This is a genomic window from Rhodococcus sp. Q (assembly GCF_005503035.1).
Classification (GTDB): Bacteria; Actinomycetota; Actinomycetes; order Mycobacteriales; family Mycobacteriaceae; genus Rhodococcus_G.
Map to the genome: position 1 here is coordinate 1 of NZ_SCOY01000008.1, position 57112 is coordinate 57112.

At 69.3% G+C, this 57112-nt stretch carries 54 protein-coding genes, 1 tRNA gene and 1 other RNA gene (1 of these 56 cut by a window edge); 32 read left to right on the plus strand and 24 right to left on the minus strand.

What is annotated here, in order from left to right:
* Positions 1-244 precede the first annotated feature (244 nt).
* Positions 245-1207 carry an NAD(P)/FAD-dependent oxidoreductase gene (locus tag FFS72_RS10635; RefSeq protein WP_137873923.1) on the plus strand — a complete coding sequence of 321 codons (963 nt, stop codon included), beginning with the start codon at positions 245-247 and terminating at the stop codon, positions 1205-1207.
* Here the strand turns inward: FFS72_RS10635 and FFS72_RS10640 are convergent.
* Positions 1193-2815: an acyl-CoA synthetase gene (locus tag FFS72_RS10640; RefSeq protein ID WP_137873924.1), complete on the minus strand. Its 1623-nt coding sequence runs from the start codon at positions 2813-2815 to the stop codon at positions 1193-1195. The genes FFS72_RS10635 and FFS72_RS10640 overlap by 15 nt on opposite strands.
* A gap of 148 nt (positions 2816-2963) precedes the next feature.
* On the opposite strand from FFS72_RS10640, the gene FFS72_RS10645 reads away from it, so the two are divergent.
* Complete coding sequence (locus tag FFS72_RS10645) at positions 2964-3803, plus strand: alpha/beta fold hydrolase (RefSeq protein WP_137873925.1); 840 nt, start codon at positions 2964-2966, stop codon at positions 3801-3803.
* Positions 3804-3861: 58 nt separating this feature from the next.
* On the opposite strand, the gene zapE is transcribed toward FFS72_RS10645, so the two are convergent.
* On the minus strand, positions 3862-4881 hold the full coding sequence (gene zapE / locus FFS72_RS10650) for a cell division protein ZapE (RefSeq protein WP_137873926.1): 1020 nt from the start codon (positions 4879-4881) through the stop codon (positions 3862-3864).
* A 41-nt stretch (positions 4882-4922) separates the two neighbouring features.
* On the opposite strand from zapE, the gene FFS72_RS10655 reads away from it, so the two are divergent.
* Together FFS72_RS10655 and FFS72_RS10660 are read left to right on the plus strand one after the other, a co-directional pair.
* A complete protein-coding gene (locus FFS72_RS10655) occupies positions 4923-5507 on the plus strand; it encodes a TetR/AcrR family transcriptional regulator (RefSeq protein ID WP_137873927.1) in 585 nt (194 codons plus the stop codon).
* Positions 5508-5800: 293 nt separating this feature from the next.
* Positions 5801-7258 (plus strand): wax ester/triacylglycerol synthase domain-containing protein, encoded by a 1458-nt coding sequence (locus FFS72_RS10660; protein WP_137873928.1) that lies wholly within the window; start codon positions 5801-5803, stop codon positions 7256-7258.
* Positions 7259-7297: 39 nt separating this feature from the next.
* On the opposite strand, the gene FFS72_RS26965 is transcribed toward FFS72_RS10660, so the two are convergent.
* The 3 genes from FFS72_RS26965 to FFS72_RS10670 are packed head-to-tail and all read right to left on the minus strand — an operon-like array spanning position 7298 to position 10132.
* On the minus strand, positions 7298-7432 hold the full coding sequence (locus FFS72_RS26965; protein WP_283235414.1) for a hypothetical protein: 135 nt from the start codon (positions 7430-7432) through the stop codon (positions 7298-7300).
* A gap of 26 nt (positions 7433-7458) precedes the next feature.
* Positions 7459-8664 (minus strand): acyl-CoA dehydrogenase family protein, encoded by a 1206-nt coding sequence (locus FFS72_RS10665; protein ID WP_137873929.1) that lies wholly within the window; start codon positions 8662-8664, stop codon positions 7459-7461.
* A gap of 31 nt (positions 8665-8695) precedes the next feature.
* Positions 8696-10132 (minus strand): acyl-CoA dehydrogenase family protein, encoded by a 1437-nt coding sequence (locus FFS72_RS10670; protein WP_502704103.1) that lies wholly within the window; start codon positions 10130-10132, stop codon positions 8696-8698.
* 103 nt (positions 10133-10235) lie between these two features.
* Here FFS72_RS10670 and FFS72_RS10675 point away from each other — a divergent pair, with 103 nt between their 5' ends.
* Positions 10236-11399, plus strand: coding sequence for a sensor histidine kinase (locus FFS72_RS10675; RefSeq protein WP_137873931.1), 1164 nt, complete (start codon positions 10236-10238; stop codon positions 11397-11399).
* Entirely contained in the window at positions 11396-12034 is a 639-nt protein-coding gene (locus FFS72_RS10680) for a response regulator transcription factor (RefSeq protein WP_137873932.1), read from the plus strand. The genes FFS72_RS10675 and FFS72_RS10680 overlap by 4 nt, the downstream gene beginning before the upstream one ends.
* Positions 12035-12063: 29 nt before the next feature.
* Here FFS72_RS10680 and FFS72_RS10685 read toward each other — a convergent pair whose 3' ends face one another.
* Positions 12064-13686: a multicopper oxidase family protein gene (locus tag FFS72_RS10685; protein WP_249353235.1), complete on the minus strand. Its 1623-nt coding sequence runs from the start codon at positions 13684-13686 to the stop codon at positions 12064-12066.
* Positions 13687-13902: 216 nt separating this feature from the next.
* Between FFS72_RS10685 and FFS72_RS10690 the strand changes: the two genes are divergently transcribed.
* The 3 genes from FFS72_RS10690 (at position 13903) to FFS72_RS10700 (ending at position 17176) form a co-directional block, all read left to right on the plus strand.
* Positions 13903-14592 (plus strand): response regulator transcription factor, encoded by a 690-nt coding sequence (locus tag FFS72_RS10690; protein WP_171018626.1) that lies wholly within the window; start codon positions 13903-13905, stop codon positions 14590-14592.
* Entirely contained in the window at positions 14592-15578 is a 987-nt protein-coding gene (locus FFS72_RS10695) for a HAMP domain-containing sensor histidine kinase (protein WP_137873933.1), read from the plus strand. Before FFS72_RS10690 ends, FFS72_RS10695 begins: the two co-directional genes overlap by 1 nt.
* 95 nt (positions 15579-15673) lie before the next feature.
* Positions 15674-17176: a DUF4153 domain-containing protein gene (locus FFS72_RS10700; RefSeq protein WP_137873934.1), complete on the plus strand. Its 1503-nt coding sequence runs from the start codon at positions 15674-15676 to the stop codon at positions 17174-17176.
* Here the strand turns inward: FFS72_RS10700 and hisN are convergent.
* Positions 17154-17942, minus strand: a complete 789-nt coding sequence (gene hisN / locus FFS72_RS10705) for a histidinol-phosphatase (protein ID WP_137873935.1) — start codon at positions 17940-17942, stop codon at positions 17154-17156. The two genes, FFS72_RS10700 and hisN, sit on opposite strands and share 23 nt — an antisense overlap.
* A gap of 106 nt (positions 17943-18048) precedes the next feature.
* A complete protein-coding gene (locus FFS72_RS10710) occupies positions 18049-18546 on the minus strand; it encodes a beta-class carbonic anhydrase (RefSeq protein ID WP_137873936.1) in 498 nt (165 codons plus the stop codon).
* Between the two features lie 143 nt (positions 18547-18689).
* On the opposite strand from FFS72_RS10710, the gene prfB reads away from it, so the two are divergent.
* The 7 genes from prfB to FFS72_RS10745 all read left to right on the plus strand — a co-directional run bounded on the left by prfB (position 18690) and on the right by FFS72_RS10745 (position 24398).
* Positions 18690-19793, plus strand: a complete 1104-nt coding sequence (prfB, locus tag FFS72_RS10715) for a peptide chain release factor 2 (protein ID WP_050065222.1) — start codon at positions 18690-18692, stop codon at positions 19791-19793.
* 6 nt (positions 19794-19799) lie between these two features.
* A complete protein-coding gene (locus tag FFS72_RS10720) occupies positions 19800-20687 on the plus strand; it encodes a mechanosensitive ion channel family protein (RefSeq protein ID WP_249353248.1) in 888 nt (295 codons plus the stop codon).
* Positions 20684-21151, plus strand: a complete 468-nt coding sequence (locus FFS72_RS26415) for an Rv3103c transmembrane domain-containing protein (protein ID WP_171018627.1) — start codon at positions 20684-20686, stop codon at positions 21149-21151. Before FFS72_RS10720 ends, FFS72_RS26415 begins: the two co-directional genes overlap by 4 nt.
* 105 nt (positions 21152-21256) lie before the next feature.
* Positions 21257-21946, plus strand: a complete 690-nt coding sequence (gene ftsE, locus FFS72_RS10730) for a cell division ATP-binding protein FtsE (RefSeq protein ID WP_050064773.1) — start codon at positions 21257-21259, stop codon at positions 21944-21946.
* Between the two features lie 49 nt (positions 21947-21995).
* Positions 21996-22901, plus strand: coding sequence for a permease-like cell division protein FtsX (gene ftsX, locus FFS72_RS10735; RefSeq protein WP_137873937.1), 906 nt, complete (start codon positions 21996-21998; stop codon positions 22899-22901).
* A 143-nt stretch (positions 22902-23044) separates the two neighbouring features.
* A complete protein-coding gene (smpB, locus tag FFS72_RS10740) occupies positions 23045-23521 on the plus strand; it encodes an SsrA-binding protein SmpB (RefSeq protein WP_137873938.1) in 477 nt (158 codons plus the stop codon).
* A gap of 16 nt (positions 23522-23537) precedes the next feature.
* Positions 23538-24398 carry a DMT family transporter gene (locus tag FFS72_RS10745; protein WP_171018628.1) on the plus strand — a complete coding sequence of 287 codons (861 nt, stop codon included), beginning with the start codon at positions 23538-23540 and terminating at the stop codon, positions 24396-24398.
* A 39-nt stretch (positions 24399-24437) separates the two neighbouring features.
* Here the strand turns inward: FFS72_RS10745 and FFS72_RS10750 are convergent, their stop codons facing one another.
* Entirely contained in the window at positions 24438-26465 is a 2028-nt protein-coding gene (locus FFS72_RS10750; RefSeq protein ID WP_137873939.1) for an elongation factor G, read from the minus strand.
* 142 nt (positions 26466-26607) lie between these two features.
* Positions 26608-28716 (minus strand): amidohydrolase family protein, encoded by a 2109-nt coding sequence (locus FFS72_RS10755; protein ID WP_137873940.1) that lies wholly within the window; start codon positions 28714-28716, stop codon positions 26608-26610.
* A 187-nt stretch (positions 28717-28903) separates the two neighbouring features.
* Here FFS72_RS10755 and ssrA point away from each other — a divergent pair.
* Positions 28904-29274: a transfer-messenger RNA gene (ssrA, locus tag FFS72_RS10760) on the plus strand.
* Positions 29275-29355: 81 nt separating this feature from the next.
* Positions 29356-29715 (plus strand): hypothetical protein, encoded by a 360-nt coding sequence (locus FFS72_RS10765; RefSeq protein WP_137873941.1) that lies wholly within the window; start codon positions 29356-29358, stop codon positions 29713-29715.
* 3 nt (positions 29716-29718) lie between these two features.
* On the opposite strand, the gene FFS72_RS10770 is transcribed toward FFS72_RS10765, so the two are convergent.
* Complete coding sequence (locus FFS72_RS10770; RefSeq protein ID WP_137873942.1) at positions 29719-30906, minus strand: lipase family protein; 1188 nt, start codon at positions 30904-30906, stop codon at positions 29719-29721.
* 64 nt (positions 30907-30970) lie between these two features.
* The gene (locus FFS72_RS10775) at positions 30971-31870 is read right to left on the minus strand and encodes a LysR family transcriptional regulator (RefSeq protein WP_137873943.1); all 900 of its coding nucleotides are present in this window, start codon (positions 31868-31870) and stop codon (positions 30971-30973) included.
* A 70-nt stretch (positions 31871-31940) separates the two neighbouring features.
* Here FFS72_RS10775 and dapA point away from each other — a divergent pair, with 70 nt between their 5' ends.
* Positions 31941-32846, plus strand: coding sequence for a 4-hydroxy-tetrahydrodipicolinate synthase (dapA, locus tag FFS72_RS10780; protein WP_137873944.1), 906 nt, complete (start codon positions 31941-31943; stop codon positions 32844-32846).
* On the opposite strand, the gene FFS72_RS10785 is transcribed toward dapA, so the two are convergent.
* Positions 32833-36075: an arabinosyltransferase domain-containing protein gene (locus FFS72_RS10785; protein WP_137873945.1), complete on the minus strand. Its 3243-nt coding sequence runs from the start codon at positions 36073-36075 to the stop codon at positions 32833-32835. The genes dapA and FFS72_RS10785 overlap by 14 nt on opposite strands.
* A 72-nt stretch (positions 36076-36147) precedes the next feature.
* Between FFS72_RS10785 and FFS72_RS10790 the strand changes: the two genes are divergently transcribed.
* The 7 genes from FFS72_RS10790 to FFS72_RS10820 all read left to right on the plus strand — a co-directional run bounded on the left by FFS72_RS10790 (position 36148) and on the right by FFS72_RS10820 (position 41493).
* Positions 36148-36816 (plus strand): LON peptidase substrate-binding domain-containing protein, encoded by a 669-nt coding sequence (locus tag FFS72_RS10790; protein ID WP_249353236.1) that lies wholly within the window; start codon positions 36148-36150, stop codon positions 36814-36816.
* Between the two features lie 13 nt (positions 36817-36829).
* Entirely contained in the window at positions 36830-37255 is a 426-nt protein-coding gene (gene crcB / locus FFS72_RS10795) for a fluoride efflux transporter CrcB (RefSeq protein WP_171018629.1), read from the plus strand.
* 1 nt (position 37256) lies between these two features.
* Positions 37257-37607, plus strand: a complete 351-nt coding sequence (locus tag FFS72_RS10800; protein ID WP_050064783.1) for a DUF190 domain-containing protein — start codon at positions 37257-37259, stop codon at positions 37605-37607.
* On the plus strand, positions 37604-37969 hold the full coding sequence (gene crcB / locus FFS72_RS10805; protein WP_137873946.1) for a fluoride efflux transporter CrcB: 366 nt from the start codon (positions 37604-37606) through the stop codon (positions 37967-37969). The genes FFS72_RS10800 and crcB (FFS72_RS10805) overlap by 4 nt, the downstream gene beginning before the upstream one ends.
* Before the next feature lie 40 nt (positions 37970-38009).
* The gene (locus FFS72_RS10810; protein ID WP_137873947.1) at positions 38010-38468 is read left to right on the plus strand and encodes a hypothetical protein; all 459 of its coding nucleotides are present in this window, start codon (positions 38010-38012) and stop codon (positions 38466-38468) included.
* Between the two features lie 45 nt (positions 38469-38513).
* Positions 38514-40148: a phosphoglucomutase (alpha-D-glucose-1,6-bisphosphate-dependent) gene (gene pgm / locus FFS72_RS10815; protein ID WP_137873948.1), complete on the plus strand. Its 1635-nt coding sequence runs from the start codon at positions 38514-38516 to the stop codon at positions 40146-40148.
* An 82-nt stretch (positions 40149-40230) separates the two neighbouring features.
* A complete protein-coding gene (locus FFS72_RS10820; protein ID WP_249353237.1) occupies positions 40231-41493 on the plus strand; it encodes an MFS transporter in 1263 nt (420 codons plus the stop codon).
* Here FFS72_RS10820 and FFS72_RS10825 read toward each other — a convergent pair.
* On the minus strand, positions 41410-42213 hold the full coding sequence (locus FFS72_RS10825; RefSeq protein WP_137873949.1) for a VIT1/CCC1 transporter family protein: 804 nt from the start codon (positions 42211-42213) through the stop codon (positions 41410-41412). The two genes, FFS72_RS10820 and FFS72_RS10825, sit on opposite strands and share 84 nt — an antisense overlap.
* A gap of 39 nt (positions 42214-42252) precedes the next feature.
* Between FFS72_RS10825 and FFS72_RS10830 the strand changes: the two genes are divergently transcribed.
* The 3 genes from FFS72_RS10830 to FFS72_RS10840 all read left to right on the plus strand — a co-directional run bounded on the left by FFS72_RS10830 (position 42253) and on the right by FFS72_RS10840 (position 43776).
* Positions 42253-42741, plus strand: a complete 489-nt coding sequence (locus tag FFS72_RS10830; RefSeq protein WP_137873950.1) for a MauE/DoxX family redox-associated membrane protein — start codon at positions 42253-42255, stop codon at positions 42739-42741.
* Positions 42742-42798: 57 nt separating this feature from the next.
* Complete coding sequence (locus FFS72_RS10835) at positions 42799-43545, plus strand: DsbA family protein (RefSeq protein ID WP_050064789.1); 747 nt, start codon at positions 42799-42801, stop codon at positions 43543-43545.
* A 158-nt stretch (positions 43546-43703) separates the two neighbouring features.
* Positions 43704-43776: transfer RNA gene (locus FFS72_RS10840), tRNA-Ala, on the plus strand.
* A 76-nt stretch (positions 43777-43852) separates the two neighbouring features.
* Here FFS72_RS10840 and FFS72_RS10845 read toward each other — a convergent pair.
* The 5 genes from FFS72_RS10845 to FFS72_RS10865 all read right to left on the minus strand — a co-directional run bounded on the left by FFS72_RS10845 (position 43853) and on the right by FFS72_RS10865 (position 48479).
* Positions 43853-44239 carry an HsmA family protein gene (locus FFS72_RS10845; protein WP_137873951.1) on the minus strand — a complete coding sequence of 129 codons (387 nt, stop codon included), beginning with the start codon at positions 44237-44239 and terminating at the stop codon, positions 43853-43855.
* A gap of 130 nt (positions 44240-44369) precedes the next feature.
* Positions 44370-44978 (minus strand): maleylpyruvate isomerase family mycothiol-dependent enzyme, encoded by a 609-nt coding sequence (locus FFS72_RS10850; RefSeq protein ID WP_137873952.1) that lies wholly within the window; start codon positions 44976-44978, stop codon positions 44370-44372.
* A 22-nt stretch (positions 44979-45000) separates the two neighbouring features.
* Complete coding sequence (locus FFS72_RS10855; protein ID WP_171018630.1) at positions 45001-46461, minus strand: bifunctional 3-(3-hydroxy-phenyl)propionate/3-hydroxycinnamic acid hydroxylase; 1461 nt, start codon at positions 46459-46461, stop codon at positions 45001-45003.
* A gap of 17 nt (positions 46462-46478) precedes the next feature.
* The gene (locus FFS72_RS10860; protein ID WP_171018631.1) at positions 46479-47153 is read right to left on the minus strand and encodes a YceI family protein; all 675 of its coding nucleotides are present in this window, start codon (positions 47151-47153) and stop codon (positions 46479-46481) included.
* A 39-nt stretch (positions 47154-47192) separates the two neighbouring features.
* The gene (locus tag FFS72_RS10865) at positions 47193-48479 is read right to left on the minus strand and encodes a glycosyltransferase (protein WP_137873955.1); all 1287 of its coding nucleotides are present in this window, start codon (positions 48477-48479) and stop codon (positions 47193-47195) included.
* 178 nt (positions 48480-48657) lie between these two features.
* On the opposite strand from FFS72_RS10865, the gene FFS72_RS10870 reads away from it, so the two are divergent.
* Positions 48658-49707 (plus strand): type III polyketide synthase, encoded by a 1050-nt coding sequence (locus tag FFS72_RS10870; protein ID WP_137873956.1) that lies wholly within the window; start codon positions 48658-48660, stop codon positions 49705-49707.
* 197 nt (positions 49708-49904) lie between these two features.
* Complete coding sequence (locus FFS72_RS10875; protein ID WP_137873957.1) at positions 49905-51020, plus strand: N-acetylmuramoyl-L-alanine amidase; 1116 nt, start codon at positions 49905-49907, stop codon at positions 51018-51020.
* A 69-nt stretch (positions 51021-51089) separates the two neighbouring features.
* On the opposite strand, the gene FFS72_RS10880 is transcribed toward FFS72_RS10875, so the two are convergent.
* Entirely contained in the window at positions 51090-51785 is a 696-nt protein-coding gene (locus FFS72_RS10880) for a hypothetical protein (protein ID WP_137873958.1), read from the minus strand.
* 302 nt (positions 51786-52087) lie between these two features.
* Between FFS72_RS10880 and FFS72_RS10885 the strand changes: the two genes are divergently transcribed.
* Positions 52088-53125 (plus strand): CobW family GTP-binding protein, encoded by a 1038-nt coding sequence (locus FFS72_RS10885; RefSeq protein WP_349303990.1) that lies wholly within the window; start codon positions 52088-52090, stop codon positions 53123-53125.
* Positions 53126-53203: 78 nt separating this feature from the next.
* On the opposite strand, the gene FFS72_RS10890 is transcribed toward FFS72_RS10885, so the two are convergent.
* The 4 genes from FFS72_RS10890 to FFS72_RS10905 form a co-directional block, all read right to left on the minus strand.
* The gene (locus tag FFS72_RS10890) at positions 53204-54781 is read right to left on the minus strand and encodes a DEAD/DEAH box helicase (protein ID WP_137873960.1); all 1578 of its coding nucleotides are present in this window, start codon (positions 54779-54781) and stop codon (positions 53204-53206) included.
* 449 nt (positions 54782-55230) lie between these two features.
* Positions 55231-55644, minus strand: a complete 414-nt coding sequence (locus tag FFS72_RS10895; protein WP_137873961.1) for a molybdenum cofactor biosynthesis protein MoaE — start codon at positions 55642-55644, stop codon at positions 55231-55233.
* Positions 55637-56626, minus strand: a complete 990-nt coding sequence (gene moaCB / locus FFS72_RS10900; RefSeq protein WP_137873962.1) for a bifunctional molybdenum cofactor biosynthesis protein MoaC/MoaB — start codon at positions 56624-56626, stop codon at positions 55637-55639. Before moaCB ends, FFS72_RS10895 begins: the two co-directional genes overlap by 8 nt.
* Positions 56623-57112 carry the final stretch of a molybdopterin molybdotransferase MoeA gene (locus FFS72_RS10905; RefSeq protein ID WP_137873963.1) on the minus strand. 695 nt of this gene lie beyond the right edge of the window, so only the last 490 of its 1185 coding nucleotides appear in the window; the start codon falls outside the window, past its right edge; the stop codon is at positions 56623-56625. Before FFS72_RS10905 ends, moaCB begins: the two co-directional genes overlap by 4 nt.

The following is a 57112-nucleotide window of genomic DNA, read 5'->3' on the forward strand; positions in this document are numbered from 1 at the left end:
AGCTCGGTAGCTCGCTGGGCTCATAACCCAGAGGTCGCAGGTTCAAATCCTGTCCCCGCTACCAAAGAACGAAGGCCCGGTCTCATTGCGAGACCGGGCCTTCGTCGTTCTCTCGGAATCCTTTACAAGTTCGGTGTTGTGAGGCGCGGCCCGCATCCTTGCCGATACGGCAAACCTCCTTGCGATATCCGACTGGTATGCGGACAGTGGATCGAGACGGGTCGGATCAACCGGAGGAGACAGGATGAGGGACAGCTACGACGTCGTGATCGTCGGTGGCGGGGCGGCAGGACTCGGTGGGGCACTCACGTTGGCCCGAGCTCGGCGATCGGTGCTGGTGATCGATGGCGGAGCGCCGCGCAACGCGCCTGCCGCGCACATGCACAACTACCTCGGACGTGAGGGGACGCCGCCCCGCGACCTCCTCGCGATCGGACGCGAGGAAGTCGGGGAGTACGGCGGGGAGTTCGTCGACGGGCACGCCGTGGAAGCGCAGGCGTCGGACGACGGCTTCGTCGTGCGGCTCGCCGGCGGTGAGGAGATCTCGGCGCGGGCACTTCTCGTCACCACCGGACTGGTCGACGAACTGCCCGACGTCCCCGGAATCGGCGGACGATGGGGACGCGATGTGCTGCACTGCCCGTACTGCCACGGCTGGGAGGCCCGCGACGGAGCGATCGGAGTGCTGGCGACGAGCGCCGTTGCCACGCACCAGGTTCTGATGTGGCGGCAGTGGAGCGACAATGTGATCCTGTTCACGCACACGGCGCAGCCGTTCGACCCGGTCGACCTGGAGAAGTTCGCCGCGTCCGGGATCGAGGTCGTCGACGGTCGCGTGACGGGTCTCGAGGTGCGCGGCGACAAGCTCACCGGGGTCCAGGTGGAAGGCCTCGGTGTCGTCGCACGCGACGCTCTCGTCGTGCCGCCACGTTTCGTCGCGCGGTCCGGACTATTGGAATCGCTCGGCGTCGAGACCGCAGTGCAGGAGATGGGCGGCACGGTGCTCGGGACGTATGTGCCCGCCGGACCGACGGGTGAGACGACCGTGCCCGGCGTCTGGGTGGCAGGAAATGTCACCGACCCACGCGCACAGGTCATCTCGGCTGCGGCGGGTGGTGTCGGCGCGGGCGCGATGATCAACGCCGCGCTGATCGAACGGGACGTCACCGCGCGGGTCGAGGCGCGACGCGCGTCAGGCGTCCGGTAGATCCATCTCGTGCAGTGTCCGCCGCAGCAGCTTTCCGGTGGCATTGCGGGGCAGGTCGTCGAGGAACACGATCTCGCGCGGAACCTTGTACCGTGCGAGGTGTTCCTTGACGAATGTCTTGAGGATCTGGGCATCTCGCTTCGATCCCGGCGCGGGCACCACGAACGCGCGGAGTCGGTGCCCGAACTCGACGTCTTCGACGCCGATCACCGCGGCTTCCGCGACATCGGTGTGTTCGGCCAGCAGGTTCTCGACCTCGAGGGGATAGACGTTCTCGCCGCCGGACACGATCATGTCGTCGTCGCGGCCGTCGACGAAGAGGAGGCCGTCGCCGTCGAAGTGCCCGACGTCGCCCGTGGACAGCAGGCCGTCGATCCGTTCCTTGTCGCGGCCGTCGGTGTAGCCGTTGAAGCTCAGCCCACTGGACACGAAAATCCGTCCTACGACTCCGGGTTCGGTGATCCGGGTGCCGTTGTCGTCGTACAGGGCGACATGGCAGGTGACGGGGGCGCGACCCGCAGTACCCGGGGCACGGGCCAGATCGGCCGGTGTCGCGACGGTGGCGACGGCGCACTCGGTCGAACCGTACAGATTGTGGAGGACATGCCCGAACGCCTCGGTGGTGCGTCTGCACAGGTCGGGGGAGATCGCCGAGCCTGCGGCGAAGATGATCGACAGGTTCGTCGTGTCGTAGCGGGCGAGTGTGTCGGGTCCGAGGTCGATGATGCGCTGCAGCATCGTCGGAACGACGACGAGGGAATCGGCGCGGTTGGCGGCAAGCAGTTCGACGGTCTGCGCCGGATCGAAACGGCGTTGCAGCACCACCGTCTGGCCGAGTGCCAACGCCAGGCCGAGCTGCGAGATTCCGGTTCCGTGGAAGGCCGGTGCCGCCATCACCATGGTCTGGCCGCGTCGCAGCGGCACCCGGTCGAGGAACTGGGCGGACGCCAGCGGTGACGTCTTCTCGCGGGGCGCGCCCTTGGGGGTGCCGGTCGTGCCGCTGGTGAGCAGGACGAAGCTGCCGTGCACCGGGGGATCGTCGACGGCAGCGGTACTGCGGCCCTCGACGAGGTCGTCGAGGTGCTTCGCGGTTGGCGCCGCCTGACCCCACACGACGAATCTGTTGACGTCGCCCGGCAGCGCATCTGCGACAGCAGCGAACTCCTCGTCGTAGACGAATGCTCGAACCTGTTCGCGCGCAGCGACATCGACCAGCTGGGGAGGACTGAACCCGGTGTTCATCAGCACCAGTTTGGTGCCGAGCTTCGCGGCCGCGAGCATCGTGAGCACCAGGCCGCGATGGTTCCGGGACATCGCGCCGATGACGGCGCCGGGCGTGATGCCTTCGTCCACCCAGGCGCGGACCAGGGCGTTGGACTGCTCCTCCAGGCCGCGGTAGGTGAGCTGACCCAGTTCGTCGATGATCGCGACGGCGTCGTATCCCGCGGAGGCGTGCGCATGCACGGGGCCGGCGAAGGGTCCGAACTTCTCGGTGGCCCGGATCGTCGCGATCCCACGGTCGAGCCGGGGAAACGGGACCAGTCCCGACTGCACCATCACCCGGACTGCGCCGAGTGTGTCGGTGACCTTCGTCAAAACGCCTGGCATCGCGTCCCCCTACGGACTGAATCCGGTGTGTGTTGGGTCACAGCCTAGCGGCGACCTGGGCGGGGATGGTGAGTTTGAATCGGACACAGTGAACGACGTGTCGGTGCGTGCCCCGAGGCGACGGCGATGTGTTGGTTCAATCGGTTGTATGCAGATTGTCGACACGGGACGGCTCGGGCTCGGAGTGGTTCGACGAGGGGAGGGTCCGCCGGTCGTCCTGATCGGTGGGACGGGGATGCCGCCCGTCGCGTGGGAAGTGGCGGGGTTGACGCAGGCGCTCGTCGACGGTGGATTCGAGGTGATCGCGTACGCCTCGCGCGGCGTTGCCCCGAGCGACACCCCGTCGTCTCGGTGCACGGTCGCGGACCTGGCCGACGACCTGGTGTCGCTGATCGACACCCTCCGCCTCGACGGTCCTCCGGCGCTGGTCGGCTACTCGCTGGGCAGCTTCACCGCGGAACATCTGCTGTCGTTCTCCCCGGAGAGGTGTGGCGCGGGTGTCCTCATCGCAGGGCCCGGCCCGACGACGCCGCTGCTCCATTCCGTCGTGAACAGTGAAAGCGCACTCATCGACCGGCTGGGGTCGCTTCCGGCCGAGGTGATGACGATGCAGACCCTCCTGACCGCCCTGCCGCCGTCTGCGTTGGCGACGGCGGACCCGCTGGTCGAGCAGTGGGCAGGCATGTGCGCGTTCCAGGCGGACCAGTGGACGTCGACCGACGGCGAGGTCGCGCAGGCACGTGCGTCCCATGCCTGGCTGCGGGACGACGACCGGATGGAGCGACTGCACCGAATCGTCGCTCCGGTCCTCGCTGTCGCGTTCGAGTTCGACCCCTTGATCGGCCCGACGCAGGCGCACGCGGCTGTCGGCCGGATGCCGAACGCCGAGCTCCACGTCGTTCCCGGCGCCGGACACGGAGGCGTGATCACCCACGCGGAACACCTCGTTCCCCGCGTCGTCGAGTTCCTTCGCGAGCACCACCGCTGACCACGCTCTTCCCAGGGGGTGGCGAAAACCGTTGCAATGGGTGGTGTTCGGTGGGGCGTCACTGGACGGCGATCGGTTCGCCTTGGCGTAGCTCGCCTAGTCGACTCATGATCCGCTCGATCTCCACGGGTAGGGCGTCATCGACGGCGAGGTGGTCCAGCGACGTCCGGGCGAGGAAATTCGTCGTCACGTCGCGGTCGTAGAGCACGTCGACGACGTTCGCGAACCGCTGTGCGGGTTCGCGGCCCGCCGACCCCAGATCCGGCACGCCGTCCACCACCCATCGGCGATGGCCACGGGCCAGGGCGAGGTAGTCGGACGGGGCGGTCGGGGCCGAACACAGGTCCGCGAAGTCGATCCACAGTTCGTCGGCCGATGCGCGCCGGGCGGTGACGGTCCGCCCGCCCGCGGGGATGACGACCCGGGCGTTCGGTTCCGGCGGATGCAGGCCGGCGCGGCGCGCTCGGTCCGCCGTCCCCGGATGCAGCCACAGGCCTGCGGCAAAGCCCGACCGGTGCGCCGACCTGCTGCGGTAGTCGACCGGGCCGTCGACACCGACGACGGCGAGGCGCCGCTCGATCAGCTCGATCGAGGGCAGGAAGTCGTCGTGGAACAGGGGATTGGGCATCAGTGCGCGCGGGTGGTGGTTCGAGGTCACCACGACGCGGATCCTCCTGTCGAACAGGGCGGGCAGCAATCTCGTGAGGAAGCGTCCGTCCGCGGGGTCGTGGACATGGAACTCGTCGAAGCAGACCACGTCCAGGCCGTTGAGGAGTTCACCCAACGCGGAGTCGAGGTTGTTGCCGTGACGTCGGATCGCTGAATGCAGGTCCCGGAAGAACTCGTGGAAGTGCAGTCGCCGCGTGCGGTCGGGAGGCAGTGCGGCGACGAAGGTCGACATCAGCCAGGTCTTGCCGCGTCCGGGCGGTCCCCACAGGTACACGTCCTGGTCGGTGGCCGCGAGTACGTGTGCCGCACGCCGTTGCTCCTCGTCCATCTCGAACCCGAGATCGTGTGCGGCGCTGTCGAACACGTCGATCGGGAGGTGGTGGTCTCGAACCCTGCTGAACCTGCGCATGCCCGGACTCTATCATCGTAGAGGGTCGCTAGGATGGCGGCATGACCGATCGACTCTCGCGCCGCGACCTCATCTGTCGTGCCGCGGTCGAGTTGGCGGCGGGGGGAGGCAATCACGCGGTGACCCACCAGGCGATCGACGCGCGACTCGGCCTGCCTCGGGGTTCGACGTCGTACTACTACCGCACCCGCAAGGCCCTGCTCGACGCGACGATCACCCACCTGACGGACCGCTCGCGTGCGGACTTCACCGGCGTGGTCCCGCCCGAACCGCCCCGCACTCCCGCGGTCGCGGCCGACTCGATCGCCCGATACCTCGACATGCTCGTGACGCAGCGGCGCGTCGACGTGCTCGCCAGATACGCCCTCGTCTCCGATGCGATGGAGGAGAACGACCTTCGGGTGGGGCTGGCGTCCTGCCTGTTCTCGGTCGACGCCGCGCGTGACCTGATGGACGGTCTCGGCGCCGCCGATCCGGAGGCCGCTGCCCGCGACCTCGTGAGCCTGTGCGAGGGGCTCGCGTTCGACCTGACGTGCGGGCATCGGTCGCTCGGCGACATCGACCCGCGACGCGACCTCGAGGTCGCCGTCCGGAGGTGGATCGTCGCGCTGCTCGAGCCTCGCTGACGAGGGTCACCGTCCGGCGCAGCCGCCCCCGGAGGAAACTCCTTGGGCCGCACGCACGGTCTCCTGTTGCACGCTTCGGCCCTCCGGTGAACAGGATCGGTGGTCAGGTAGGCGACGGACAGGACACGTTGGACGCAACGCGGTTGGCCGACACGCCATGGCGCAGCCGCAATACCTGGGTCGCTCACCTGGACAAACTGGGATGGTTCGTCCTTTGTGTGAATGACACTACGACGCTTCTGGTTAGATCTGACAAGCAACAGACCGATTGGAATCGTGGGGGAACAGATCCAATGAACTCGCCGGACTCGACTCAATTAGCTTCTCGCGATACGTGGTTCCTGCTTTCCGACGAACTTGATCGCGACGATGCGCCAAGTGTCCACACCGGCGTCTACGTCTTCGATACCAGCTGCGACCAGAACCCCATCCGGACTCGCGCAGACGCGATGGATTGGATGAGACAGCGCATGGATCGCGCGGCGATTCTCCGGCAGCGCATTCGCCGCGTACCCGGAGATCTCGGCCACCCGTACTGGGTTCACGCCAGCGATGCCGAACCCGAGAAGTATCTTCGGTTCCGGGCGATCGGCGAGATCACGCGCGAGGATTTCTATGACATCTTCGCGACCATGACGGAGCAGCCGTTCAGCCTCGACCGTGCGCCGTGGGAAGTGCACGTTCTGACCGATGTCTGTGGCGTAGAGGATCTTCCGGATCGAGCAACGGTGGTGGCACTGCGCGTGCACCATGCGGCCACCGACGGATTGGGCTCCGTGCAGATCGCCCGAGCGTTGTTCGATGATCCTGATGCGAGCCCCGCTGTCACGGGCAGGCCCGGACCTGTTCGTGGTGCGGCTGGCTCGCTCTTGCGACTGCCCGGTCAGTTCGGTGGTCTCGCTCGCTCCCTCCGACAGTCTGCGGCCGCCCGGAAAGCACTCGCCAGTCTCGTGGAATCGGGCGAGGTCATCAGACCGAAGGCGCAGCGGCCACATACTCGCTTCAACGACGAGCAGAGTGGACAGCACGTGCTCGGTAGAGTCAAGCTCTCCTTGGCCGAAGTCCGTGCCATTGCGCGCGCCACTGGGACGTCCATCAACGACGTGATCCTCACGATCATAAGTGGAGGGATCGCCACCTTCCTGTCGGAGGCCGGCGAGACGCCGAATGACTCACTGGCAGCACAGGTCCCGCGAGCGATCCGTGATGGCGGGGCCGAAGTCACCGCAGCAAACAAGCTCACCACGATGTTCGTCGATCTCCACACCGACGAGCACGATCCGCTGGCGCGACTGAAACAGATCCATGAGTCCGCCAACTTCGAGAAGCATCGGGTGCAGCAGCCGGAATCCATCGCGATGGAAGTAACGCTCGACCACGCCCCTGCCATCTACCTCAAGAGTGCCATGCGTCTCGCGGCGCGCGGCAATGCGAAGCGAGAGAGGAAGAAGAAGGTGGCCGGGCAGGTTCCACTGGCAAACACCCTGGTGTCCAACGTCCCTCGCGGGCGTGCCGATCTGAAGTTCGGCGACAGCCCGGTCGTCGACAGTTTCTGTGCCCCGATGATTCACCGCGGCAACAGCCTTGCGCACGGCGTGACGTCGATCGGCGACGTACTGAGTGTGCAGTTCACGTCGGACGATGCGATGATGCCCGACCCCCTCGTGTACGAGCGTGCGTTGGGCTTTGCGTTCGGCGAGCTGAAGATTGCTGTCTCACGCAAGCTGCCTGAGCGTTCAGCTGCCCACTGATCGACCAGGCGCCCCCACCCGCGAAGGGTGGGGGCGTCGTCATGGCGCGTTGATCGTCAGGTGGGTGACGGTCTTGCCCGGCTGGATCCGCCGGGACCAGGTGGGGCCGATGCTCACGTCGACGTCCGCGAGGACGAGTCCGTCCCCGCCGAGGGGTGCGGCGGGGACGGACAAAGGCGTCAAAGTAGCTGCGGTACCTGCTACTTGAGCTGCGCCGACGACTTACCGAGCAGTCGACGCGCGATGATCAGCTGCTGGATCTGCTGGGTTCCCTCGAAGATGTCGAGGATCTTGCTGTCGCGGGCCCACTTCTCGAGCAGGGGACGCTGCGAGTAGCCCTCGGTGCCCGCCAGTTCGACGGCCTTGAGGGAGACGGCGGTGCCGGTGCGGCCCGCCTTCGCCTTCGACATCGACGCCTCGAGCGAGTTCGGCTTCTTGTTGTCCGCCATCCAGGTGGCGCGCAGCGACAGCAGGTACGCGGCTTCCCAGTCGGCTTCCATCGTCAGGAACTCGGCGGCGGCGGCATGCTGGTTGTTCGCCGGGATGTCGTAGGAGATCTCGATGCCCGCGTCCGTCAGGATGGTGCGCAGCTCCTCGAGCACCGCGCGACCGAGTCCGACCGCCATGCCGGCGACGATCGGCCGGGTGTTGTCGAAGGTCTGCATCACGCCGCCGAAGCCCTGCTCGGTGTTGACCGCCGGGCTGCCGAGGATGTTGTCCGCCGGGATGCGGCAGTCCTGCAGCAGCAGGACGGCGGTGTCGGACGCCTTGATGCCGAGCTTGTGCTCGAGGCGGGCGACGGACAGTCCGGGTGCGTCGCGGGGTACGACGAACGACTTGATCGCGGCGCGGCCCTTCGTCTTGTCGACGCTCGCCCACACGACGATGTGGGTGGACCGCTCGCCCGCGGTGACGAAGATCTTCTCGCCGTTGAGGACCCACTCGTCGCCGTCGAGAACGGCGGTGGTGGTGACGGCGGCGGAGTCGGATCCGAAGCTCGGCTCGGTGATGGCCATGGAGGCCCAGACCTTGCCGAAGCGTTCGAGCTGCTCGTCGGTGGCGACGGCGGCGATCGCCGAGTTGCCGAGACCCTGGTAGGGGATCGACAGCGTCAAGCCGACGTCGCCCCAGCAAGTTTCGATGACGTTCATGAGCGATGCCATGTTGCCGCCGTTGGCGTTGCCGACGATGGCCGGGGCGTCACCGCGGCCGAGCGCGGCACCGGACGCACCGACACCGGAGTCGTTGAGGCCCTCGACCATGGCGGCCATCGTGTCGAGTTCGACGGGGTACTCGTGCTCGGCGAGGTCGTACTTGCGGGAGACCGGGCGCAGGATCTGCGCGGCGACCTGGTGCGCCTGGTTGGCAGACGCCTTGAGCTTCTTGGGAAGTTCGAGATTGATCATGGGTGTGTGCTCCTGTTGGCGTGTGCGGGCGTCAGATGAGGACGATGCCCTCGGCGACGCCGACGGCGCGGAGGTCTCGGTACCAGCGCTCGACCGGGTGCTCCTTGGTGAAGCCGTGCCCGCCGAGGAGCTGCACACCGTCGAGTCCGATCTGCATGCCCTTGTCGGTGGCGAGCTTTCGGGCCAACGCGGCTTCGCGGCCGAACGAGAGGCCCTGCTCCGCGCGGGACGCGCCGCGCAGGGTCACCAGCCGCAGGCCGTCGAGTTCGATGGCGATGTTCGCGACCATGAATGCCACCGCCTGGCGATGGCTGATCGGCTCGCCGAAGGCCTCGCGCTCGTTGACGTAGGGGATCACGTAGTCGAGGACGGCCTGCCCGGTGCCGACCGCGAGCGACGCCCAGCCGAGGCGGGCGAGACGGATCGCGTCCGCGTAGTCGGTAGCGCGCTGATCGGCGTCGCCCTCACCGAGGATCGCCGACTCGGGGACCGCGACATCGGTGAGGTTGAGCCGACCCAGGCCGGCGGCACGCAGGCCCATGCTCGGATCGGCCTCGACGACGAGGCCCTTGCTGTCGGACTCGACGATGAAGAGTGCGGGCCTGCCGTCGAGTTCGGCGGCGACGACGAACAGTTCGGCGCTCGCGGCAGCGGGCACCAGGGACTTGACGCCGTTGAGCTTGTAACCGCTGGGGGAGCGAACGGCCTTCGTCTGCAACGCGAACGGATCGAACAGGGCGCGCGGCTCGGTGACGACGAGCGCGGCGGCGGGGACGTTCTCGCCGGTGAACGACGGCAGGTACGTCTTCTGCTGGCCCTCGGAACCGAACTGCGTGAGCGCGACCGCGACACCGCTCGGCGCGAGGATCGGCAGCGCCAGGCCCATGTCGCCGTGCGCGAGCGCCTCGGCGACCAGTGCGTTCGTGACGGCGCCGCGTTCGGTCGCGACACCCTCGAACTCCTCGGGCACGTTGATCAGCGTGATGCCGAGTTCGGCGGCGCGCTTACCGAGGTCGGCGGGCGAGGACGCGGCCTCGTCGGCGTCGTGGGCTGCGGGGCGGACGATCTCGGCGGCGAAGTCCCGGACCGTCTCGACGATCATCTGCTGCTCGTCGGTGGGGGTGAGGTCGAAGTAGTCGGCGTTCTTCGTCTCGCTCGCGGGAAGGCGGGTGGGCTTGCTGCCGCCGGAGGACTTCGCGAACGTCCGGGTCGCGGCGCCGAGCGTCTTGAAGCCGGTCTTGGTGCCCTCGTAGGTGACCCGGTTGATCGGTTCACGGAGGTTGTACTTCTCGGCCAGGTCCGACCCGGTGATCTTGGTCAGCACGCGCATGGCGGCGCCCATCGCGTCCCGCTTGATCGGGTTGAGCCCGACCGCGGAGGTGTCGCGGGGGCGGCGTGCCGCCGAGTCGCCACTGCGGCCGGCTGCCCCGTTCGTCTTCGCAACGCTGTCTTGCTTGGTCATGATCACCATATTTCTCGGCGTTCGGTCTAGGACGGCTCCCACCTTACTCCAGAGTAAGATACGAAGTCGAGAGTTCCTGCACAATCGCCGACACCCCTAGTGTGGACACGTGTCCGAGACCCGCCCGAATCGCGTCCTGCCGCCGTTGGTCCGCGGCCTGCCGCTGGTGCTGGTTCCCCTGCTGCTGCTGGCGAGCAACTTTCCCGGCGAACACCAGGTGCCGCTGTGGTACTGGCTCGCAGGCATGGCGTCCGCGGTCGTGTTCCTGTTCGGAGGGCGGTGGCCGGTACCGGTCTCGCTGACCCTGTCCGTGCTCGCGGTGCCGATGTTCGTGGTGGATGCGTGGGGGTTGTCGTCGCTCGTTCCCTACCTCGGCGCGGTAGGGCTGACCGAGGTCGCCATGCGAACCCATCGCACGGCGTCGGTGGCGACCGCCGCTGCCGGTTGGGCGGCGGCGGTGCTGCTCGGACTGGCAGGCGGACACGCAGCGTTCTGGCGGGCCGCGACCGTCGTCGAGACGGCGGCCGTCGTGGGACTGCCACTGCTGTTGGGGCTGTACCTGCGGGCACAACGCGACCTGGCCGCGACGTACCGGGCGCGCGCCGCCGAGGCGGAAGCGCGCCGGGCCGACGATGCCGCACGAGCCCGTGCCGCCGAACGCAGCGCGCTGGCACGGGAACTGCACGACCTGGTCGCGCACCACATGGCGTCGATCGTGCTGCGGATCGGCGTGGCGCAGCACGTCGTCGCCGATGCGGACCCGCGCGTGCGCGGAGTCCTCGACGACGTGCACGACACCGCATCGGGAGCCCTCTCGGACATCCGCAGACTGCTTGTCGCACTGCGGGATCCCGACCTCGGGGAGGTGGCTCTCGTCGACGCGGACGGGGTACCCGCCGAGATCGGGGCGGCGGTCGAACGCACTCGCGCGGCGGGCTTCACCGTCACCGCCGAACTGGATCCGGACCTCGGGGACCTCGACGCGATCGGCCGACTCACGCTCCTGCGGGTGGTCCAGGAGTCGCTGACCAACGCCATGAAGCACGCCGACCCCTCGGACGTGGTCACGGTGACGGTCGCGCGGCGTGACGGCGGCGTGGACGTGCACATCGCCAATCGGAGCCGGGCCGCTGACAGCGGGAGCGGACTCGGACTCGTCGGCATGGCGGAGCGGGTCGCGCTTGCCGGTGGCACACTCGACGTCGTTGCGGCCGAAGGGAACTGGCACGTCCGTGCCTGGCTTCCCGCCGCGAAGCCGGAGGAGGTTCGGTGATCCGGGTACTCGTGGTGGACGATCAGCGGCTGGTTCGGGCGGGTCTTCGGATGCTGATCGACTCCACCGACGACATCGAGGTCGTCGGCGAGGGCGCCAACGGTGCGGACGCACTGCGGCTCGCGGCCGAACTGTCGCCGGACGTGATCCTCATGGACCTGAGGATGCCCGGACTGGGTGGTGTGGACGCGACCCGCCGGATTCGCGGTGGCGGGTCCCCGGCGAAGGTACTGGTGCTCACCACGTTCGACGACGACGAGCACCTGTACCCGGCGCTCGCGGCGGGTGCGGCCGGCTTCCTCGTCAAGGACACCGCGCCCGCCGAACTGCTCGCCGCGATCCGCCGCGTCGTCGACGGCGACCTGCCGTTCTCCCCGGCACTGCTGCGCAGGCTGGTCGATCGCGCCGTCGACACCGGTCCCGAACAGGACCCGGTGACCGGCACGGCACACGCCCTCACCCCGCGCGAAGGTGAGGTGCTGGCCCTGGTGGGCGAGGGGCTGAGCAACCAGGAGATCGCCGACCACCTGCATCTCGGCGTCTCCACGGTGAAGTCGCACGTCGCGAGCCTGATGGACAAGACCGGCTGCGACAACCGGGTGCGGTTGGCGCTCTATGCCCACAGGCGGGGCTGAGGACCGTCCCCCGGAAGGCGGCCGGAGCGTCAGTGGCCGCCGTGGCCCCCTCCCGGTGACGTCGCGGTCGTCGTCGGTGCAGGTGCGCCGGTCGTTCCAGCGCCGCCCGACATTCCAGCCCCGCCCGACATTCCCGAGTGATCCATTCCCGTCATGGGCATCGTCATCGGCGCGGGCTGCTGGCCCGGCGCCAGGACCAGGAACTGGCCCATCATGCCCTTGTCCTCGTGCAGCAGCAGGTGGCAGTGGTACATGTACGGGAACGTCGGGTCGGTGTACTCGCTGAACCGCATCACCAACCGGATCGTGCTGCCCGGCGGGGTGTAGACGGTGTCCTTCCAGCCGGCGAGCGCGGGCGGCGGGGCGGCGCCGTCGATGTCGACGATCTGGAACTGGGTGTCGTGGACGTGGAAGTTGTGCGGCCAGTTGTCGAAGTTGCGGACCGTCCAGACCTCGGTCGTGTCGACGGCCGGGGTGAAGTCGATGCGGTTCATGTCCATCTGCTCGCCGTTGATCATGAACCACTGCAGGTCGAATGTGCGTTGCACGACGGCGGTGTTCGGGTCGATTCTGGGGATGGCGGCGAGGGTGGCCGGAAGGGCGCCGGAGCGGCCGAGCTGCGACGCGGGTCGCAGTTCCAGAACATCGAAGGTGTCCGTCAATCCGTAGGCCGTGGCGTCGGAGGAGTCCACCCCCGCGCCGTCCTCGAACGGGAACGTACGCAGCATGGCAGGCGCATCGCCCGCGGCGACGACGATCTCCGCCCGCTCCCCGGGGCTGAGTCTGATCCTGGTGAGCGGCAACGGCTTCGCGAGGAGGCCGCCGTCGCTGGCGACCATCTGGAACTCGCGATCGTCGGCGAACCCGAGGTTGTACATCCGGCCCGACGAGCCGTTGAGAATGCGCAATCGCACGAGCTCGGTGCTGACGGTCAGGTAGGCATCCGCGATGCCGTTCGTGACGAGGGTGTCGCCGAGCAGGCCGACGTCGGTCGGGGCGGACTCGTGGAGCGTGCCGTCCGCGTTGAACCGCCGGTCCTGGACGACCACCGGGAAGTCGTCGACGCCGTACGTGGTGGGCAGACCGGCAGCCGGGGTGGCGTCGTCGTCGACGAGGAACATGCCCGCCAGGCCGCGATACACGTGCTTCTCCGTGGTGCCGTGCGGATGCGGGTGGTACCAGAGAGTCGCGGCAGGCTGGTTCACCGTCCACGTGGGCTCCCAGCGCGCACCCGGCTCGATCGTCTGGTGCGGGCCGCCGTCGTAGCGGGCGGGGACGTGCACGCCGTGCCAGTGCACCGTCGTGGGCTCGGGCAGGCCGTTGTCGATGGTGAACGCGATCGTCTCGCCGCGCCGGACCCGGATCGTCGGCCCGAGGACGGACCCGCTGTACCCCCACGTCGGGGTGTCGACGCCCGCCAGCATCTCGGTGGTCCCGGCGGCGGCCCTGAGTGCGAAATGCCGGACCCCGGACGCATCGGTGGTCGACGGGGCGAGTGGCGGAACGGGGAGCGGACGACGGCCGCCGGCGGTGCCGACGGCATCGGCATCGGATCGTCCCGAAGCGCATCCCGCGGACAGGGCGATCGGCGTCGCGGCCAGTCCCAGGAGGAAGGATCGGCGGGACAGGGCGGTCCGGGGCAGGACGTTCACGGGGCTCCTCGTAATCGACGACGGGTCGACATCGAGTCTTCGCGGCGCGAGAGGTCCCGGCCTCCGCCGCGAGGCCGGGGAACGGGCCGGCCAATTCCTCCCCGCGACCCTTGTCGGCACGAGTTGGCTGTGGTAGGTCCGCGGTCTCGTGGTCCTCCACGGAACCTTCACAGGTCTCACCCGGAATTCCCACACCCGGGCGATACGGTCGAAACCATGACCCAGCGCAGCGTGCTCGTCGTGGAGGACGACCGGACCATCGCCGACGCCGTCACCGCCCGATTGCGTGCGGAGGGATATCAGGTCTGGACGGCATCCGACGGTCCCGCCGCCGTCCGTGACTGCGCCGCCCACCGGCCGGACCTCGTCGTACTCGACCTCATGCTGCCCGGCTTCGACGGACTCGAGGTGTGCCGCCGGATCCAGGCGGGCCGGCCCGTTCCGGTGTTGATGCTCACCGCCCGCGCCGACGAGACGGACATGGTGATCGGGCTCGGGGTCGGCGCCGACGACTATCTGAGCAAGCCGTTCAGCATGCGGGTCCTCGTCGCCCGGGTCGCGGCGTTGTTGCGACGCACCGACCGGTCCGCCGCCGGACCCGACTCCGACGTACTGACCGTCGGCGACGTGACGATCGACCTGATCACCCGGCGAGTTCGCGCGGGCGCCGACGAGATCCACCTGACCCGTACCGAATTCGATCTGCTCGCCCACCTGGCGTCCCGTCCCGGCGCGGCGATGGCCCGCGACGCCCTGCTCGAACAGGTGTGGGGGTGGGGCGCGGGCGCGACCAGTCGCACGGTGGACAGTCATGTCAAGGCGCTGCGCCGCAAACTCGGTGGTGACCTGATCCGCACCGTGCACGGCGTCGGCTACGCGGTCGAGCAGACCGGTCGGGTGTCGTGATGGCGTGGCCGAGGCCGCTGGACCCACTGCGTTCCTTCAAGGTCAAGACCGGACTGCTCGTCGTCACCTCGGTGTTCGCGGCGTCGGTGACGTTCTGGTTCGCCTCGAAGTGGCAGTTCCGATTCGCGCTCGGTGTCGCGCTCCTCGTGTCCCTCGCTGTCACACAGGTCCTCGCGCACGGAATGACGTCGCCGCTGCGGGAGATGACGGCCGCCGCCCGCGCGATGGCGACCGGCGACTGGTCGCGTCGCGTCCGCTCCACGTCCCGGGACGAGATCGGTGAACTCGCCCAGGCGTTCAATCAGATGGCCGAGGATCTCGAGGCCGACGACAGGTACCGCCGCGAGCTGATCGCGAACGTGTCCCACGAACTTCGCACCCCGATCGCGGCCCTGCAGGCGGTGCTCGAGAACGTCGTCGACGGGGTCGCCGACCCCGATCCGGCAACACTGCGCACCGCACTCGACCAGACTGAACGACTCGGGGCGCTGGTACGGGACCTGCTCGACCTGTCGCGGCTCGAAGCCGGTGTCGTTCCGGTGCACCGCACCGACTTCGCGGTCGATCCGTTCCTCCGGCGGGTGGTCGACGAGCACACCGATCCCACTGCCGCAGTGGACATTCGGATCGACGTCCAACCGGCGACGCTGCGCGCCACCGCGGACACCGCTCGCCTGCACCAGGTCGTCGCGAACCTCGTCGACAACGCGCTGCGGCACGGGGCTTCGACGCAGGTGCTCGTGCGTGCCGAGGCGGGAGCCGGGCCGGGGTCACTGGTCCTCGACGTGCACGACGACGGTCCCGGGATCGCGCGCCAGGACCGGGCCGGGGTGTTCGAGCGGTTCACCCGGGGCGGCGCGGCAGGCGGCGGCACGGGGCTCGGGCTCGCCATCGCCCGCTGGGCGGTGGACCTGCACGACGGCCGGATCGGGGTCCTCGACACGCAGTCCGGCTGCTGTATCCGGGTGGAACTGCCTCCCACCTGACCTCTCACGACGAAGCGGGGCGTGGACCGTCGGTCCGCCGTCCCTCGATGACGCCTGCCCGCAGTCGGGTGGGCGCCCAACGGAAGGAACGCGTCATGACCACACCGAAGACGGTCACCGCACCGAAGGCCGCTCCCGCATCGAGGACATCCCGATGGGGTGCGCGGGTGTGGCGCCCCGACCGAACGTCGATCGCGCCGACCGCGACGGTGACCGCCGCCGCGGTGGCCGGACTGCTTGCGGCACTGACCTTGCGGGCGGGAACGCCGAGTGTGGCGTACCCGCTTGCGGGGATCGCGGTGATGGGCACGGTGGTGGCGGCCGGGCGTCCGCGTCCCACACGCGGTCACCTGGTGGCGGCCGTGACGGTCCTCGCGCTGCTGTCGGTCGCGGCGATCCGCGGGGCCGGTTGGCTGGTCACGCTGTGCGTGATCGCCGGCTGGACAGTCGGATCGGCGGCGCTGCTCGGGGTCCGCACCTGGACCGGGATCGGCCTGGCGCCCGCGGCCCCGTGGCTCACTCCGGGGCGGGTGACTGGCTGGCTCCGGCGTCGCCGCCGACGCGGATCCGGCAGCGCGATCCGAGCGGGCCGCATCGCCGGAGTCGTCACGATCACGGTGGTGCTGATCGGGGTGTTCGGACTGCTGTTCGCGGGAGCCGATCCCGAGTTCGGCCGGCTCCTCGGCGGCGCCGTCCCGACCGTCCGGACCGACGACCTGTCCGCGGCGATCGTGACGGGCGCCGCCATCGCGGCGGTGTCGTTGGCGTCGGCCTACCTGTGGCGCAGGCCGATTCGGCTCGACGCTCTGGCCCCCGCGGCGGGACGCCGCGTGCCCTCCTGGGAATGGGCGGTGCCCGTGCTGGCACTCGACCTGCTCTTCGCGGGTTTCGTTGCGGTGCAGGTTCGCGTCATGTTCGCCGGTGACGGGCACGTCCTGTCGACGCCGGACCTCACGTACGCCGACTACGCCCGGCAGGGGTTCTGGCAGCTGTGCGCGGTGACCGCACTGACGCTGATCGTCATCGCGGTTGCCGTCCGGCGGATCGACCTCGTCGTGCGCCGCGACCGCATGCTCGCGCGGCTGCTGCTCGGGTCCCTGTGCGTGCTGTCGATCGTCGTGGTCGCGTCCGCGCTGCATCGGATGTCGTTGTACGAGAACGCCTTCGGATACACGCGGCTGCGGCTCGCGGTGTGGGTCGTCGAACTCTGGTTCGGGACGGTGTTCGCCGTCCTGCTGATTGCGGGTATCCGGATGCGCGGCGCGCTCCTGCCCCGCATCGTGCTGGGGTCGGCCGTCACAGCGCTGCTCGCCTTCGCCGCGGTGAATCCGGACGGCTACATCGCGGACCGCAACGTCGACCGGTACGACCGGACCGGTGAGATCGACGTGACGTACCTGCGGAGTCTGTCGGTCGACGCTGTGCCCGCGCTGGACCGGCTCCCCGAACCGCTGCGCTCCTGCACGCTGATCGCGACGAGCACGACACCGGACGCGTGGTACGAATTCAACGCCGGCCGTGCCCGGGCCCGCGACATCCTGCAGGAGCGGCCCGCCGACCCGCTCGCGGTGTGTGTCAGCCCTTCCGCAGGCTGGTGAGCACCGCGTCGTGCAGCAGACCGTTGCTCGCCACCGCGTTGCCGCCGTGCGGTCCGGGCGTTCCGTCGAGGGAGGTGAACCGTCCGCCCGCCTCCCGCACGAGCAGGTCGAGCGGGGCGAGGTCCCACAGCGACACCTCGGGTTCGGCGGCGATCTCGAGCGCACCCTCGGCGAGCAGGCAGTAGGAGAGGAAGTCGCCGTAGCCGCGCACCCGCCACACCGCGTCCGTCAGGTCGATGAATCGGTCGCGAATACCGAGGTCCCGCCACCCCGACAGGCTCGAGAAGCTCAGGCTCGCCGACTCGAGGCGATCGACTCCCGACACCGCGATCCGCTTCGGATCGCCGCTCTCGAACGTCGCGAACGCGCCCGAGCCCTCCGACGCCCACCAGCGGCGGGCCAGGGCCGGTGCGCTGACGACGCCGACGACGGGGACGCCGTCCTGCAGCAGTGCGATCAGCGTCGACCACACCGGCACGCCGCGGACGAAGTTCTTGGTGCCGTCGATCGGATCGACGACCCATTGCCTGCCCTCGAACCGGGCTTCGCCGCCGAACTCCTCACCGAGGACGGCGTCGTCCGGCCGTTCCTGCGACAGGATCGCCCGCACCTGCCGCTCGACCGCGAGGTCGGCGTCGGAGACGGGCGTCAGGTCCGGCTTGTCGTCGACGTGCAGGTCGAGGGCGCCGAACCGGTCGCGGGTGATGGCGTCCGCGGCGTCGGCGATGCGCAGGGCGAGCAACAGGTCGGCGGAGAAGTCGGTCACGGGTGCACAGATTACCGGCGCACACCGGAGGTGCCGCACACTCCGTGCGCACGATCCACGAAGCCGCGCATCGTGTGCACCGAGTGGGGGGCAAACACTGCCGGAATCAGGCCGTGGCGGTGACCTCTCGGAGCAGTCCCGTCGCGACATCGAACACGAACCCGCGCAGCGACGTCGTCGCCGTCACGAACGGGCTGGTCTCGATGCGGCGCAGCGACTGCCGCACGTCCTCGTCGAGATCGCCGAACGCCTCGGCCGCCCACGCGGGCTTGATGCCGATCTCGTCCTGGATGGATCGCTTGAAGTCGTCGTCGGTGAAGGTCAGCATCCCGCAGTCCGTGTGGTGGATCAGGATGATCTCGGTGGTCCCGAGCAGTCGCTGGCTGATCGCGAGGGACCGGATCTCGTCGTCGGTGACGACGCCGCCCGCATTCCGGATCACGTGCGCCTCGCCGTCCTTCAATCCGAGGATCCGGTACACGTCGAGGCGGGCGTCCATGCACGCCACCACGGCGACGTGGCGGCTCGGTGGCAGGGGAAGTGGGCCGGTGAAGGTGCGTGCGTAGTCGGCGTTGTTCTTCAGGTAGTCGTCGGTCACAGTCATCGTCGGCTCCGATCGTCGGGACAGAAATGATCCGTGCATCGAACGCCCGGGCCGTGATCCGCACAAGGGTTCCGCGCACCGCGACGGCAACGATCGGCGGCGGGCGGCAAGTCGGTCGGTCCGACCCGGTAGCCTTGATTCTCGTGCATCCCGACGTTTCCGCTGACCTCGCCGAGCTCGACACCACTCTGACCACCGTCGAGACGGTGCTCGACGTCGAGGAGCTGCGCCGCCGTATCGACGAGCTCGAGCACCAGGCTGCCGACCCGGACCTGTGGAACAACCAGGAACACGCGCAGCAGGTCACCAGCCAGCTCTCCCACGCGCAGGCAGAACTGCGCCGTGTCGAGGACCTGCGGTCGCGGCTCGACGACATGGAAGTGCTGTACGAGCTCGCGGAGGAGGACGGCCCCGACGCCGTCGCCGACGCCGACGCCGAGCGGCACAAGCTCCGCGAGGACATCGCCGCGATGGAAGTCAAGACGATGCTCTCCGGCGAGTACGACGAGCGCGACGCCCTCGTCAACATCCGCGCAGGCGCGGGCGGCGTCGACGCGGCCGACTGGGCCGAGATGCTGATGCGCATGTACATCCGCTGGGCCGAGAAGCACGGCTACGGCACCGAGGTCTACGACACCTCGTACGCGGAAGAGGCGGGCATCAAGTCGGCGACCTTCGCGGTGAAGGCCCCCTACGCGTACGGCACCCTCTCCATCGAGATGGGCACCCACCGCCTCGTCCGGATCAGCCCCTTCGACAACCAGGGCCGCCGCCAGACCTCCTTCGCCGAGGTCGAGGTGCTGCCCGTCGTCGAGACGACCGACCACATCGACATCGACGAGAACGACGTCCGCGTCGACGTCTACCGCTCGTCGGGACCGGGTGGTCAGTCCGTCAACACCACGGACTCCGCGGTCCGTCTCACGCACATCCCGACCGGCATTGTCGTCACCTGTCAGAACGAGAAGTCCCAGCTGCAGAACAAGGTGTCCGCGATGCGGGTGCTGCAGGCCAAGCTCCTCGAACGCAAGCGGCAGGAGGAGCGCGCCGAGATGGATGCGCTCAAGGGCGACGGCGGCAGTTCGTGGGGCAACCAGATGCGCTCCTACGTCCTGCACCCCTACCAGATGGTCAAGGACCTTCGCACCGAGTACGAGGTCAACAACCCGTCCGCGGTCCTCGACGGTGACATCGACGGCTTCATCGAGTCCGGCATCCGGTGGCGGATGCGGGGAGAGCAGGACTAGGTGTCCGTGCTCGCGATCGGGTGGGGCCCGGAGACCAGCAACTTCGAGCAGTGGCTGAAGTCGAGTGGCCTCGAAATCGTCCTGTACGTGCTCGGTGGCCTGCTCATCGGCCGGTTCCTGTCCTGGGCGGGCAATCGTGTCACCGATCGCATCGACCAGAACTACAACATGGGCGACGCGCTCGTCCGATCCGAGGCGACCAAACATCGCCACGCGCTCGCCCAGGTCATCACCTGGGTGCTCGTGACCATCGTGTACACCCTGGTCTCCATCGAGGTGCTGCAGCGGCTCGGCTTCGCGATCGGGAGCCTCGTCGCACCTGCCACCGTGCTCGGTGCCGCGCTCGGTTTCGGCGCGCAACGGGTCGTCCAGGACATCCTCGCCGGGTTCTTCATCATCGCCGAGAAGCAGTACGGCTTCGGTGACGTCGTGCAGATCGCGATCACCGGGTCGGGTGAGGACGCCTCCGGCACCGTCGAGGACGTGACCCTGCGGGTGACCCGACTGCGGTCGTCCGACGGCGAGGTCATCACCGTCCCGAACGGTCAGATCGTCAAGGCGGTCAACCTGTCGAAGGACTGGGCCCGCGCAGTGGTCGACGTGCCGATCCCCGCGGGCGCCGACCTCAACCACGTCAACGACGTCCTCCGATCCGTGGGGCGGGACGCGTTCGCGGACCTCGACCTCGAACCGCTGCTCCTCGACGAGCCGAGCGTGATGGGCGTCGAGTCGATCCAGGTCGACACCGTCAACATCCGGATGGTTGCGCGCACCCTGCCCGGCAAGCAGTTCGAGGTGGGTCGCGCACTGCGGATCCGGGTTGCCGCCGCGCTGCGCAGGGAAGGCATCTTCATCGGACCCGACCTGACGATGGACCAGGGAGACGCGACATGACGCGCCCGGACGAGCCCGTGACGACGAGTGCGGACGAGGCATACGGGACGAAGTCCCGATGGAAATGGTCGTGGCCGCATCACGTCGGACGCTTCCGCACATCGACGGTGGTGCTGGTTGTCGCCTTCCTCGGCACCGCGCTGCTGCGCGGGTACTTCATCGAGCCCGAAAAGGACGTCCAGCAGACCGGCGGTACGGCACCCTCGGAGACCACCACCGAACCGCATCAGCAGGCCCCGACGTCGTCGCGGACGTCGACGACGACGACACCGCCTCCGAGTTCGACGACGGAAGCGGGATCGGCAACCACAACCACGCAGACCCCGACGACGTCACCTCTGATCGTGCTGCCCCCGGGCCTGGTCCCGTCCGGCGTCGAACTGCCGCCGGGTGTTGCGGTCGAGACCACGACGACGCCTGCCGCGCCGACTGCGACACCGCCGACCACCACGGCGACACCCTGACTGGGAACGGGCGCCTGTTCGCTGTGGTGTAGCCACCGTGATGGGCGACTCGCGCCCCCGGAGACGCCCGGTGCCCGGCCGGGGTCGTGTCTAGACTGGCTCCTCGTGATCAGCGTGGAGAATGTGTCCAAGTCCTACAAGGCGTCCTCGCGGCCGGCGTTGGACAACGTGAACGTGTCGATCGACAAGGGTGAGTTCGTCTTCCTGATCGGGGCGTCCGGCTCGGGTAAGTCCACGTTCATGCGCCTGCTCCTCAAGGAGGAGAGCCCCACGTCGGGCGACATTCACGTCTCCGAGTTCCACGTCAACAAGCTGTCGGCGCGCCGAGTGCCGAAGCTGCGGCAGTCGATGGGATGCGTGTTCCAGGACTTTCGTCTGCTCACCCGCAAGACCGTCGCCGAGAACGTCGCCTTCGCGCTCGAGGTCATCGGCAAGCCGCGCGCCATGATCGACCGGACGGTGCCCGAGGTGCTCGACCTCGTCGGCCTGTCCGGTAAGGCCGACCGCCTCCCGAACGAACTGTCCGGCGGTGAGCAGCAGCGGGTCGCGATCGCACGGGCCTTCGTCAACCGGCCGTTGGTCCTGCTCGCCGACGAGCCCACCGGCAACCTCGACCCCGACACGAGCGGCGACATCATGTTGCTGCTCGAACGGATCAACCGGACCGGCACCACCGTCCTGATGGCCACGCACGACAACCACATCGTCGACTCGATGCGCCGCCGGGTGGTCGAACTCGACCTCGGCCGCGTGGTGCGAGACGAGGCGAGGGGGGTCTACGGCGTGGGGCGCTGACGCCCCGCCCCGCCGAAACCGCCCCGACTCACGAAGGACCACCACTTCGATGCGCGCCAGCTTCATCTTCAGCGAGGTCTTCACCGGACTGCGCCGCAACATCACCATGACGATCGCGATGATCCTCACCACCGCGATCTCCCTCGCCCTGTTCGGCGGCGGACTGCTCGTCGTGCAGATGGCGGGTAAGACGCAGCAGATCTTCCTCGACCGGGTCGAGGTGCAGATCTTCCTCACCGACGACGTCTCGACCTCCGACCCCGGCTGCACCGAGGACCTCTGCCGCGGACTGCGTGAGGACCTCGAGAACACCGACGCGGTGGTGTCGGTGCAGTACCTCAACCGTGAGGACGCGGTCGCCGACGCCAAGGAACGCGTCTTCAAGGATCAGCCCGAACTCGCGTCGATGGTGAGCCCGGAGGCCCTGCCCGCGTCGTTCAAGGTGCGGCTCGACGACCCCGACCGATTCGGAGTGATCGAGGACTCGTTCGCGACGAGGCCGGGCGTCGACAGCGTGCTCAACCAGCGCGACCTCGTGGAGCGTCTGTTCAGTGTGCTCGGCGGTATCCGCAATGCCGCGTTCGCCATCGCCGTCGTCCAGGCGATCGCGTCGATCCTGCTGATCGCCAACATGGTTCAGATCGCGGCGTACACCCGCCGCACCGAGGTCGGCATCATGAGGCTCGTCGGTGCGACGCGTTGGTACACACAGCTGCCGTTCCTGCTGGAGGCCGTCGTCGCGGCGATGGTCGGCGCGGGCCTCGCCATCGCGTCGCTGTTCACCGCGAAGAGCATGTTCGTCGACGACGTTCTCGCGGACGTCTACGACGCGAACATCGTCGCCCGGATCTCCAACAGCGACGTGCTGCTCGTTTCGCCGATCCTCGCGTTCGTCGGTGTCGGAATGGCCGCGGTGACCGCCTACGTCACGCTGCGCCTGTACGTCCGGGAGTAGTCGCGCACGACCTGCGACGGGGCGACGCGCGCGAGGAGAAAACCAGTTGGTGTCGCGCGCCCTGTCGCAACTATCGTGGAGGTGACAGCCAGATCCGGCGGCGATGACGTCGCCGGAGTTTTCGTGGACCGGAGGGCCCGCACGTGAAGGAAAAGGGCCGGAAGGTCATCGCCACGAACCGTAAGGCGCGGCACAACTACACCATCCTCAGCACCATCGAGGCGGGAATCGCTCTCGTCGGAACCGAGGTGAAGAGCCTGCGCGAGGGCAAGGCGTCGCTGGTGGACGCGTTCGCCACCGTCGACCACGGCGAGGTGTGGCTGCGCGGTCTGCACATCCCCGAGTACGGGAGCGGGAGCTGGACGAACCACTCGCCGCGACGCACCCGCAAATTGCTCCTGCACCGGCGCGAGATCGACAGCCTCGTCGGCAAGTCGCGGGAGGGGAACCAGACACTGATTCCGCTGTCGATGTACTTCAGCGACGGCAAGGTCAAGGTCGAACTGGCACTGGCCAAGGGCAAGCAGGACTACGACAAGCGTCAGGACATCGCGCGTCGCACCGCCGAGCGCGAGGTCACGCGCGAGATCGGCCGGCGCGTGAAGGGCATGAGCCGCTGACCCGGATCGCCCTTCCGTGACCTCGGTCCTGCTGGCCCTGGTCGCGGCAGTTTCCTACGGGGTCAGCGACTTCATCGGGGGCCTGGCGTCGAGGCGAGTCGCCGCGCTGCGCGTCGTGCTCGTCTCCTATCCGGTGTCACTGCTCATGGTGCTCGCCGTCGCGCCGTTCGCAGGCGGTGAGGTGACGCGGTCGGCTGTCCTGTGGGGTGCGGCGTCCGGGGTCGCGGGAGGCCTCGCCGTCTGGTGGTTCTATCTGGCGCTCGCCGACGGACCCATGTCGGTCGTGTCGCCGCTGACGGCGATCCTGGTCGCGGGCCTCCCGGTCGGCGTCGGGTTCGCGACGGGGGAGCGGCCCGGCGTGCTGGCGGTCACCGGAATCGCGCTCGCGCTGATCGCGGTCGTGCTCGTGAGCCGCGAGACACCCGAGGCGGCGGGCGAAGCGGTGGACGGGCACCGAGCCCGGTTCACGCCGACGGTGGCGTGGCTGACGGTCGGCTCGGGTTTCGCGTTCGCGCTGGCGTTCATCGGGCTCGACCGGATCGGTGACGACCCCGGACTGTGGCCGCTGGCGATGTCGCGGGCCGCTGCCACCGTCGTCGTGTGGGCCGTCGCGGCCGGTGCGGGTCAGTTCCGGTTGCCGCCGCGCGATGTCGCGCGGCTCGCGATCGGGATCGCCCTGCTCGACGTGGTCGCGAACGGCGCGATGATGTACGCGTTCTCGGGCGGAATGCTGTCGCTCGTCGCGGTCATCGGTTCGCTGTATCCGGCGGCGACGGTGCTGCTGGCGATGACGATGCTCGGCGAACGGGTCGGCAGGCTGCAGCAGGTCGGCATGGTGCTCGCCGTTGCCGCGGTCGCGATGATCGCCGTGGGGTGAGGGGAACCCTCGCCCGGTCCGCCAGCTCTCGGATCCGCTTCACACGAGGGTGCGGGCGACCGAGGTGGGCATCGGCTCGTACCGCAGGTGGGCTCGGGCGAACTCGGCGGTGCCGTGGGTGAGTGATCGTAGGTCGACCGGGTAGCGGGCCAGTTCGATCTCCGGGACCTCCGCGCGCAGCAGCGCCGTGCCCGGCTCGGTCGTCTCGGTGCCGAGGACGTGACCTCGCCGGGCGGACAGGTCGCCGAGGACGGCGCCGAGATAGTCGTCGGGCAGGATCACCCGGATCGCCGCGACCGGTTCGAGCAGCCGAATCTCCGTGTGCCCCGCCGCGTCCTTGAGCGCGAGCGCCGCCGCCGTCTGGAATGCGGCGTCGGAGGAATCCACCGAGTGGGCCTTTCCGTCGACGAGGGTGACCCGCACGTCGACCAGTGGGTTGCCCGTCGCGACTCCCGACGCGAGTTGGGTGCGGACCCCCTTCTCGACCGACGGGATGAAGTTCTTGGGGACCGATCCGCCGACGATCTTCACCGCGAACTCGAATCCGGAACCCGCGGGCAGCGGCTCGACCTCGAGGTCGCAGATCGCGTACTGGCCGTGGCCGCCGGACTGTTTCACGAGCCGCCCGTGGCCGCTCGCACTGCCCCCGAACGTCTCCCGCAGCGCCACCCGGTAGGGGACGGTGTCGACGTGCACACCGTGCCGGGTGCGCAGGCGGTCGAGCGTGACCTCGGCGTGCGCTTCGCCGGTGCACCACAACACGATCTGATGCGTCTGCGGGTTCTGTTCGAGCCGTAGGGCCGGATCCTCGACGACCAGCCGCGCCAACGCCTGCGACAGCTTGTCGTCGTCGGTCTTGCTGTGCGCCTCGACGCCGATCGGGAGCAGAGCCGCGGGCAACGGCCACTGCGGCATCGGTGCGGCGGCGGGGTCGTCGGCGAGGGTGTCCCCGATGCGGGTGGACGCGACCTTCGGCACGCACACGATGTCGCCTGCCTGCGCCTCCGGGACCGGGTGCGTGGCCTTGCCGAACGGCCCGGACAGCGTCGTCAGCCGGTCGTCGGCGGCGCCGTCCGCGCCGATCACCTGTATGTGCGTGTCCGGACGCAGCGTTCCCGCGTACACGCGAACGAGGTTGATCCGGCCGACGTAGGCGTCGCCGGTGATCCGGATGACCTGCGCGGTCAGCGGGGCGTCGGGGTCGGCCGCCGGTCCGGGGCCGACGCGGTGGGTCGGGTCCGGGAACGACCCCGCGATCAGGTCGAGGAGTTCCGCTGTCCCGAAACCGGTGTCGGTGACCGCGAGCGCGGGGTGCAGGGTGCAGTCGACGATCTCGTGCCGCAGGCCCGCGAACAGTGCGTCGGTGTCGAGGTCCTCACCGGCGAGGTACCGCTCCATCAGTGTGTCGTCGAGGCCGGAGATCGCTTCGACGAGGCTCTCCCGCGCGGCGGCGGTGTCCGGGGCGCCGTCGGTGTCGCCGTACCCGCGACCGGTGAGCAGGTCGACGGATCCGGACGGGACGCCGTCGCGCAGGACCGGCTGGTACACGGCGCGCAGGGTGTCCGCGCCGAGCCCGAACGCGTCGTGGCACAGGGTGAGGATGTCGTCGAAGCTCTCGCGGGCCTGGTCGAGTTTGGACACCACGATCGCGCGGGGAACCCCGGCGTCGGCGGCCTCGCGCCACAGCGCCCGGGTGGCCGCGGTGACGGGGTCCGTCGCGGACACCACGAACACCCCGGCGTCGGCGGCTCGGATCCCGGCACGCAGTTCCGCGTCGAAGTCGGGATGCCCGGGCGGGTCGAGCACGTTGATCCGGACGCCGTTCCAGTCCAGGGGGAGTACCGACAACTGCACCGAGCGCTGCTGTGCGTGCTCGATGTCCTCGAAGTCGGAGACCGTGGTGCCGTCGACGACGCGTCCCGCCTTGGTGATCGCGCCCGCCGTCAGCGCGAGCGACTCGGCGAGCGTCGTCTTCCCGACCCCACTGCAGCCGACGAGGACGACGTTGCGTATCTGCTCGGTGGCAGGCGCGGACCGGGGGGAGCGTGACGATGATCGGTCGGCCACGTCGGGCCTCCTCACGGCGGCTGTGCCACCTGTGTCGGTGCCCCGGCCCGTCGCGTCGGCGGTGCCGGCTCGTCTCGTCGAGTCTAGGCGCGGTCGGCGCCAGGATCCGGACGATTCGACCGCGCGTGCCCCAGCCGTGACCTCAGCGCGCGACCCGCTCCCACATCTGCAGATACGCCTCGGCGCCCCGGCTCATGTCGTCGATGATCTGGTCCCCGTCCGCTCCGGCCGCGTTCCGCATGTCGGCGATCCAGTCGGGGATCAGGCCGTACTGCGCGACCCCGTCGGTGTTCAAATCGAAGACGCGCTCGCCGGTGCGTTGACGGTCCATGACCGTGCCGCCGTCGAACGTCGTGTACGGGTACGCCAGCGGATTCTCGTCCGCGTCCTTCCGGGGTGCGGCCTGCGGGCCGAAGCCGTTGGTGTCCGCGCCGTAGCCGAAGCCGAAGTAGTAGTCGTCGCTGCGCTGTTCGCGGGCCTCACGCCAGGAGGCGATGAAGCCCTCGTTGCGCTCCTCCTTCGGATCCTGGCCGGGTTCACGTTCCTGGGGGTCGAGTTGACCGGCGTAGAGCGCCACGAAACCGCCGAGCGCATAGATGCGCTTGTAGAGCAGAGGATCCGACCAGCTGTGGCTGGACACGACGCCGGAGTACCCGGCTTCCTCGAGGATGTCCAGCGTCGCGTCGGCCGTCTTGACGCCCATGTGGTCGATGTCGACGATCATGCCGCGGTCCATCATTCCGCGAATCATGTGCTCGCCCAGCGGAGTCAGGCCGCGGACGTTGCACAGCGGGCCGTCGGGGTAGACCGGTGTCGTGACGCCGGGCGGCAGCGCCGCGAGTGCTTCGGCGGGACCGTCGCCCGCGGACAGCAGCTTGTTGTCCTTCTCGGGTCCCGTGCAGGGCTCGGCCTCCCAGAACTTGCCGGTGCCGAGGAAGTTGCCGGCGTTGACCGCGACGCCCTGCACTCCGGGGTCGAAGCGAACGCCGCCGAACGCGTTGTCGAACTTGTGCGTGACGATCATCTGCCGTACGCCGAGCGCGTACACCTCGTCGAGGCCGCGGTCGATGTCGGCCTCGGTGCATTGCGGGACCCCGTCCTGGACGCCGCATCCGAAGGGCTCCGACACCTCGATGCCGAGGGTCACGGCGAGCTTGCCCTCCGCGGCGACTCGGCGAACCTCCTCCGGGGAGCGGACGATCCGGAACCAGCCGCGGCCCGGGCCGCCGTACTGGGCGTCGACGTAGTCCTGGATCTCGTGTGCCTGCGCGGCCTGGGCGCGGACAGTGTCCATGTCGTTGCAGGACCTGCTCTTGAGCGGGTACACCTCGCACAGGACATGGTTGTTCACCAGCAGGTTCGTGAAGATCCGCAGTCCGCCGCGCCAGGCCCGTTCGACCCACTTGTAGTACGTCTGCTCGTGGGTGAGCGAGTCGTGGGACGGGAAGTCGGTGAACGTGGGCCAACCGGTGGTGTCGTGGGTCTCGAACGGGCTGCCCTGGGAGATGACGTTCTCGAGCAGCGCCGGCAGGCCGTCGCTGCCGTGGTCCGCGCAGTCCTGCAAGGCCTTCGTGATGCCCTGCGGATCGTAGGGAGCCCCGCAGTGCACGTCCCCGCCGATGAACAGGTTCGCGTTCATGTGCACGTGGGTGTCGATGAACCCGCGCACCTCGCCGTTCGGTCCGGATCCGGACAGCGGCGTCCCGGTCGCGTTGACCTCGGAGTCGGGGAAGTCTGCGCAGCCGGCGGCCGGAGTCAGCGTGAAGCGGCCACCCGTCGGGTCGAGGCCGGGGTCGCTCGAGAACAGCAGGCCGTCGTGTGCGGTGAGCTGGTCGCCGGTGTCGGTCGCGGTGAGGCTGTAGACACCGTCGGTGTGGGTGAGGGTCCAGTCGGTGGCGGGCGTCGCGTCCCGAGTGGGCACCACGGAGTTGCCGCCGTCGTGGGCGAGGAGATCGCCGCCGCGGCCGTAGAGCATGAACCGGCCGAGCTGGGCGGCGTGCAGGCGGAACGGTTCGGCCTCGCCTGCGGTCGCGGCGTCGACGCGGTAGCCGTCGGGTGTGAGTCGGGTGAACTTCCCGGTGGGCTCGGACTGCAGCGCGTAACACCCGTTCGCGAGGCCGTACACCGGATCATCGCCCGGGACGACGGGCGACGGCCCGGGTGCGGCGGCGGCGGTCGCGGTCGCGGCGACGAGGGCAACGGCGATCCCGATAGCGGGGATGACGCGGCGAAGGCGGGCTGCGAGTGTCACTGTGTCCGACGTCTCCCGGTTGGGTGAATGTGTGGTTAATCATCTACCGATTTTGTTCCGCAGCGTAGAGATCATCTGGACGAATGTCCAGGTTTAGGCTCGGAACACACCCGGACGAAATACAGGGATGAAATTTCCCCTCCGAGGCGTTACAGTGTGTGGTCCCAGCAAGTTGCTGGGGGCGTACGGGGCTGAACGGTTTCGACTGCGTACGTTGAGTCAGGGGAAGCGTGTCGGTGCAGGCAAGAGACCACCGTAAGCGTCGATGCAACCAATTAAGCGCCGATTCCAATCAGCGCGACTACGCTCTCGCTGCCTAAGTAGCGAAGCGTGTCTGTCAGTCCGATCTCGCCCTCGGGTCGGGTACTGGCATCAGCTAGAGGGCTTCACCGCACGGCTCGGTCACGGAGTCGGACGGGACATCAAACAGTGACTGGGATCGTCATCACGGCTTGTTCGCGAGACCGGGAGATCCAAGTAGAGGCATAGCGAACTGCACACGGAGAAGCCCAGGCGAAGCTGCGTAGGACCCGGGTTCAATTCCCGGCAGCTCCACGAGAAGGCCCCCACCGGTACACCCGGTGGGGGCTTTTCGCATGCCCCGAAAGGTCGGCGGCGCCCGCGGCTACGCTTGCCCGCGTGGAACCCGACGTACCCGACCCGAACGAACCCGACCCGAACGTCGATTTCGCGCACACCGACCAGGCGGCGCGGCGACGCCACGAGAAGGCGCTCGGCCTGGCGCGATTCGTGTGGGACCGCGCGATCACCGGCACCGAACTGCTCGCGCTGTCCGACGAGCGTCTCCGCAAACTCGCCCGCGAGGCCGGTGCGAATCCGCCGAGCTCGAAGGAGACCTGGACCGTCGTCGCAGGGCTGCTCGACGAGAAGACCAGGTGGGCGCAGGCGCATCCCGACGATCCGCGATCGGTCCCTGCGCACGCCGACGAGAAGATCACCTGGGTCAAGCCACCGCTGCCGCCGTGGCCGGGACGGTGAAGGTCAGCAGTTACTGGGTGTCGCTGCACCCGCGAACCGTGCATTGAGGAATCCGAACGCCCCGGGGATCCCCTCGATCGCGGCCGGACCGTGGTCCCCGGGCAGGACGTCGAGTTGCACCGGGGTGCCCCGCGCGCACCAGTTCCGCATGGTCGCCGCGGTCGCGCCCACCGGCGCGAGGACGTCGTCCGCGCCGTGCCACGCGAATACCGGCACACTGGGTGCTCCGGGGTAGTTCAGCAGGCTGTTCTCGTCGAAGACGGCCCGCATCGGCGGCGCCAGGACCCGGTCCGGATACTGGGCCACCTCGTTCGTGCTGTGCCCGGCCCCGTCGGCGATGATCTGCTCTGAGCAGGCGTTGGCGATCCGGTCGCGCAGCGCCGTCCCGGCCGGCGTCAGGAACGGTGAGACCTCCATCCGTCCCGCGTACTCGCGTTCGAGTCCGAGCGTCGCGGCGAACGCGAGCCCGAACAGGGGGTGCGGACCGCCTCCGAGTCCGGCCGCCATCTGACTCAGGTCGGCGGGCACCCCACCCTGCGCGGAGCCGACGATCGGCAGTTCCGGTGCATAGGAGGGGGCGAGTGCGGCGGCCCATCCGGTCGCCATTCCGCCGCCCGAGTAACCGACGAGCCCGACCGGGCTGCGCACCAAGCGCATCTCGGGGAGCCGCTTGACCGCGCGGATTCCGTCGAGCACGATCTGCCCGCCCAGCTTGGCCGCGCCGTACGCGCTGGTCGGACCGAGGTGATCGGGGAGTGCGACCGCCCACCCGCGCAGCAGCAGCGGTGCCAGGGCGGGCGCCTCCTGGAGATCGCCCGTGAACAGGGTGTGCGACGGTCCGCACTGGGTGCCGAGCGAGTTGATGATCGCCTGGTACGAGACCAGCGGCCGGTCGACGCCGCCGCGCGGCACCATCACCGTTGTCGTCGCGGCGATCGGGGTGCCCGACGAGTTCGTGGACCGGAAGAGCACCTGCCAGCCGTCGGCGTTTCCGTAGCGGGAGACGTCGACGGGTCGCACGCGAAGCACGTCCCCGTTCCCGCGGGCCGCGAGATCCGGCGGCGCCGAATAGAACTGATCGGGGTCGGCAGCGGGGTAGATCGGCAGGGCTTGCGTGGGTGGAGTCGAGAAGAGGAGACAGGCGAGCAGTGCGAGTGCGGCGGCCGTGGACCGCCCGAGCAGAGTGCGCATGGAAGTCCCTTTCCGTGTCTCAGGGTAAACGCTTCGACGCGCCGCCACCCGGTTCGCCGCGGAATCATCCCCGCGCGAAGTCGCGGACTGCGTGGTGCAGCGCCGCGCTCACGGCCGCGAAGGCCGGTCGCGACCGGCTGCCCTGCCTGCACGCGATCCGGGTGCGGCGGTGAAGGGGAAGCGCGGTGAGGGCCACCGCTGCCGGGACGTCGATCGCCCCGAGTTGGGGCACCAGCGCGACCCCGCCGCCGGCGGCGACGAGGTCGAGGACCGCGCCGAAGTCGTCGACACGGTGCGCCACGCGCGGCTCGAATCCCTGGGACTGGCAGGTGCGCAGAGTCATCGTGTGACAGAGGGTGCCCGGATTTCCCGCGATCCAACGACTGTCCGCGTGCGCGCGGACCGCGGTCAGATCCGCCGAGTCGCGCGGCCGTGCGGTGGTCGCCAGGTACACGACCTCGTCCAGCAGCGGTTCGAGTTCGACGCCCGGTCCCGCGATGGACGGGACATTGTCGTACTCGTGGACCAGCGCGACGTCGAGGTCGCCGCCGCGCAGCAGGTCCGGCACGTCGGCGGGGTCCACCTCGACCACCGACATCGCGAGGTCGGGGTGGGTGCGGCCGAGGTCCGCCATCGCGGGCAGCACGACGGTGCGCAGTGCGGTGGGGAAGGCGCCGAGCCGCACGGTCGAGGCGGTGCCCGCGGTGTCGGCCGCGAGTGCGGCCTCGGCGCGTTCGAGTTCGGCCAGGACGCGTTCGGTGTGGTCGACGAGAACCGATGCGGTCGGGGTGAGACTGACCCGACGTCCGGTGCGGTTCAGGAGTTTTCGGCCCGTCTCGCGTTCGAGGGCGGCGAGCTGCTGCGAGACCGCGGACGGTGTGTAGGACAGTGCCTCCGCGACCGCCGCGATGGTGCCCAGTCGGTCGAGCTCGCGCAGCAGCCTGAGTTTGCGCACATCCAGCATCAGTTCAGCTTACGCACAGAGTTGGAAAGAGTAACTGGAACTTTGTTGGGGGCGGCCCGAGACTGGATTCATGACCTTCCGACCAACCGGCATCTTCGTTGCCCTCGTGACCCCCTTCACCGACCGCGGCGACGTCGCGACCGCGGACCTCGAGCGACTCGCCCACACCGTCATCGACCAGGGCGCGGCGGGCATCGTGGCGCTCGGCACGACCGGCGAGTCCGCGACACTCGGTCCGCAGGAACGCAGCGACGTCGTCAGGATCTGCGCCGCGGTGTGCCGCGAGCGGGGAGTCCCGATCGTGGTCGGGGTCGGATCCAACGACACCGCGGGCACGGTCCGCGATGTCGCGAACCTGCACGCGGACGCCGACGTCGACGCCGCCCTCGTCGTGGTTCCGTACTACAGCCGTCCGTCGGAGGCCGGGGTGGTGGCGCACTTCGAGCACGTCGCCGATCGCAGTCCGCTCCCGCTGATCCTCTACAACGTGCCGTATCGCACGGGTCAGGGCATCGGCTGCGAATCGTTGCTGCGGCTGGCGGAACACCCGCGGATCGTCGGCGTCAAGCAGGCGGTCGGCGCCATCGACACCGACACCGCGCGGCTGCTCGCACACGCCCCCGACGACTTCGCCGTCCTCGCGGGGGAGGACACGCTCGTCTCACCGCTGCTCGCGATGGGTGCCCACGGCGCCATCCTGGCGACGGCGAACGTCTGCACCCGCGAGTTCGCCGAACTGTTCGACCTGTGGCGCCGCGGCCGGATCGCCGAGGCGCGTGACCTCGGCAACCGGCTCGTCGACCTCGCCTCCGACCTGATGTCGGAACCGAACCCGACGCGGATCAAGGCGGCACTCGCCGCGCAGGGTCGCATCGGGACGGCGAACGTCCGCCTGCCGCTGCTGACCGCCCGAGAGGTGACAATGCCCGAGGCTCCGCCCGAGAGGCCCGAACCGGTCGCCGTCAGTACGCGGTGATGATCGGGCCCGGCGTCCACAGTCCGGAGCGCGTCGCCGTTCCGGTGTCGACGCGGGCCGGAACGGCGTCGCGGTCCAGCGGCACGAACTGCTCGATCGAACCCCAGTCACGATCCCAGTCGTTCGCGAGGTACGACGGAATCGTGCGGGCCCCCAACAGTATTCCCGTCCAGCCGAGCGGGCCGCCACCGTTGTGGTCCTGCCACAGATTCGTCGAGATCGCCCCGTGCCGGTCCGGGAGGATCCGGTACCCGGGTACCTGCGCGACCCCGTCCCGGTGCAGCATCTGCGCCTGGCACGGGAAGTTCAGGCCGACCGCCCAGTCCAGCAGGACCGGTGTGTCGGAGCCGACGACCTCCTGCAGCGTGTTGGTCTGCGGGACGCGCGGCGGGGTGAAGGCGAGCCACTGGTCTCCGGCGATGTCGTTGTCGACGGCGACGATACGCACGACGTCGGCTTCGGCGGGGAGCCGGTCGAGCGGTACCCGCAGGTTTCGCCACGACGGGGTGGGACCGAGGTCGATCGGGCCCGTCGAGCCGAGTGCGCGGACTCCCGCGCCGTCGGTGACGCCGTACTCGACGTCGAGACGCTGCCCGTAGGTGGCGACGCCGTCCGCGTCGACGGAGTACACGCGGCCCGCGGCGGCGATGGAGATCAGGTCGCCGCGCGACCCGTCCGCGTCGGCGTCGGGGAGGCGGTACCAGTCGGTGGTGACCTGGGCGGCGCCGGTGGCGCCGAAGCTACCGAGCACCGGTGTCGTGGCAGGTGTGAGTCCGAACGGCAACGCGACGGTCGACCCGTTGACGCCCTCGCCGCCGAATCCGCCGCCCGTGCCCGCACCCGCGGTGGGGGCGGGGGAACCGTCGTTGTCGACGGTGTTCGCGGTGCCCGCGTCCTTGCCCTCGTCGTCGGGCGTCAGGTCGGCCGCGACGCCGTTCGGGGTGAAGCCGTCACCGCCGCCCGCGGCGAGGGCGCCGCCGACGTCACCGGAGAGCGGTTGCAGCACCCCGGCATTCGGGTCCGTCTCCAGCAGGGCGTCGTTCGCGAGCCCGCAACTGTTTCCTGCGAGGGCGTCGATGTTGGAGCGGGCCACAGAGTATGCGGGGTACTGGGAGACGGCGCCCTTCGCGAGGGAGAGGACCTCGAACAGGACGAGCGCGGCCGCGGCAACGGTCAGCGGCGGAATGGACCACAGCTTGCCGGGGTCGCGACTGCGATCGGCCGTCGGGTGAACGTGGTACCACGCGGCGACGGCCAGCAGGCCGAGAGTGAGCGCGAGGAACACCGTCGCGAAACCGAATCCGGCGACGGACGGGGGCTTGTCCCACCACGGAATGCCGTAGCTGGAGACGTACCACCAGCCGTTCTGGCTCGCGAACGACATCGTCACCACGAAGGAGACGGCCGCGGCGAACAGGGCCCGGTTGCGCCGGGACCGCAACACGGCAGGCGACACCGCGATCGCGGCGACCACGGCGACGGATGCGGCGAGGCCCGCGTAGATACCGAAGTGGTGGGTCCACTTGGTGGGCGCGAACATCATCAGCACCATGGCGCCGAGGGTGATGCCGACGATCCGGCGGCTCGGCCCCTGCGCGGTGCCGGGGATCTGGCCGCCGCGACGCAGGATCGCGATGATCACGGTCGCCAGGCACAGCACCATCGTGAAGACGGCGAAGCGGCGCGAGAGCGATCCGTCGACGGTGATCTGCAGCAGGTACTGGTACCGCAGGTACTCCGTGAACCACTTCTCGTTCGGTCCGATGGCATGGACGTGCTGCATCTCCAGCACGCCTGCGAGGGTCTGGTCGGCGAACACGAACGCCATCACCGCGAGCCCGGACGCGACGATCGGCAGCAGCACGGCGAGGTAGCCGGCGGTCCGCGCGCGGTCCGCGATGATGCGCGCGACGGGCCGCGCACCCGCGATGAGAGCGGCGAAGCAGATGATGCCGGACGGCCCGGCCGTCACGGTGATCGCGCCGACCACCACGGCCATGGCGGCCGGGAGCAGCCGCCGGGTTGCGACGGCGCGTTCGACCGAGCACCAGGTGGCGAGGACTCCGACCGCGACGATCGGCTCCGGGCGCAGCCCGTTGTTGAACGGCAGCCAGAACGCGAGGAACACGAGCGCGCCCGCCAACAGCGGACCGCGGGACGCCCGCGCCGCGGCGCCGAGCCGGGGGGCGATCTCGCGGCTGATCAGCCACCAGCCGAGCAGGCCGGCGCACAGGGCGGGCAGCCGCATCCAGATGCTCGCCGTCGACACGTGCGTCATCCACGCGAGAACGTCGTAGAACGGGGTACCGAACGGCGCCTCGGGGACACCGAACCAGCGGAAGTAGTTGGCCATGTACCCGGCCTCGCCCGCCGCGCGGGCCATGCCGAGCTGGTAGCCGTCGTCGGCGGTGTTGGCGCCGATCACGTGCCACACGAGAAGCGTGCCGACGACGAGCGCGTCGATGCGGGTGAAGCTCCACCAGCGCGTCGGAAGGAACCGCCGGGAGCGGCGTCCGTCGGCGGCATCGATGCGGTGCAGCGCGACCAGTGACAGTGCCGCCGCGAGCAGCGCCAACACCATCGCGGCGAGCTTGAGCGGCGTCGGGGAGCTCGTGAACCGGGTGTCGAGCTGGGCGGTCACCGACAGGCCGTCGGGCGCGTCACCGGTCAGGTCCGAGAACACCCCGACCATCTGCGGGCGGAGGTCCTCGTCGAACGTCGTCGTCGAGCCGTTCAGTCCGACCGTCGTCCCGGCGGACTCGGAGTGGACGGTGACCGCGCAGTCGGTGCCGAGCCCGTCGAGCGGTTCCGACAGCAGCACCCGGTCACGGGCGATCACGTCCAGTCGGGGGGAGTCCCCGCCGACGACCTTCGCGACGAGCCCGTACCGTTCGGCGTCCGGTGCGCCGACCGGGGAGGTCGACGTGACGACCCCGCCACCCGACAGCTGCCGGACCGCCGTACAGGGAATGGCGATGTCGAGGTCCGTCGGCGCGTACGACACCAGCGGTGCCGTGATGCCGGTCGTCGTGCCGTCCTGCGGCCAGGACAGGCTCGCGGTCGTCTGCCGGACCGGGAGAAACGGGATCGACACGGCGAGCACGATGCTCACGAGCGCGCTGATCGTCGCCACCAGGCGCGGGCCCCGCAACGCGGTGCGCAATGCCGCCGATCGGTCGCCGTCCGGGGGTGGGAGCGGCGGGTCGGCGAGCGTTCTGGTGGCGGTCACGTGTCGGAATGCTAACGACCCGCGCGCTGCGTCTTGCAGACCCGCAGGTCGGGGCGTTGCTAGCCTGGTCCGGTGTCGGACGAGAGCGTGGCCGGTGGTGACGGCGTACTGCCCATGTTCCCGCTGGGTGCCGTGCTGCTCCCCGGCGAGGAGATCCCGCTGCAGGTGTTCGAGCCGCGCTATCTCGACATGATCGAGCACTGTGTCGCGTCGCCGGACCGCCTGCGGTTCGGTGTGGTGCTGATCGCGCGCGGTCACGAGGTCGGCGGTGGCGACGAGCGCACCGGTGTCGGCACCGTTGCCCGGATCACCTCCTGCCGTCCGGTGTCAGGTGGGCGTCTGCACGTCGGCTGTGTCGGAGAACACCGGATCGCGGTCGACGAGTGGCTGCCCGACGACCCGTATCCGCGGGCCCGCGTCCGGGTCTGGCCCGATGAACCGGCCGAGGTCGAGCCTGCCGACCTCGACGCGTTGACGGATCAGATCACCGCACTCACGGACCTGGCGGAGGGCCTCACCCGCGACCGCGGCGTGGCCAGGCTGCACATACCTGATTGGGACGACGTGGCAGGGGAACCGGGGGACCGGGCGTTCGCGCTGGCACGGGAGTTGCCGCTCGGCCCGCTGGACCGGCTCCGCGTGCTGTCCGCGCCGGACGCCGCGCACCGGGTGCGGGCGCTCACCGAGGGACTCGCCGACGCCGTGGCCAGCCTCCGGTTCCGTCTCGGCCGACCGGACTGAACCGGTGCGGGCCGTGGTGGGTGCGCGAGCGAGCGGAGACGTCGCGATCGTCTCCGCTGTCGCCGTCGGCGGCGCGATCGGGGCGGTCGCTCGCTACACGCTGACGGTGCTGTTCCCGGCGGTGCCGGGTCAGATCCCGTGGGCGACGGTGATCGCGAACGTCAGCGGCTGCTTCCTCATCGGAATCCTGATGGTGCTGGTCACCGAGGTGTGGTCGGCGCATCCGGTGGTCCGGCCGTTCCTCGGGGTGGGGATTCTCGGTGGCTACACCACCTTCTCGACGTACGCGGTCGAGATCCGCCAACTCGTCGCCGACGGCGACCTCGCCCTCGCGTTCGGCTATCTGGCGGGAACGGTGCTCGCCGCGCTCGCCGCGGTGCTGGCAGGACTGTGGGTCACGAGACTGGCCGTCGGAGGCCGCAACGGGAGAGGAACCTGACATGAGCGACGTCACGCACACGATCCACTCTCGGCCGGAGCTGCGGCTGACGGTCATCCTCGGGCTCGACGACCTGTGGCACCACAAGCCGAAGTACCAGGAGATCGTGCGCCGCGCCCGCGACGCCGGACTGGCCGGCGCCAGCGTCTGGCGAGGAACGGAAGGGTACGGCGCGTCCTCGCACATCCACACGGCGCGACTTCTCGACCTCGCCGACGGGCTGCCCGTACTCGTGGTGGTCGTCGACGAGGAGCCGCGGATCCGGGCATTCCTCGAGACGATCGCGGACCTGCTCGGTCAGGCGACGGTCACCCTAGACCACGTCGAACGCATCCACGTGAGCGACGCGTGACGGTCCTGCTCGTCGTCGTCGGCGGGGCGATCGGCGCCCCGGCACGGTACCTGCTCGACCGGGCGGTGCAGTCCCGTCACGACAGCGTGCTCCCGTGGGGGACGCTGTGCGTCAACGTGATCGGCTCGTTCGTCCTCGGGGTCCTCGCAGGCGTCGGCACCGCACACGACAGCGTGCTCTGGACGGTCCTCGGCACCGGCTTCTGCGGCGCGCTCACCACGTTCAGCACGTTCGGGTACGAGACGGTCCGGCTGCTCGAGGATCGGGCGAGACTGTTCGCGTTCGGGAACGTCGCGGTGACCCTCGTCGCCGGGATCGGTGCGGCGGTCGCGGGATTCGCCGCGGGCGCGGCGATCGCCTGAGTCGGGTACACATCCCGACAGGACCGAAAGGGGAGGTGCCGTGTCCACACTCGGCAGGTCGGCCTCTGCAGTGGCGGCGGCGATCGTCGCGGGCGTCGCGGTCGGCGTCCTCGCGCGAATCCTGATGCGGCTGACCACCGTTGCGGCCGCGGGCGACGCCGGGTTCTCGTGGTCGGGGTCGGCGGGAATCGTGACGCTCTACGTCGTCGCGATGATCCCCGGCGCGGTCGCCGCGGCCGTCGCCCGTCGAGGCGTCGCCGTCGCGCTCGCGACGGCGGGCTCGATCTTCCTGTGCGTCCCCGCCGTCGGTGTGGCGTCCGAGGAGGTCGGTGACCTCGGCGATCTCGGAACGGCCCGCACCGTCGCGGTCGCGGTACTCGGCGGCGCGGTGTTCGCGACGCTGGTCGTCCTGCCGGTCGTCACCTTCCGGTTCGCACGACGGTTCGGGGCGGTTCCCAGGCCGGGTGCAACTCCCGTCGCACCCGTCGCGGCACCGTGATCGAATGACCGTGCACAGACGTGCACGGTCAGGAGGAGGGGCATCGTGGCACACGAGAGGGCCGGTCAACCGGCACAGGCAGCGGATCTCGAGGATCTCGCGCAGCTGGTGACGGCCTACTACAGTCGCACGCCCGACCCCGAGAACCCGGACGAGCGGGTGGCGTTCGGGACGTCGGGACATCGCGGCTCGTCCCTCGACGGCGCGTTCAACGAGGCACACATCCTCGCCACGACGCAGGCGATCGTCGAGTACCGCGCGGCACAGGGCTACACGGGACCGCTGTACCTGGGCCGTGACACGCACGCCCTGTCGGAGCCGGCGTGGACGAGCGCGCTCGAGGTGCTCGCAGGTAATGGCGTCGACGTCCTGATCGACGCGGCCGGGCGCTACACCCCGACGCCGGGCGTCAGCCACGCCATCCTGCGGCACAACGAGGGCCTGTCGTCCGGATTCGCGGACGGCATCGTCGTCACCCCGTCTCACAATCCGCCGCGTGACGGTGGCTTCAAGTACAACCCGCCGTCGGGTGGACCGGCAGGCTCCGACGCGACCTCGGTCATCGAGGCCCGCGCGAACGCGTTGCTCGCCGCCGGTCTGACCGGCGTGAAGCGGGTGTCGCTGGCGACGGCACTGGCCACGGCCGCGCGGCCGTTCGACTACCTCGGCCGGTACGTCGACGACCTGCCGAACATGGTCGACCTCGACGCGATCCGCGCCGCGGGTGTCCGCATCGGCGCCGACCCGATGGGTGGGGCGTCCGTCGACTACTGGGGTGCGATCGGCGAACGTCACCGCCTCGACCTGACGGTCGTCAACCCGTTGGTCGACGCGACCTGGCGGTTCATGACCCTCGACACGGACGGCAAGATCCGCATGGACTGCTCGTCGCCGAACGCGATGGCGTCGCTGATCGGTGCCCGCGACCGGTACGACATCGCGACCGGCAACGACGCCGACTCCGACCGGCACGGCATCGTCACCCCCGACGGCGGGCTGATGAACCCGAACCACTACCTCGCCGTCGCGATCGAGCACCTGTACACCCACCGTCCGGAGTGGGGCGGGGGCACGAAGGTCGGCAAGACCCTCGTGAGCTCGTCGATGATCGACCGTGTCGTCGCGGGACTGGGCCGGGAACTCGTCGAGGTGCCGGTCGGGTTCAAGTGGTTCGTGCCCGGTCTGCTGTCCGGGGATCTCGGCTTCGGTGGCGAGGAGAGCGCGGGCGCCTCCTTCCTGCGGCGCGACGGCCGTGTGTGGACCACCGACAAGGACGGCATCGTGCTGGCGCTGCTGGCGTCGGAGATCCTCGCGGTCACCGGGTCGTCCCCGTCGCAGCGGTACCGCGGGCTCACCGAGCGCTACGGCGACCCGGTGTACGCGCGGGTGGACGCGCCGGCGAACCGCGCGCAGAAGGCGACCCTCGCCGCGCTGTCCCCGGACGCGGTCACGGCGACCGAACTGGCGGGCGAGGCGATCACCGCGACCCTGACGGCGGCGCCCGGCAACGGTGCACCGCTCGGTGGCCTCAAGGTGTGCACGGACAACGCCTGGTTCGCGGCGCGCCCCTCCGGGACCGAGGACAAGTACAAGATCTACGCCGAGTCGTTCCTGGGGCCCGACCACCTCACGCAGGTGCAGGACGCCGCCCGTGACCTCGTGAGCCGCGCGCTCGGGTAGCCGCCCGCGACGCTCGTGCGCGCTGTCTCTGTCCGGAGACCCCAGAAGCGCGCACGAGCGCCGAGCGCCTACGATCTGAGCAGTGTCAGATCCCCTCCCGGCGGCGAAGACGCGTTTGCCCAGCGAGATCTGGGTTCTCGTGAGCGCCGCATTCGTCATCGCCCTCGGCTACGGCATCGTGGCGCCCGCCCTGCCGCAGTTCGCGGTGAGTTTCGGGGTGGGGGCGTTCGCGGCCACCGTCGTGATCTCGTCGTTCGCGTTCATGCGACTGGTGTTCGCGCCCGTCAGCGGGTCGCTCGTGCAGCGGATCGGCGAGCGGCCGACCTATCTGACCGGTCTGGTCATCGTCGCGGTCTCCACCGGCGCGGTCGCGTTCGCGTCGAGCTACTGGCAGCTGCTGGTGTTCCGCGGACTCGGTGGCATCGGATCGACGATGTTCACGGTGTCCGCGCTCGGCCTGCTCATCCGGATCACGCCGCCGCACATCCGCGGGCGGGTGTCGGGCCTCTACGCGACGTCATTCCTGTTCGGTAGCATCGGCGGGCCGCTCGTCGGCGCGGCGCTCGTCGGGTTCGGACTGCGGGTGCCGTTCCTCATCTACGCCGTCACCCTGCTGATCGCCGCCGCTGTCGTGTACTTCCGGCTCAAGGGGTCGGCGCTGGCGGCGCCGGAGACGTCCGGACCGACCGTGACGATGAGCTTCCGCGAGGCACTGCTCGCCCCGATGTACCGGGCGGCGCTGCTGTCGAACTTCGTCAACGGCTGGGCCGTGTTCGGGGTGCGCGTGGCGCTGGTTCCTCTGCTCGTCGTGCAGGCGCTGCACGCGGGCGAGGGCTACGCGGGCATCGCGCTCACCGTGTTCGCCATCGGCAACGCCCTCGTCCAGATCCAGGCGGGCCGGCTCTCCGACGCCCACGGCAGGCGGCCGTTCGTGCTCGCCGGTCTCGTCATCGCGGGGGCCGCCACCGCCGCGCTCGGATTCAGTCCGAACCTGTGGGTGCTGTTCGCACTGTCGGCGGTCGCCGGTGTCGGGTCGGGACTGATGAATCCGGCACAGCAGGCCGCGGTCGCCGATGTCGTCGGGTCCAAGGCTCGCGGTGGTCCGGTGTTGGCGGCGTTCCAGATGGCGTCCGACGTCGGGTCCGTCCTCGGTCCGCTGGTCGCGGGACTGCTCGCCGAGCAGGTGTCGTACGCCGCCGCGTTCGCGATCACCGGGGCGTTGACGGTGCCCGCGATCGTCGCGTGGGCGATGGTGCCCCGCTCAGGCCGGGACGCCGACGCCCACGAGGAGGCCGACCAGGTAGGTGGCGCCGACGGCGACGAGGCCGAACAGAAGCTGCCGTAGCGCGCCGCGCACACGCGGCTGCGATGTCAGGTGCGAGGTGGTCGCACCGACCAGGAGCAGGCCGACGCAGCCGACCGTGAGGCCAGCGACGAGCGATTCGAACCCGAGCAGGTACGGGATCAGCGGAATGATCGCGCCGATCGCGAACATCAGGAACGACGACGCGCCCGCGACCAGCGGGGACGGCTTCTCGGTCGGGTCGACACCCAGTTCGTGCGTCAGGTGGATCGTCACGGCCTGCTCGGCGTCGCGGTGCACTTCCTGCGCCGCGGTCCGTGCCGTCGCCTCGGTCATCCCCATGTCGACGAACGTGCCCACCAGTTCGGTCTGCTCGGAGATCGGGTGACGGGCCTGGGCGCGACGTTCGACGCGCACCTCGGCGTCGATCTGGTTGTTCGCCGTCGACACCGATGCGTACTCGCCGAGGGCCATGGAGAAGGCGCCCGCCGCGAGGCCGGCGATGCCGCTGAGGACGATCTCGTTCGCCGCCAGGCCCGCGCCGCCGACACCGGCGAGGAGTGAGGTGTTCGTCACCAGTCCGTCCATCGCTCCGAACGCGGCTGCGCGCAGCCACCCGCCGGAGACGTCGGCGTGCCGGTGGTCGAACTCGTGCGGTAGCGCGCCGTGCGGAAGCGCAGCCGATGGTGTGCCCGGCCGATCCGGTTCGCCCGGGCGAGGTGACTCCGGCTCGTCCGGACGAGGTGCCGCGTCGTCGTCCATGGAATGGAATGTACGCGGCACGTCGGTACGGTGAGAGCCGTGTGGAAATCCGTCGTCAGTCTGCTCGCCCGACTCGGTCTGGCGGCCGTGTGGCTGATATCCGGTGGAGTGAAGGTCGCCGACCCGACCCAGACGGTCGTCGCGGTCAGGGCCTACCAACTGCTCCCGGAGGACCTGGTCCGCCCGGTCGCCGCGATCATGCCGATGTTCGAGATCGCCCTCGGTCTGCTGCTTCTGATCGGTCTCGCGGTGCGGGCGACCGCGGTGGCGTCGGCCGGCATGCTGCTGGTCCTGATCGGCGTGATCATCTCCGTGTGGGCGCGCGGCCTGTCCATCGACTGCGGGTGCTTCGGCGGCGGCGGAGCGGCCGACGTCGACGGCTGGGACTATGCGCGGGAGATCGCCCGCGACGTCGGATTCCTCGCGTTGGCCGTCTGGCTGATCGTCTTCCCGCGCAGCCCGTTCGCGCTGGGGCCGCTGTCGCGGGCACCGCTCTCAGTGGGCGCTCAGCAAGAGGTGACAGAGTAAAGCCGCATTTACCCAGCTACATCCATCCACGGACATACCGGACCGGAGGACCGCACCGTGAGCAGCAAGAAGGTCAAACCCGTCAAGGCGGTGCCGCAGGCCACGTCGAGCCGATCGACGTACATCCTCGGTGGCCTCGCGGTGGTGGTGATCGCCGTCGTCGTGATCGCAGGCGTGCTGTGGAGCAGCAACCGCAGCAAGCCCCGCAATGAAGGCTACGGAGGTGTGTCGAACTCGGCCGTGCAGGTCACGACCGAGGCGGACGGCGCGATCCTGCTCGGTCTGCCCGACGCGACCACCACGATCGATCTCTACGAGGATCCGATGTGCCCGTACTGCGCGGAACTCGAGCACACCAACGGCCAGGAGATTGCTCAGAAGATCGACGAGGGTGCCCTCGCGGTCCGGTACCACACCTTGGACTTCCTCAACCGGCTCTCGGCGAGCGGTGACTACTCGTCCCGTGCGGCCGGTGCGCTGATGTGCGTCGCGGACAGCGGCGACGCGATCGCGTTCTCCGCGTTCCACGGCGCACTGTTCACGCCGGACAACCAGCCCGCCGAGAACGGCAGCTCGGATCACAGCAACGCCGAGCTCGCGGACATCGCGCGTGACGCGGGTGCGAACGACGACGCCGTCGCGTGTGTCACCGACGGGGCCAAGGTCGAGGCGGCCACCGCTGCCGCGCAGACGGGGCGCGCGGCCCTCGCCGCCACCGGCGCCGCGGGAACTCCCGCGGTGATCGTGGACGGCACCGTCGTCGACGCGCTCGGCAACCCGAACTGGGTGGCGGACCTGAACTGATGCGGGATCGGTGGTCGGCGTCACCGCGCCGACCACCGATCGCCGGCGACAATCGCCTGTGACCAGCCGATTTGTTGCCGCAACAGATGGTGGTGTAACTTTTTCCAGGCGAGAGCGGAACGGCCGCGAGGTCGAGATGCACTCGAACAAATGAACACGGGGCTATGGCGCAGCTGGTAGCGCACCACACTGGCAGTGTGGGGGTCAGGGGTTCGAGTCCCCTTAGCTCCACAGATGAAACCCCAGGTCAGATTTTCTGACCTGGGGTTTTTCTGTGCGATCAGGGCTCGTTGGCAGTCGGCGGGACTTATCCCGCCATCGCGCCGATTGCGCCGGTGAAGTAGGGCACCAGCCAAATCGACCACACGACCAGGCTGAACTTGTGGAACTTCGCCTTCTCGGAGGGGCGATCGCGGATCAGGACGATGACCGCCCACACGAGATGGATCGCCATGAGGACGATGGCGAGGGCGCCCGTGGCGATCATGATCTTGTCGAACCCCGACGTCCCGGTATCGGGTGACTCGTCGGAGATCCGGCTCATCAGGAAGGTTCCGGTTGCGTCGCAGATCAGGCCCAGCGCGAACGCGCCCGCGTGCCACCACTTGAGGGTCTTCTGGATGCGTTCCGACCACACGCCGATGGAGTAGAAGATCAGCGCGAACGTGATGACGATGATTGCGGCGGCCAGCATGTCCCGACCCTAGCCCTGACGTTCGCGGATGCCGGGGTGGTCGCGGAGCCGACGGCGCGTGTCGGTTCCGGGCGCCGGTCGATCGCGACGACCTGACCGCGACCTCCTTTCCAATTGCGCCCAGTGGCAGTCAGCCAGCGACGCGTCTGCGCAGGGTCTCGACTCCGTCGCCGTCCAGATCGTCGAGAGCGGCGACGCGCCCGACCGATGCCAGTGCCAGCGCCTCGCCGGGGCCGCGCACCTCGGGTCCGGAGCCGCGGCGCCAGTCCATGTCCGTCGCGACGAATCGCAGGCCCCTCGTGTACCGCCACGGCAGCGCGAACGGGTCCGGACGCTCGAGGACGAGGCGCAGGCGTTCCGGGTCGATGGTGCGCGGCAGACCCAGTGGCCGGCGGATGTCCTGCTGGTGCACGAGATGGTCGGCGAGGCCGAGCCGTGGCCAGTAGCGGGTGATCCAACTGGTCTCGGCCGAGTCGGCCAGCACGGCGACCAGTTCGTCGGTGGTGACGTCCTGTTGGGAGGCGACGTAGTGGTCGTTGTAGGCGATCGGATTGGGCCGCCGCAGGAGGCCCAGTGCGTAGCGGGGCAATGGAACGGCGTCGAGCGACAGGTGCACCGCGACGTCGCGCACCGTCCACCTGCCGCACAGTGACGGTGTCCGCCACTGTTCATCCGTGAGCTCCCCGAGCAGTTCGACCAATTCGCGGCGCTCCGCGACGACGTGCGTTCTAACCCCCATGCCGCCCGATGATAGGCACGCGTCAGCGCAGCGGTCGGGAACTCGGTCCCCGGAACCGGTCGCGCCGGTCGAGGGTCGCGACGACGACACGGTCGGGGCGGACCAGCACTGCCCGGAGTCGGTGCCGGCTCAACCAGGCCGCGGCGGCGGGAAGGTCCGCGGTCGCGACTGTCGCGGCCGCGACGTCGCGCGCGAGGGCCGAGAGCGGACCGACTCCTGCCGTCCCGACGAGCGCGAACCCGTCGCCGAGCAGGTCGTCCGACCGCCGACCGTCCGCCAGCGGCCACTGCGGAAAAGGTGACCCGATCGGACTGCGGGACATCGGGATCGTCGTCGGCGGAGCCAGGCCGCGCAGCGGAGGAGCGAGGATGCGTCGGGCGATCGGGTCGGGGTCGGGCAGCAGTGCGGCGCAACGCAACACACCGTGCACGGCGGGGTGCGGCGGCATCGACATCACCCGGCCGACCAGGACCGCCCCGCGGATCGCGCGGGTGACATGCGCTCGGCGTTCGGGCTGATACGTGTCGAGCAGTGCGTCGTCCGCGGTGCCAGCGTGAACTGCCGCCACCTTCCATGCGAGGTTCATCGCGTCTCGCTGCCCGGCGCCGAGCCCCTGGCCGATGAACGGGGGAGTCACGTGGGCGGCGTCGCCGAGGAGGAACACCGGTCCACGCCGCCAGACGTCGGCGACCGCTGCCCGGTGCGAGTACGACGTTAGCCGCAGGACCTCGGCGTCACCGTCGGGAAACCACGGCGCCAGCAGTTCGCGGACACGTTCGTCGGTGACGGGGCCGGGCCCGGGCAGTCGGAACTCCCAGCGGTAGCGGTCGTCCGCGATCTGCATGTACGTTCCCGAGTCGGTACCCGCACAGATCTGGTGTACTCCGGGCCACAGGTCGAGGGGCGTGCGTGATCGGACGTCGACGACCAGCCAGTGCTGGTCGAATCCGAGATCACGCATGCGCGAACCGATCTGGTCACGCAAGGCACTGTTCGTGCCGTCGCAGGCCAGCACGTGCCGGGTCGCCACCGTGCGCACCGCCCCGTCGGCCAGGTCGCGGACCGTGACGGTCGCGCCGCCCGTTGGGTCGACTCGAACCGACTCGACCTCGTGGCCGGTGAGCAGTGTCGCGCCGGGATGACGGGCGAGGTTGGCGCGCAGTGCCCGTTCCAGGTCGGGTTGGTCGAACATGTTGGTCTCGGGCCATCCGTGGACGCCGATGGGCCGGTCGCGCCGGATCTCGAGGAGGGGGCGAAGTCGGCCGTCGACGAGGCGCATGCCGAGCGCCGGCCGGCACACCGACTCGACCTGCTCGGCTGCGCCGGCGGCCTGAGCGATCCGAAGCACCTCGTCGTCGAGGTGCACCGCCCGCGGCAGGGGGTACAGCGCGCGGTGCCGCTCGACGACGAGGCACGAGACGCCGCGGCGGGCCAGCAGCGTCGCGGCGGTCAGTCCCGTCGGGCCTGCGCCGACGACGACCACCGGTACGGCATCGGGTGTCAGGACTTGCTCAGCACGATCGAGAACTGGACCTGGCCTGCGTCCTCGACGACGATGTTCGGGAACGTCGTCGGCTTGGACACCTGGTAGTCCGTCCATGCGACGTCGACGGCTCCCGCCGTCTCGATGTTCTCGCCTGATCGACGTGTGTCGAAATTCGTTGTGACATCGCGGGTCTGACCGCGAAGGGTGAGCCTTCCGCTGACCGGAACGGATACCGTCGAACCGTCCTCCGGTACGGCCGACAGGTCGACCGGTTCGGTCACCTCGAAGGTCGCGGTAGGGAAGGAACCGGTGTTCATGATCATCATGTCGAACATCGCGTCGCGGCGCTCGCTGTCGGTGGCGATGCTGGCGACATCGACCTCGACCGTTCCCGTTGTGAGCGTCGAATCCTCCACGGTCGCAGCACCGGTCACCTCGTGTGTCTGACCGCGAACGAACACGCGCTGCCCGTTGAGTGTCTCCCAGACCTCGTACCCGGCGGCGGACTCCGGGGCGACCGTCCAGTTTCCGTCGAGGGAACCGGACGCGCCGGTGGACTCGCCGCTCAGTCCCAGCGCGTCCGGCTGGTCGCCGTGGAAGAACTTGGCGTACGCCCACGGCCCGACGCCGACGGCGATTACTGCAACCGCGAGTACCGCCCCGATGATCCACAACACACGTTTACGCATGGGCGGCAACATAACCCAGATCGCGACCGCGGTGGGGTGCTACGTTGACGCGGCAACCTCGAGTACCCGGCGGGAGATCGATGCCGTGGCGTCGTGGCCTGCGAGGTCGTCGGCGAGTGCGCGTGCTCGCGCCCGGTACCGGTCGTCCCCGAGGGCCTTGGTGACGGCCCGACGGATAGTGGTGGGGGAGGGTGATCCGCTTCGAATCCTGATGCCGGCGCCGGACCGTGCGACCCGTGCGCCGATCTCGGCCTTGTCCTCGGTGCTACCGGCGACCACCATTGGAACCCCGTGGGACAGGGCGAAATGCACTCCACCCCAGCCACCGTTCGTGACCAGGACGTCCACGTGTGGGAGCAGCAGCGAGAACGGAACGAACTCGGTCACCACGACATTCGGGGCGGTTCGTCGCACCGCGTCGACAGGCCGGCCGCCGGTCGCCACGACGACGAGTGCGTCCGTGCCCGCGAGGGCGTCGACGGTCGGTTCGGCGAGGGTGCCGAGGTCGTGGTTGTCGAGGGTGCCCTGTGTGACCAGGACGACGGGACGATCGGTCTGGAGGCGGTCCCACCAGTGCGGCGTCTCCCAGTCCCGCGGTGCGGCCGGAAGGATCGGCCCGACGAAGCTGAGCCGGTCGCCGAGGTCCGTTCGTGGGTACTCGAAACCCGGTGTGGTCAGCACGAACACGTCGTCGGCGTGCAACGGCCAGTCCAGGAGAAAGCACGCCGGATCCTCGCCGATCACCGTTCGTGTCTGGCGTGCGGCGATCGCCTGCGCACGGCGCATGACCACCGAACGAGCACCAGTGTTGAGGGCGCGATTGCGAACACGACCGAGTGGTCCGGTCGACGGGGGCAGGCCCGGACCGAACGGGGCGGTGTCCGCGCTCGTCGCCATCAGCGGAGAAACGCAGACGGCGAACAACTTTGGTCGACCGTCCGGTTTCCTTCCGGCGTAGGGAATCGCGCCCATGAACAGATTCTCGGCGATCACCGTGTCCGCGCCTTCGGCCTCGACGGCCGCGGCGACGGCGCGGTACTGGTCCGCGAGCAGGTTCGCGAACATCTGCTCGGCGTCGAACAGTGACCGCAGGAAGGCGGGCCTGCGCTCGCGTCCCGGGAACCGTTCGCCCAGCGCCGTTTCGTCGTAGTCGCAGGTAGGAGGCAGTGCGTGGAACCGCAGACCTGCTCGCCGCGCGCGGTCCTCGAACCGGGTCCCCGTCAGGATCGCGACGTCGGCGCCGTCCTCGACCAGGCGGCTGCCGATGGCAAGCATCGGTGCGACGTGCCCGGTGAGGGGCGCGGAACACAGGAGAATCGGGGCCACGGAAATCCTTTCGCGAGCTGATCGCCGGACGATGCGGGGGCGACCGGCGCTCAACGTACCTCTTGCGCGGCGGTTTAGGGTCAGCTAACTTCCTGTACTCAAGCGTTCAACGACGCAGCTGTCATTCCTGACATGGCCGCTATTGCCTCTTCTTTCAACACCTTTCGGAGACCTGTCTGTGACTACTGCATACATCAATCGCATCAATACCGTCGTTCCCGAGCATGACGTCCACGAGGCGTTCGTCGCGTTCGCGGACGCATCGTTCACCGAACGACGCAAGCAGTTGCTGTTCCGGCGGATGGCCGACCGGTCGCAGATCTCGCACCGATACGCAGGTATCGCATCTCCGTCCGACTTCTACGGCGACGATCCGAACTCGGTGGACACCGAGACCCGGATGATCGAGTTCGAGCGCAGTGCACCGGATCTCGCGGTGCGCGCCGTCGACGGACTCGAGCTCGGTGACGCCGCGGCGGAGATCACCCACCTCATCGTCATCACCTGCACCGGGTTCTACTCTCCGGGTATCGATTTCGAGATCATCAAGCGGTGCGGTGTCAGTCCGTCGGTCGAACGCACCCAGATCGGGTTCATGGGCTGCTTCGCGGGCATCAACGGTCTCAAGCTGGCCCACCACATCGTTCGGTCCGAACCGAACGCGAAAGTGCTCGTCGTGAGCCTCGAACTGTGCTCGCTGCACCTGCAGCGGTCCGAGTCGCTCGAGACGATGCTCTCGTTCCTCGTCTTCGGCGACGGCTGCGCCGCCGTTCTCGTGTCCGGTGAGGAGAAGGGAATCGCGATCGACTCGTTCAAGGCGGTCATGGTGCCCGAGACCCCGGAGCTGATCACCTGGCGGATCGGCGACATCGGGTTCGACATGGTGCTGTCCGGGAAGGTGCCCGGCACGCTTGGTCGTGCGCTCGACGAACGCAATCTCAAGGAGATTCTTGCGGGCGGGTCCAAGGACGACATCGACCTCTGGGCGGTCCACCCGGGCGGGCGATCCATTCTCGATGCCGTCGAGGACGGCATCGGTCTGGGGCCCGACGATCTCTCCGCGTCGAGGCACGTCCTCGACAACTACGGCAACATGTCGTCGGCGACGATCCTGTTCGTGCTGGCGGAGATCATGAAGCGGGCAGAGGAGGGCGGACCCACCGGGTCCGGCTGCGCCATGGCGTTCGGTCCGGGTCTGACCGCGGAGACGATGCTCTTCCATATCTGACCGGCTGCGGCAGAGCTGAAGGTCACGGAACGCCAACGGTTCGGGGTCATCGATGGTCGACACCTCGCGGTGCGGGTGGTGCGAGTGTTTCACTGGCCACCGAATGTGACTAGAGGGGCTGATGTGCAAGTCCGCCTCACCCGTGCCAGGAAAGGAGAGAGGTGCAACGCCGGAACGACCGGCCGCACCCATCGCCGATGAGAACACGCACGCCGTTGACCAGGACCCTGACCACGGTCGCCGTAGCCACACTGGCCCTGCTGCCCACCGCCGTCGCATCGGCCGACCCCGAGACGGAGCCCGTCACGCCCCTCGCGGGTAAGACCGTGTTCCTCGATCCGGGGCACCAGGGCACCGGTCACAACGAGGACCTGTCCCGTCAGGTCGACGACGGTCGCGGCGGTACCAAGGACTGCCAGACCACCGGAATGACCACCCTCGGCGGCGTCCCTGAGCACACCATCACCTGGGACGTTGCCCAACTGGTGAAGGCCGGGTTGGAGAAGCTCGGGGCGAGCGTCGAACTCAGCCGTCAGGACGACAGCGGGTGGGGTGGCTGCGTCGACGAGCGGGCCCGCGCCGCCAACGCGTCCGGCGCCGACCTCGCCGTCAGCATCCACGCCGACTCCACCGCAGCTGCTCAGGGAACGACCGCGCACGGATTCCACCTGATCGTCCCGACGCTTCCCGTCCCCGATGCCACCGTCGACGCCGTCCAGTCCGGTGAGGGCAAAGCCGCGACCGAGGCGATCCGGGACGCGTATCGCGACGGCGGATTCACCCCCGCCAACTACGCCGGAGTCGTCGACGGCATCCAGCCTCGATCCGACATCGCCGGTCCCGCACTGACCACCGTCCCGCTCGCCTTCGTCGAAATGGGTAACGGATCCAATCCCGATGACGCGGCGCTCCTCGAAAGCCAGGACGGCAGGCTCAAGCATGCCGTCGCGATCATCGTCGGAGCCGTCGACTACCTGATGGGCGCAACGGGGGCCGGGGTCCCCGCGGCCACCACGTCGACGCCCACCACCACGACCCCGACGGTCACCCCGGCACCCGCCGAGACCGACGACCCCGCAACCGACGACACGTCGCCCGCGACGGCCCAGAACGCGTCGCCGGGGACGACCAAGGACGCGTCTCCCTCTACGGCCCAGAACGCGTCGCCCGCGACGGCGCTGAGCCAGGGGCTCGCCGCGCTCCAAACCCTGCTGGCCGCATTCGATCTCGACGGCGTGCAGGAGCTCGCGAACGCCGAGAATCTCGGAGTGTTCGCCGATCTCCTCGACACACTGCTCGAACTCCTCGGCTGACCACTCGACGCAACGAGGGCCGGACACCGTGACGGTGTCCGGCCCTCGTGTGTGGCGGAGTGGGAGCGATCAGGCTCCGGCCGAGCCTGCGAGGAGCGAGTCGGAGATCGGAGCGCTGGCCTCGAGCGAGCCGCTGTCGAACAGTCCCGCCGAGCCGGTGTCGGAGGAGGCCGTGTCGGAGGATGCGGTGTCGGCGGATGCGGTGTCCGAACCGGTGCCGGACGACGCGGCGTCGAGCAGGCCGGTGTCGCTGGACGCGGTGGCGAGCAGGCCCGTGCCGAGCAGGCCGCCGAGCGCCAGCGACGCGACCGAGCCGCTGATCTTGGCCGAGCCCGCCGGCACGTCGTAGGCGTTGAGGAGCGCGCGCTCGACGCAGCCGCCCGCGACGACGGAGACGACGGCGGCGGGGCCCTGCGCGATCGCGACGAGGCGCTTGCCCGCGACGGTGAGGAACGTGCCCACGTTCCGGGGGGTGAACTCCTCGGTGGTGGTACCGATCAGCATGCCGAGACCGCACTCGCGCAGACCCTCGACCGTCATCTCGCCGGTGGCGGTCATGATGGCGCCCGCGGCGTCCTCCTCGTTGGCGGCCCGCTCGATCGTGTCGATCACCATGGATCCGGTGCCCACCTGGCCCGGCAGAACCTCGGGAGTGGCCTCGACGGCAGCAGGCGCGGGCACGACCTGTGCGTTCGCGGTGGCGGCACCGGCACCGAGGCCGAGGGTCAGTCCGAGTGCGCCGACCACAGCTGCAGTTCGCTTCATGGGATTCTCTTTCACGAGGTGAGGGCCAGGGTGCGCCAGCCGCGGAAGGCAGGTAACGCGCCGTTATTAGATCGAGATACGCAGGTAGGCGCAACATTTAGGTATGCCTGTGTGACGCGTCCGCAAATTCGGCCGAAACGTGATGTGGGACACAAAAAGTGAACTATTTCGTCGGCATTTCTCAGGCGTGTCCAGCAGATGAATTCTCCGCGCATTTCCGGCGGAGCACTCACATCAGAAGCCGACACGGGGTGGTTCCGGATCGACACTACGATGGAATCGGATCGAGCATGGAGGTGCGGGTGGCGCGGCGTTTGACCCCGGTGGTGTTGATCGCCGGGTTCCTCGGATCCGGCAAGACGAGTCTGCTGAACCATCTCCTTCGTGGCGACCACGGTGTCCGGATCGGCGTGATCGTCAACGACTTCGGGTCCGTCGGCATCGACTCGATGCTCGTCGCGGGTCAGGTCGACTCCACCGTGTCGCTGAGCAACGGCTGCCTCTGCTGCGCCGTCGACGTCGGGGAGATGGACGCGATGCTCGACCGTCTCACTCGCGCGGACATCGACGTCATCGTCGTCGAGGCGAGTGGCCTCGCCGAACCGCGGACACTGGTGCGCATGATCCTCGGCAGCGAGAACCCTCGCGTCGGCTACGGCGGATTGGTGGTCCTGGTCGACGGCGCCGAGTTCGAGGACAGCCGCGGGCGTCACCCCGAACTGGATCTGCATGTCCGCATGGCGGATCTGGTGGTACTCAACAAGTCCGACCTGCTGTCCGCCGACGACGCCGAGACCGTCCGGGGTCGGGTGGAGGAATTGGCCGAGCGTGCGCCCGTGCTCACGACCAGCCACGGCAGGATCGATCCGCGGCTGCTGTTCGACGAGGTTGCCCGCGCCGACGATGCACCGCGACAGCTCCGGCTCGACGAACTCCTCCTCGAGCAGGAGCATCGGCATCACGCCGGTGACGGGCACTCGCACCTGCACGACGGGTACCGCAGCGTCACGTTCACCGCGGCGTCGCCGATGGACCCGCGGGCACTCGTCCGATTCCTCGAGGAACCGCCCGCAGGGCTGTATCGGGTCAAGGGATTCGTGTACTTCGGCATCGACGGCCACACGGAGCGATACCTCGTGCAGACCGTCGGCAGGCACATTCGGTTCGACCTGGCCCCCTGGGGCAGGGGAGCGCGCAGGCACACCGAACTCGTACTCATCGGGGCCGGGATCGACACCGATGAGATCGAGGACTCCCTTGCGCGCTGCGTCGCCGACCCGGCCGCGGATCAGGGGGCCGAGTCGATGACCGCCGTCCACCGCTACGTCGTCGAGGCATGAGAGAGCCTCCGCCCCGGAGACGAACCCGAACGAGCCCGCACGCGAATCGCGTGCGGGCCCGTTCGATGTACGGGTGGTTCAGGGACGCGTCGCGCGTCGGCGCTGCCGGTTGTCGCCGCCCCGCGAGGACTCCGCTCCGGGAGTCTCGCTGCTGTAGACGGTGACGGGGCTGGCGGAGCGTCCGCGTCCGTTTCCGCCGCTGGATCGGCCGCCGCCGGCCGACGCGTTCCGGCCGTTACGCTCGCCGCCGGAACCGGTGCGCTCGCCGCCGCTCCGGGCTGCGCCGCCGTTGCCGCGACCCCTGCCCCCGGAGGAACGGGTCGAGGAACCGCCTGTGCCGCTGCGCCTCTCGGACTCGGAGCCCCGCGATTCCTGCTGCCGGCGCGGTCCGCGACCTTCGCCGCCGTTGCCGCGCTGTCCTCCGCCACGGCGCCCGCCACCCTGACCCGACGGCTGAGCCGCAGGCTGGGGAACGTGGACCACGTGCGGCGCGATCTCGCCGACCAGGTCGGTGACGGCAGCGGAGTTCGCGGTGACCTGCTGCGGCGTGACCGTGATCTTGGCCTTGCGCATCAGCAACGCGAGATCCTTGCGCTGCTCGGGGAGGACGACGGTGACCACGTCACCGGCGCTGCCCGCGCGGGCGGTGCGGCCCGAACGGTGCAGGTACGCCTTGTGTTCGGCGGGCGGGTCGACGTGCACGACCAGTTCCACGTCGTCGACGTGGACTCCGCGGGCGGCGACATCGGTGGCGACGAGCACGCGGGCCTCACCGGAGGAGAAGGCGGCGAGGTTGCGGTCGCGGGCGTTCTGCGACAGGTTGCCGTGCAGGTCGACCGACGGGATGCCGGCCTCGGTGAGCTGCTTGGCGAGCTTGCGTGCCTGATGCTTGGTGCGCATGAACAGGATTCGGCGACCGGTACCGGACGCCAGCTTGTGCACGAGGTCCTTCTTGTCGGAGGCGCCCGAGACGTCGAAGACGTGATGCGTCATCGCGGCGACGGGCGAGTTCGCCTCGTCCACCGAGTGCAGCACCTCGTTGTGGAGGAACTTCTTGACGAGGACGTCGACTCCGTTGTCCAGGGTCGCCGAGAACAGCAGTCGCTGACCCCCGGTCGGCGTGGACTTGAGGATGCGGGTCACACCGGGCAGGAAGCCGAGGTCGGCCATGTGGTCCGCCTCGTCGAGGACGGTGATCTCGACGGCGTCGAGGAAGACGAGGCGCTGCTTCATCAGGTCTTCGAGTCGCCCGGGGCAGGCCACCACGATGTCGACGCCCGATTCGAGCGCCTTGACCTGCCGGTGCTGGGAGACGCCACCGAAGATCGTGGTCACGCGCAGTCCAGCGGCGGCGGCGAGGGGTTCGAGCGTCGCGGTGATCTGGGTCGCGAGTTCGCGGGTCGGGGCCAGCACCAGTCCGCGGGGCTGGCTCGCACGACGCTTGGAGGCGGTCGAACCGGCGAGGCGGGCGGCCATCGGAATCGAGAAGGCGAGGGTCTTGCCGCTGCCGGTCTTGCCGCGGCCGAGGACATCTCGGCCCGCGAGGGTGTCGGGGAGGGTGTCGACCTGGATGGGGAACGGCGCGGTGATTCCAGCGCCGGAAAGTGCTGTCACGAGGGGAGCGGGCACGCCGAGTTCGGCGAAAGTCGCTGTCATGTGTGTACGAGTGCCTTTCAGGCATCGGGTTGCGCCGGGCAGCACAGGACCGACAAGGTCCGTATGCGGCATAGGCACAAGGGTGGCGAGATTGCCGGCGGGCAATATCGATCGCCGTAAGAAGAGTTCGTGCCTGGCACGTGAAAACCGATCCACGACGGCTGGCGTCGTGAAGCTCACGCCGAGTGAAACCAGCATAGCCGACAGACGAGGGTGCCTGCCGTTGCCTGGGTCACACTCCGGGAGGGAGTGCCGGCTCGCCACGTGTCCTGCCTGCCGGTGAATCCGGCGTCGACGGGAAGCGGGACGCCGGGTGACGTAGCGGTCGGAGCGGCCCGCATCGACGGCTATCGGCGAGGTCCGCGGCTCCTCGCCGCGTGGCTACGTGAGAATTGTTTTGATGTGCAACCGCATTCGTCGCGGTGACCGGAGCTCCGGACGTCGACGGGTCACAGGCCCACCCACTCCGTGACGCCGCCGGTGAAGTGCTGACGCTTCCAGATCGGCACCTCGGCCTTGATCCGCTCGACGAGCAGGGAACACGCCGCGAACGCCTCCGCACGGTGCGGAGCGGCGACGGCGGCGACCAGTGCCAGATCGCCGATCGTCAACGCTCCCACCCGGTGTACCGCGGCGACCGGGAGCCCGGACTCCTCGGAAACCTGCTCGCAGCAACGGCGCAGGAACTTCTCCGCGTCGGGGTGCGCCGAGTACTCGAGCGCGGTGACGGACTGTCCTTCGTCGTGATTGCGCACCACGCCCGAGAACAGGACCACGGCGCCGTGCTCCGGTCCGGCGACGGCGGCGTCGACCGCAGCGGGATCGAGCGGTTGGCCGGAGATCGCTGCCAGCAGTTCACTCATCGTGCATTCCTCCACCCGCGACCTGCGCGAGCAGGTGATCGAGAATCGGCTCCAGTACTGCCATTCCGTCGCGCACGCCGCCGGGAGACCCGGGGAGGTTGACGACGACAGTGCCCCCGACCAGGCCGGCGAGGCCTCGGCTGAGCGATGCGTGGGCGATCTTTTCGGTTCCCTTGCGGCGCATGGCTTCCGCGAGTCCGGGGAGTTCGCGGTCGAGGACGGCCGCGGTCGCCTCCGGGGTGCGGTCCGTCGGCGAGGCTCCGGTACCGCCGGTGGTGATCACCAGCGCCGGTCCACCGCGCAGTGCGTCGGCGAGCCCGGCGTCGATGTCCGCGTCCGCGTAGACGAGTGGTCCGCGAACGGTGAACCCGAGTCCCTCCAGCCAGCCGGTCAGGGCCGGGCCGGTGGTGTCCTCTCGGGTTCCGGCGGCACCGCCCGTCGACGCCACCAACACCGCCGCCGAACGTCCGGATGTATCGGTGTACTCCACTGTCGCGCTGGGCGTCTCGTCGTCGCGAACCCAGTTTCCGCGCTTGCCGCCGGACTTCGTCAGCAGTCGGACCCCGTTGAGAACCGCGGCGGGGTCGACGGCCTTGACCATGTCGTGCAGTGTCAGCCCGGCAACGGCGACCGCGGTGAGTGCTTCCATCTCCACGCCGGTCTGGCCGGTCGTCTTGGCCCGGGCCTCGATGGTGATGGTGGACTCCGTGAACCCGAACTCCACCTTCACCGAGGACAGGGCGAGCTGGTGGCACAGCGGGATCAGCTCCGAGGTGCGCTTCGCGCCCGCGATGCCCGCGATCCGCGCGGTGGCGAGCACGTCGGCCTTGGGCATGTCGTCCGCCCGGACCAGTGCGATCACCTCCCGTGTGGTCTGCAGTTCACCCGCCGCAACCGCGATGCGTGTGGTGCTGGCCTTGGCGCTCACGTCGACCATCCGCGCCCGGCCCTCGTCGTCGAGATGAGTCAGATCTCCGCTCACAGCTCCCACACCCGCACGTCGTCTCCTGCCTGCATCGTCGTCACGTCCTCCGGAATGTCGAGAAGTACGTCGGCCCGGGCGAGCGCCGCCACCAGGTGCGAGCCCGGTCCCGACTCGAGTGTCACACCGCCGGCCACCCGCCTGCCGCGGAGGAACTGCCGCTTACCCGAGGGGGATTCGACGGGGGCGGTGAGTGGCGCGTAGTCGGCAGGCTGCGGGGGGAGTCCGGCGCAGCGGCGCAGTTCGGCGCGCGCGAACACCTCGAACGAGATCAGCGTGCTCACCGGATTCCCGGGGAAGCTCAGCACCGGCACACCCTGCACCGTGGTCAGGCCCTGCGGTCCGCCCGGCTGCATCGCCACGTGGCCGAACCAGCCGCCGAGCGGAGTCAACACCTCACGGACCACCTCGAAGTCGCCCATCGACACTCCGCCGGAGGTGATCACGACGTCGGCGCCCTCGACCGCCCGGTGGAGCAGTTCGCGG

Bases quoted from the DNA above. Each gene is read 5' to 3' on its own strand.
- FFS72_RS10635 (WP_137873923.1), top strand. From the start codon at position 245: ATGAGGGACAGCTACGACGTCGTGATCGTCGGTGGCGGGGCGGCAGGA.
- FFS72_RS10640 (WP_137873924.1), bottom strand. From the start codon at position 2,815: ATGCCAGGCGTTTTGACGAAGGTCACCGACACACTCGGCGCAGTCCGG.
- FFS72_RS10645 (WP_137873925.1), top strand. From the start codon at position 2,964: ATGCAGATTGTCGACACGGGACGGCTCGGGCTCGGAGTGGTTCGACGA.
- zapE (WP_137873926.1), bottom strand. From the start codon at position 4,881: ATGCGCAGGTTCAGCAGGGTTCGAGACCACCACCTCCCGATCGACGTG.
- FFS72_RS10655 (WP_137873927.1), top strand. From the start codon at position 4,923: ATGACCGATCGACTCTCGCGCCGCGACCTCATCTGTCGTGCCGCGGTC.
- FFS72_RS10660 (WP_137873928.1), top strand. From the start codon at position 5,801: ATGAACTCGCCGGACTCGACTCAATTAGCTTCTCGCGATACGTGGTTC.
- FFS72_RS10665 (WP_137873929.1), bottom strand. From the start codon at position 8,664: ATGATCAATCTCGAACTTCCCAAGAAGCTCAAGGCGTCTGCCAACCAG.
- FFS72_RS10690 (WP_171018626.1), top strand. From the start codon at position 13,903: ATGACCCAGCGCAGCGTGCTCGTCGTGGAGGACGACCGGACCATCGCC.
- FFS72_RS10695 (WP_137873933.1), top strand. From the start codon at position 14,592: ATGGCGTGGCCGAGGCCGCTGGACCCACTGCGTTCCTTCAAGGTCAAG.
- FFS72_RS10700 (WP_137873934.1), top strand. From the start codon at position 15,674: ATGACCACACCGAAGACGGTCACCGCACCGAAGGCCGCTCCCGCATCG.
- FFS72_RS10710 (WP_137873936.1), bottom strand. From the start codon at position 18,546: ATGACTGTGACCGACGACTACCTGAAGAACAACGCCGACTACGCACGC.
- FFS72_RS26415 (WP_171018627.1), top strand. From the start codon at position 20,684: ATGACGCGCCCGGACGAGCCCGTGACGACGAGTGCGGACGAGGCATAC.
- ftsX (WP_137873937.1), top strand. From the start codon at position 21,996: ATGCGCGCCAGCTTCATCTTCAGCGAGGTCTTCACCGGACTGCGCCGC.
- FFS72_RS10770 (WP_137873942.1), bottom strand. From the start codon at position 30,906: ATGCGCACTCTGCTCGGGCGGTCCACGGCCGCCGCACTCGCACTGCTC.
- FFS72_RS10775 (WP_137873943.1), bottom strand. From the start codon at position 31,870: ATGCTGGATGTGCGCAAACTCAGGCTGCTGCGCGAGCTCGACCGACTG.
- dapA (WP_137873944.1), top strand. From the start codon at position 31,941: ATGACCTTCCGACCAACCGGCATCTTCGTTGCCCTCGTGACCCCCTTC.
- FFS72_RS10800 (WP_050064783.1), top strand. From the start codon at position 37,257: ATGAGCGACGTCACGCACACGATCCACTCTCGGCCGGAGCTGCGGCTG.
- FFS72_RS10825 (WP_137873949.1), bottom strand. From the start codon at position 42,213: ATGGACGACGACGCGGCACCTCGTCCGGACGAGCCGGAGTCACCTCGC.
- FFS72_RS10845 (WP_137873951.1), bottom strand. From the start codon at position 44,239: ATGCTGGCCGCCGCAATCATCGTCATCACGTTCGCGCTGATCTTCTAC.
- FFS72_RS10850 (WP_137873952.1), bottom strand. From the start codon at position 44,978: ATGGGGGTTAGAACGCACGTCGTCGCGGAGCGCCGCGAATTGGTCGAA.
- FFS72_RS10860 (WP_171018631.1), bottom strand. From the start codon at position 47,153: ATGCGTAAACGTGTGTTGTGGATCATCGGGGCGGTACTCGCGGTTGCA.
- FFS72_RS10875 (WP_137873957.1), top strand. From the start codon at position 49,905: ATGAGAACACGCACGCCGTTGACCAGGACCCTGACCACGGTCGCCGTA.
- FFS72_RS10880 (WP_137873958.1), bottom strand. From the start codon at position 51,785: ATGAAGCGAACTGCAGCTGTGGTCGGCGCACTCGGACTGACCCTCGGC.
- FFS72_RS10890 (WP_137873960.1), bottom strand. From the start codon at position 54,781: ATGACAGCGACTTTCGCCGAACTCGGCGTGCCCGCTCCCCTCGTGACA.
- FFS72_RS10895 (WP_137873961.1), bottom strand. From the start codon at position 55,644: ATGAGTGAACTGCTGGCAGCGATCTCCGGCCAACCGCTCGATCCCGCT.